A 54518-nucleotide genomic window follows, 5' to 3' on the forward strand; every position below is an offset into this window, starting at 1 on the left:
CGGGTACATCCGCGTTCGTCATGATATCACGTGCTCGCGTCTTCTCGCCGAATGCCCCCATCACCTCGCTTGGCGGACCGACCCATGTGCAAGCGCTCTTTTCCACGTAGGCAGCGAACTCCTCACTCTCTACGAGGAATCCGTATCCAGGGTGAATGGCATCCGCGTCAGCGTCTAGTCCGGCGTTGAGGAGTGCCTCTTGGTCGAGGTAGCTCTCTTTGGCCTTCGATGCCCCGATATGTTTGGCTTCGTCTGCGAACCGGACGTGCTTCGCATTCTCGTCGGCATCGCTGTACACGGCGACCGTCTCAATATCGAGTTCCTGACAGGCCTTCATGATGCGGATGGCTATCTCGCCGCGGTTTGCGACTAGCACTCTGTCAAACATGGTACCGACAAATCTATCCTGTTAGAATATAAAGCCACCTGGCACGATTTTATCGAACGTCGTCCACTAACTGCTGATACGGATTGATCCGGTTGGTGGTTACGCGACGGCGTCGAGCGCGTCGCGGAGGCCAGACAGCACGCGACGCAGTTGGTCGCGTTCGATCGTCAGAGGCGGCTGAAGACGGAGGACGTTCTTGTGGAAGCCACCGACACCGACAATCACGCCGGATTCCTCTCGAAGGTGGTCACTCACAGCCGTCGCGAGCGCGGTGTCTGGCGCAGGTGCGACGTTCTGCGGGCCCATCTCAGACTGGTCGACGAATTCGACCCCCCACATCAGCCCGCGGCCACGGATTTCCCCGATAGGGTCGTAGTCTTCCTCGATCGAGTCGAATTCGGAGCGGAGCCACTCTCCTTCCGTCCGCGCGTTTTCGATGATCCCGTCCTCAAGTTGGTCAATCGTCGCGAGTGCTGCTGCACACGCAACTGGGTTCCCGCCGAACGTGGAGAGGTGATCACCTGCCTCGAAGGCGTCCGCGACCTCCGCTGAAGCAGTGAATGCACCGAGCGGGAGACCATTTGCGATACCCTTTGCCTGCGGAATGATATCCGGCACGACGTCGTAGTGTTCGCTCGCGAACATCGCACCTGTCCGTCCGTAACCCGCCTGCACCTCATCGGCGACGAGGAGGGCACCGTGGTCGTGTGCAATCTCTTGGACACGGGCGAGCCACTCTTTCGGTGGAACGACGATTCCAGCTTCACCCATCACCGGTTCGACGACGATAGCTGCGATGTCACCACTCGTGTGGGAGCTGATGACGCGCTCGATGTCAGCCGCGCATGAGGTGTCACACTCAGCACCCTCACACATCGAACACCGGTAGCCGTAGGGCGGTGCGGCATGCGAAACGTCGTTGAGCGTCGGTCCCATCTCCTTCTTGTAGGACTTATTCCCGGTCAGTGACAGTGAGCCGAGCGTGCGGCCGTGAAACCCCATCTCGAGGGCGACTACCTCTTTCGATCCGGTGTACTTGCGTGCGAGCTTGACGGCACCCTCGACGGCTTCCGTTCCAGAATTACAGAAGAACGTTTTCTGCAGGTCACCGGGCGTTATCTCGGCGATCCGCTCAGCGAGGTCTGCGGCAGGTTTATTCGGGTGGACATAGCTGCATCCGTGAACGAACTCATCAAGTTGCGCCTTGGCGGCATCGACAACTGCCTCGTTCCGGTGACCGACGTTTGTCACGGAGATCCCAGCGAACGCGTCAAGGTACTCATTACCCTCGAAGTCCACGAGGGTGCACCCGTCAGCGCGCTCGATAGGCACGTCAAGCTCCTTCCAAATCGGCATGAGGTACTCGTCATACGCCGCTGTGACAGCTTCGTTCGGATTTGATTCCGACATTGGAGCTATATGCGTACCAAGTCCTAATAAAACACGAGGGATGGAACGAAGTGCCCGAGACGAGCACCTGAACCAATTGCACGTTGCCGAACGAGGTCCAATGAGAGTCGCCACTTCCGAACATGGTTTCTGTGGGCTCGTCTATGAAGGGGCATGGACGAACGTGACCTCGTAATCCTCCAAGCGGCGGTCGACCTCGGAACCGGGAGTCCGGATGAAATCGCGACGCAGACGGATATCCCCAAGTCGACCGTGCACTATCGACTCAACAAGCTCAAAGAACGCGGTGTCGTGAGTAACGACCTCCTCAATCTGGACCTAGCCGAGCTCGGCCTCGACATCACCATCGTCACAGAGGTGATTGCCGACTATGGTCCGCAGTACCACGAGGAAGTCGGGCAGGCGCTCACCGAGATCGAAGGCGTGAATCAAGTCTACTTCACGATGGGTGATACCGACTTCGTCGTCATTGCGCACCTCTCTGAGCGCGAGATGGTCCAACGGCTCATCGCGGACTACGAAGCCATCGAGGAAGTCGAGCGAACGAGTTCTCAGTTCGTTGTCGAGACTCTCAAGGACGAACCCAATCCGATCAACGACTTCGAACTGGACACGCTCGTCGACTCCCTGCTCAAATAGTAGTTGAGTGGAACACTGGTCGTCTCGGTCGCCAAGGGCGATACGAAGACGAGAATGTACTGGCATGTCGGTACCTACTCCAATGAAGCAACGCCGTGCTCGCCGGCGTTCTCGTCCTTCGCAACCCACCAATCGTCCTCTTCGGTAAGGGTGATCCGGCGTCGGTTGGTAGTCAAGGTCTCACCTCGCATTCGTCAGCGAGGTTCTCAATGACCTCATCGAAGAATTCCCTGAGCCGCTGGCGTCCTTCGTCGATCTCGTCGTCGGTCAAGGGTCGCTGTTCTGGTTCGCTCATGGTTTCGGTTCCACGTATTGGGCGACACCATCCGCGACGACTTGGATTACGTCCTCGGATGCTTGCGTGACTCGCTTGTCTATCTCGGAGTGCTCGAACTCATGGAGAGACCAGGGATTCACAAAGCTCAGGGAGACATTAAGCGCTCCCTCGGTTAGTCATTACTCTCAAGGCAGACCGCTTCGTCTCGTTCTGTCGTCGTCACGATCGCTATCGTATATTGCTTGCCTTAGAATGGTCTCTCACTGTTTGAGAGAGGCGACAGCCTCGGTGTCAGGCTTCCTCAAGCAACGAGCGAGCTCGCTGCACGTAACTGTTCGTGCCCCAGCTACGAGCGTCGCTAATCTCATCGAGGAGCAGCCGCGAATCAGCAGCTGATAGGTGTTCAGTTCGAACAAGAACCGAGAATAGTGTCGGTGTCGTGACGAGCCGGGTATCAGCGAGTGAGGCGTGGATCAAACCAAGTTGGTTGAACTCGTCACAGAGGAAGAGCGCAGCATCGAGATCGTTCGCGAGTGTGACCGCCGCATTTTCACCGTCATCGAGCGGAAACTCGGCATCGAAGTCGACCGACTGTACCGTGAATGAATCCGCTCGGTCGAGTATGGCGGAGGCGGCGTGCCCATGAATGTCATCGTACGAAGCAATCTCTTGAATTTCATCGATGACTGCTGTTGGGACGACAACCTCGTATTGGGATAGACAGAATGTGAGTGGACCAGGGTCGTCGTCAGTAACGATCCCGAGACGTACGAGGGCGGAGGCGTCTGCGATGAACCGCGACATCTATGCGTCGGCGACTTCGTCGATGAAGTCCTCATCCAACTGCTGTTTCAACACTCGGAGGTTTGCTGCCTCTTCAGCGCCGACGAGCGCTTTGAGCTGTTCAGAGGTGATCTCATCGTCGTAATAGGCCTCCGCGATCTCCTGGGTGAGTGCGTCGTCGTGAGCGGCGTCTTGGAGGTACTCCCGAAGCGCAGTCACGAGGACGTCTGTTCGGTCCTCTCCGAGGACTGCGGCCAGTGCGTCGGCCCGGTCGATGAGCCGATTGGGAGCACGAAATTGCACGCGCTTCTTATCGATGCTCATGGTGTGTACATTGTGAGCAAACGCACTTAGCCGTTTTCGTGTGGACAATGTGAGCCTCACTCGGCCGAGCGTCACTCGTCTACGAGACGCTCCTCGAGGTCACCGGTGTGGTAGCGCGGAGGTCTCATCCTCAACGAGCGCCGAAGCCGCGAGTAGGGCGGCACCCTCCAAAGAGCGAGACGAACCACCTAAACGAACGACGGTCCAACACGACCCACTCATTCCAGGCCCACACTGCACCGCAAGCAACCCACCGCTACTGTGTGGTGCGTCGAGTGCTGCGTCGGTGCTGCTAGTGGGGTGGGACAGGGAGGAAGAGTCGCCGTCCGACAACGAGTGTTAGTGACCCTCTCGAAAATTAGGATTCAAAGCGCGTTTCCGATCGTGGTCGAATCTCGGGAACCCTATCAGCAAGCGCTTCGGAAACGTGTCCCGCCGAAACAGCGACATCAAGCTCACCAATATCTATCAAGCGCTACTTCCTCTGTTTCCCGCCGCCTGACGCAGTGTACTGGCTCGGATTCATTCTTGCTGCGTGAACCAGAACCTGTATCGAGGCCAGCTATCGCTACGCATAGTATTGAATACGGACTTCTGACTCGTTTTTCGCGCGTTCCAGATGTCGAAGTAAGCTAGTAAGATGAGACGGGTCGAATCGACTTCGAGGGCCCGTCAATCCAAGCGAGGCAATAACGTTCTCCTGAGAGTCGAAAATTGGAACGGCTATACCCCGCACTCCTGATAGATGTTCTTCATCATCAACTGCATACCCCTGCTGACGGATCCGCTCGAGTTCTTCTCCGAGCGCGTCTCGCTCAGTGAAGGTGTTACCGGTCCCCCGAGGGAGACCATGCTGAGCCACGATTTCGGAACGTCTTTCGGGAGGGAGGTGAGCAAGAAGGGCTTTCCCGAGTGATGTCCAGTGGAGGTTGCTATGTGCACCGATTGGGAGCTTATCGCCAGCCGCCATCTCGCCGGCACTCCGGTAGAGAATGACTCTCTGTCCGCGCTCTTCGGTGGCAGCCCCAGCTATCTCACCCGTCTCCGAGGCGAGCTCGATGACGTGTTCTCGGAGATGTTGTGTGGCCTCACAACGCTGTCTAACCGTTCCGGCAGCCTCCAAAAAACGGAGCGAGCGTACGTACTTAGTATCGTTTTTTATAACGTACCCCTCCTGCACAAGCGTACTGACGTGTGAAAACACAGTACTTGTAGACATCTGTATCTCTTCGGTGATTTCGGAAACGCCCGCTGGTTCGATTTTCGCAAGGATGTCCAGTATCTCAAACGAGGTTTCAACCGCGCTGACCGTCTTCTGCGTGTGAGCGTTTGTCATGACTGCTGGAGAATCTACCGTGATAAAAGATTTACTCTCCTCTCTCAAATCACATTTCGGCTCTGGCGAAAGCAGGTGAACTACTTTCTAGCGGGCTTTGGAGTACCGTTTTTACTGTTCATCACTCAGATGGCGCTTCGAGACCCATAGAGAGTGCGAGATGAAGATACAGAAAATGTTGAAACCGATCTAATATATAAAACTCTCAACTACTGATGGGTATGAATACCTGCCCTTTGTCTTCCTGCCGAATGGGATAAGGTAACAACCCGTGGACAATCTGACTGCTGTTCGTGTTCCGTATAGCGATTCTCTTCGAACGTACGAAAAATTTGGTTTTTGCTAGTGGCGAAAGTGTCTGGGTGAAAAATTACCGAAATAAACCCAATATCGGTCCATAGATATATGTTTGTCCAGAATATCCTCAATTAGTATGGTGTTCGCCGATGCTCCATTGGTGGTGTTCGTCGTCGGACTAGCAGTAGCGATATTGCTGCTGGTCCGTCTCAAATTACCAGCGTTTCTCGGGCTGATCATCTCGACATTTGTTGTTGGGTTGATCTCGCCACAGATCCCGTACGGTGATGTCGCATCCGAGGCAGCGACGGCATTCGGGGACACCCTTGCATCCGTTGGCATACCGATTCTAATGGCCGCGATAATCGGGAAAACGATGCTCGAAAGCGGTGCTGCAGAACGGATCATTCGTGCATTCACTGCACTCACTGGCGAAGAGCATGGCGAGTACGCCCTCTTCGGGAGTGGATTCGTGCTGGCTATTCCCGTGTTTTTCGCCAATGTGTTCTATCTGCTTGCCCCACTTGCACGCTCGATGCGAGCGCGGGTTGGACATAGCTACACGTTGTTCATCGTCGTCATCTGTGCGGCAGCTGCAACGACACACGTCTTCGTGCCGCCAACGCCGGGTCCACTCGCGGTCGCGGGTGAAATCAATGCGAATCTCGGGACGACGATTCTCGTCGGTTTGATGATCGGTGCTCCGACAGCCACCCTCTCAGGGCTCGTCTATGGGAAATTCATCTCCAGGCGTGTAGACATCCCACTGCGTGATGCAATGGGAACGACAACGGAGGAGGTAGAGGAGATCTCCCAGCAGTCTGCAGACCTACTACCTGGCGTATTCGAAGCTTCACTGCCGATTTTGCTCGCGATCGTTCTCGTTGGTGCACAAACGGTAACGAGTACGTTCTTCTCGTCCGGACCAGTCGTGTCGCTTTTTTCGGTTCTTGGCGATCCGAATTTCGCGTTGACGGTCGCCGCGATGGTCTCTGCAACAACGTTCTACCGAATCAAATCCCTGGATCGTGAAGCGTGGTCGGACGAGCTCACTGATGCATTGAAGGAAGGAGGAAACATCGCTGCCATCGTTGCTGCCGGTGGTGCGTTCGGCGGAATGCTCGCGGCCGCGGGTGTCGGCGAGTACATCGCCGGTGCGCTTCAAGAAGTCGGGTTGGGGCTCCTCATCACGGCTTGGATAATCGCCGCTGCCGTCCGTATCGCACAGGGATCCGCGACCGTCGCCATGCTAACGACCGCTGGAATCGTGGCACCGCTCACAGGCCAGCTCACTGTGAATCCGGCCTACCTGGTGATGGTCATTGGAGCAGGCGGCAACATCCTCTCGTGGTACAACGACGGCGGGTTCTGGATCATCACGGAGATCGGCGGGCTCACGCAGGCCGAGACTCTCAAGACTTGGACCGTCGTGACCACGCTCATATCCATATTTGGACTCGTGTTCACCTTGGCGTTCTCACAGGTGTTGCCTCTCACATGAATTCAAAGCTATCGAAGAAGGATGACCAGCCAAACAAATATAACAAACACTGATACGATGGAAATAACAGAAATCAACGCCTACGGCGTCAACGTCCCCTTAGTACCGTTCGAGGAGGGTGGGCTCGCTCCCTACGTAACGAACCACAACTCCCTGGATGACATGGACCGGATCCTGGTCGAAGTGAAAACCGACGACGGTCTCTCCGGTTGGGGTGAAGTGCGGTCGTTCCTCACCCCGGAAGCGACCATCTCGGTCATCGAAGACGGTGTTCAACCACTCGTTTTGGGTCAGTCTCCGTTCGAACTCGAAAAGCTCCGGCGACAGGTGTTTATCGAGTATACGAATGCAGACATGTTCTTCGCCCCGGTCGAGGTCGCGTGTTGGGATATTGTCGGCAAAGCCCTCGATGAGCCGGTGTATAAGCTGCTCGGTGGATGGACGACACCGACACAGACTGAGACTAAACATCGAAGCAATCAAGGGGAGTATGATGACGAGAAAGCGGTTGAGATCGCGTACTGTCTCGGTATCCTCTCACCGGAGAAATCCCGAGAGCGAGCCGCTGAAGTGCTTGAGTCTGGCTACTCCGTTCTGAAAACGAAGGCCGGCCGGGATTGGAAAACCGACGTTGCACGGATCAAGGCGATGCACGACGAAGTGGACGGTGAGTTGGAGTTCCGCCTGGACCCAAATCAGGGCTGGACTACCGACCAAGCGATCCGAGTCGGTTCATCACTCGCCGACGCAGGGATCTATCTCCAGTACATGGAGCAACCGATCAGAGTCAACGCTCACAAGTCGCTCGCGAGTTTGAAAAACCAGACTGGACAGCCGATCGGTCCCAACGAGGACACGTACATTCCCAATAACCTCCGGCGACTGATCGACGCAGGTGCCATCGATGTCGCAGTGCTCGATCTGACGCCTGCTGGCGGCATTGCCGGATTACGACAACAGGCAGGCATCGTCGAGGACGCTGGTCTCCCGATGGTTCACCACTGCGCGTTCGACCTCGGTGTGAGAACAGCAGCCATCTTGCACGCCGTCTACGGCATCCCTGGCTTCTCCATGCCACCCGATTCGACGTACTACGCATGGGAGGACGACGTGATCGAATGCGAATTCACTGTCGACAACGGAGCGATCGAGGTGCCAGAGGAGCCTGGTCTCGGTATTGATATCGACCGCAGCCGTATCGAGGAGTATCGCATCGCATGATGTTCGAATCAACGGTACTGAACGACACCGTCTCGCTTGGCGCACAGTCCGCCGACTCCATCGTCAATACTGGCAGCAAGAGTGGGTCCGTTCTCGTTCTCCCTGTTGGGAGTACAGAACAGCACGGTAAGCATCTCCCGGTCATGACAGATACGCTCTTAGCGAACAGTGTCGCCACGCAAAGCGCGGAGGCTGTCGCCAACGATGTTCCAGTACTCGTTGCGCCACCATTCTGGTCGGGCTACTCCCCACACCATCTCTCGTTGGGTGGAACGCTCACCGGCGAGTTCGACGACCTCCTCGACCTTCTCTGTGGGATAGCCAGTACTGGGCTTGAAAACGAATTCGATGCGCTGGTCTTCGTTAATGGGCATGGCGGTAACACCCCGCTCATTGACGCTGCTGTCTCGGAGGTTGGAAAAACCCATCCGGAGGTCGAAGTCCTCGGCTTGACGTATTTCGAACTCGTCACGGACCTAGTCGAAGCCGTCCGGGAGAGCGATATTGGCGGGATGGCTCATGGGGGTGAGTTCGAGACTTCCTTGATGCTCCACCTCTACCCCGAACTGGTCGATACGGAGACCATGCCGGCGACGTACCAAGACGAACAGTACGAACTGGCTGGGGCCGACCTCGTCGTCGGCGGACCCGTATCCGTTTATAGGCCGTTCGAACAGTACTCGGAAAGCGGTGCTATCGGGGCTCCGGAGGTGGCGAACCCGGAGACAGGCGATCGGCTCTTGGATGGAGCCACTACGGCACTCGCAAATCTCCTTCAGGAGGTTCATCAGAACAATGGATGAAGTGTCAACGAACGAAGCACCGGAGAGTATCGGTCCGTTTTCGCAAGGCATCGTCTCTAACTCGATGGTCTACGTTTCGGGACAGGGACCGGTCGATCCGCAATCGGGCAACATCGTAGAGGGCGATATCCAAATCCAGACAGAACGGACACTGGACAATCTCGCCGCGATTCTTCGAGCTGCAGGATGCTCACTCGACGATGTTGTGAGAGCACAAGTGTACGTACGCGACATGAGCCAGTATGACGCAGTCAACGAAGTGTATAGCGGGTATATGAACCAACCCTACCCAGCACGAACGGCGATAGAAGTCTCCGAACTGCCCGTCGACATCGATGTGGAAATCGATATGGTCGCAGAACAGAAATGATACCTGATATGTCGAATCGTACAGATACGGTCGGGCCGTCGATGCCAACTCCACACGTAGTGCCGGTTAGCACGAGCGGTGCAAGGTCCTTCGGAAATTGCCACTCCAGATAGCCAATGGAAGACGAGAACAAGCACTCAGCAGTGACAGTCGAGGGAAAGAACGCAGTCGTGATCGGCGGGACCAGCGGAATTGGACGTGGGATCGCTCGTGCGTTCGTCGAGGACGGAGCAAATGTCATCGCCACCAGTCGTTCCCAGGAGGCAGTTCACGCGATAACCGAGGAGATACGAAGCGAAGGTGGAACGACAACAGCACAAACGTGCGATACAACAAACCGCGAGTCATTGAGCGACCTCAGGAAAGCTGCTGTCGACACGTTTGGCCACGTAGATATTCTGGTCAATTCGGTCTCGACTACCGCTCACGCTTCGATACTGGAGATGAGTGACGAACAGTGGGATCGGAGTCTGGACGTATTTCTAACAGGGACTTTCTTAGCGTGCCAGATCTTCGCGAGAGAGATGGATGAAGGGAGTATCGTGAATATTTCATCGATGTCGGCGGACCAGATCCGCGAAGAACGGCCTGCCTACTGTGCAGCTAAGAGTGGTGTGAATGGCCTCACTCGTGCTGCATCAGTGGATCTGGCACCTGAAATCCGTGTCAACGCTATTGCACCGGGGTTCGTCAAAACGAAGGCAACAGCGGACCGACTCTCCGAAGGGACGTCCACACGCGATAGTATCGATGAACGGACGCCGATGAATCGAGTGGCGGATACGGCGGAAATCGCAGGCGCTGCGATTTATCTCGGGAGCGATGCTTCCTCATTCACCACTGGAGAGATACTCACAGTCGACGGTGGCTACGATCGTAGCGCTATGTGACGTGTGATGACTGCAGCGTACGTCGAGTACTGTGTCGATGCTACTACCGAGAAGAGATCGGGAGAGAGAAGGGACAAGGAGCGTCCCGTCAGGTTCGAGGACAACTACGCGTTCGCCCGGGGGCAGGTAACTCGCTGCTCGACCGTCGTACTCGACTTCACACTTCCCAACAAGCGCCACCATAGCATCGTTCTCGAAACCTGATTGGAGGTATTCGAGAGCCTCCTCAAACGAAGGGTTGGAGAGCGATAAAACCGGCATAGCCTCCTTTCGAGAGGGCCGCATAAGTATGACGATATTCTGAAAGAAGGGACCCAATGCTGACTTCACTCTCTATCTGGGACGGGATTTCCGACAGTCATTAGAGAGCGTTCAAAGCAATATCTAAACTCAATCGCTACTCGCTGTAGTGCCGTTCGGTTCGTTTACCGGAGTTGTGACCAGCGTCCGATACCGAGTATTGGAGACCACTGAGCCTTTCGGGAGGGTCGCTATCTCCATGCGTGATTTGGATTGAGAATCGTTCTCAGTGGGAGGGTTCTCTCGCTTGATTCCAGAACTAGTGAGAAGATGCCATATAATTATGACAGCCTAGGGGGTTGAGATAGGCAGGCACATCGTAGTGTTGGTCAGCCTTTATTATCCTTCCAAGTTACTCTCACTCACCACTCATGAGTGCTGATACGGCAGCGACAGGGGCGGAACAAGAACAGTCCGTAACGCCCCTCGAACTGTTCTTTGACCTAGTGTTCGTCTTCGCGTTTACGCAGGTTTCGAGTTTCCTTGCGCATCATCTCACATGGACTGGTCTCGCACAAGGTGCAGTACTGCTCGGTGTGTTGTGGTGGGCATGGGTTTGTTACTCGTGGTCGACCGGTGTCGTGGATACTGAGGAAGAGATGCCCGCGCGACTCGTTGTTCTGGTGGCGATGGCAGGGATGTTGCTCGTTGCGTTAGCCGTCCCCGATGCCTTCGGGGAGAGCGCGATCCTGTTTGGAGTCGCGTATTTCGTTGTCAGAGTCCTGCACGTCGTTCATTATGTCATCATCGGTCCCACTGAAGCACAGGAGGCGATACTCCGCGTCGCACCGGGATTCCTTGGGGGCCCCGCCTTGCTCGTCGTTGCTGGGTTCTTCGACGGGACGATACAGGCCATGTTGTGGGTGCTGGCCATCATTGTCGACTACGGTATCGTCTACGTTCGTGGAGTCGAAGGGTTCACCGTTCATGTCGGGCACTTCGTCGAGCGCCATAGACTTATCATGATCATCGCTCTCGGTGAGTCTATCGTTGCCATCGGTATTGGGACTGAGGAATTGGCGCTAACGCCTCCTGTTATTGGAGCTACGCTCCTCGGTATCGTGCTCGTCGTCGCACTCTGGTGGCTCTATTTCGATTACGTCGTGCTCGCTGCCGAAGGACGACTGGGGAGAGAAAACGGAACCGAACAGGCCGTACTAGCACGTGATTCGTACAGCTACCTTCACCTGTTTATCGTCGGAAGTATCGTGTTCGTTGCTCTTGGTATCGAGCAGACCATCGCTCATGTCGGCGAACCACTCGGAATCGTTCCTGCTGTGGCATTCTGTGGTGGCTGTGGACTCTATCTGTTCGGTCACAATGCCTTCCGCTATCGTGACCATCGTACGGTGAGTTATCTTCGGCTCGCCGTTGGTCTGGTGGCGCTTGCACTCATCCCGGTGGCACTCGAGGTCCCCGCACTCGCTACGCTAGGCTTGCTCACAGCACTGCTAGTGGGTCTCGCGCTCTACGAGACCATTTGGTCCGAACACCGCAATCGATTGCGGAGCGGGTAACGTTAGGTAAGAGTACGCGAACCAGTCGGTAGCCGGTGAAAGCGTCGAAAATCAACAGGCACCAGCAAGGCCTACTCCCTGTGTTCAGGGAGATGATCCTCGATCATTACCTGACGTGCATAATCGAGCGAACCGAGTCGTCCATCAGTGTATATCTGGTACTCACACTGCTCACATTGGACATCTATCTCCCCCATACCCTATGTTGGCGCTACACGCGGATAACGGTTCTTCGGGGGCAGTTCGTTCAAAACCTTCGCGAGCGATGCAATCGGTGTGGTAGCTACTGGGTGCTCTCAAATCGGATACCTATACACTCAACAGAAGTCTATGAGTTAGCGCGAGAGGTATTCGTGACGCTCTCGGCGTTCGTCATCAGTGAGCGGTATCCCGACCGAAAGTCCCTCAATCCGTTCAAAGTCATCATCGAGGCCAGATGATTACCCGAGGAGGTTATTGAGAGTTAAGAGGATGAAGAGCAGGATAACGGCCTCATTGACGATCCACGAATTGGTGTTCATCCAATCTCGAACCTTTGGAAGGAATGCTTCTGCCCGCTTACCCAACGCAAGCACAGCAATTGACGGGAGTGCCAGGAGGAGTACAGTACACGAAACGAAACCGATAGAATCCCTCAACGGCAGACCATTGGCCGAAAGATACGAGCCGACGGCCGCCGAAGTGAGGATATCGGTCGGAAACACACCTAATAGTAGGAATCCGATCTTGAACGAAGACCGCGAATTCGCAGACTGTAGTTTTCCCATCCACTTTGGCGGTTCTGCTTTCTCTCTACCGAGATATACCGAGACCATAGCAAAGAATAAGAGAAGAAGCACGATTATCTGTAGGCCCATGTGAGAGCTCTCTCCACCCGTCACACTACTACCGAAGAAGTATGCGACCGTGACGATAAGCGTGATCGAGAGAGTCGCACCGACGACGAACGACGCAGAGTTTCGACGCCAGTTCTCACTCGTAGCGAGAAAGATTGCGCTGAGAAGTTGCGGCCCAGCAATCATTACGATTGCTAATGGAAGAATTGTGAGGAGACTCATCGCCTGCCCATCCTCCATTCCGTTTCGTTACTGTTGCCTTTGAATTTCGTCCAGATCATATTTCGCATTTTGGCTTTCTCGTTGGTCATCGCATGTTCAACTGTTTGCTTTCCGCTTCCTTGAGCGAGCGGTGTCTTTAGGCCGTCTCCCCTCCCTTCAGCGAATCGTCGAGGTCCTCGTCCGTATCCTGGAACGTCGTTTGTCCGATATCGAGAGGGGTAGATGGTTCTTCGTCACGAAGGTGTGGGACTACGACCTGGAAGAACTGGACGACGACAACCATCAGGAGTGGTCCGAGGAAGATCCCATACCACCCGAATAGTGCCGGTCCAAGTAGATAGGCGAACATCACAAGTGAGAGGTGGAACATTTTCCCCGAAAGGTACGGTCGGATATATGTTCGGACGACGTTGTCGAACGCCAGTGTCATGAAGACAAAAAACACGAGGGGATACCAGACGAGCGTTGGATTGGATCGGATAGCCCCCAGCGCGAGAAGTGCGGCGATGCCGAGATAAATGATCGACCGACCGACCAGAGGTACGAGGGTAAAAAGGCCTGTCGTGACCGCCAGCAAGATAGTTGCGGGGATGAGGAGGTTTCCTGGGGCGAAGAAGTTGAACACGTTGTAGATGATCGCTGTCAGAATCATGATGACGAAGATGGTCAGCGTGTACCCAAAGAACACGGAATTCAATCCTCTATCAACCGCTTCGAGGTAGTCGATAGAGATGGCGTCGTTGCCGAGAATTTGTTTTTTACCCCACCGACTGAGGCGCCGATCCTCTACAAGGAGAAAGAATCCCAAGAGCAGTGAGAGAAACATCATGAAGATACCTGACGCGGCGGCACCGAGGACGACTTGTGCTTCGGTGAGCATTGATTGCACCGAGAGATCCGAAAGCGTTGTTGCTGCTGTGTCGATCAGCTGATAGGGGTCGTCGGGTATTGAACCGACGTTCACCGGTGATTGTGCGAGAAGTTGTCTTGAGTCTTCAGACGTCGCAAAGGCGGCGAATTGTCCTAACGCTGCCGAAAGGAAGACCCCGATTAGCAGTACGATAGGCACGATAATGAAAAGCAACGTGAGCGCTGCAGAGCGGTTTCCGCTCCCGATTCGACGCCCGATACGTCGGTTGATGGGACGAGCGACATAGTAGACGAAAAGCCCCAAGACCACCCACGGAAGGAAGGTATACCCTACGAAGGCGATGATCCCGACCACTCCTAACCCAACGATCCCCCATGTTATATGCGGTCGAGCAATGCGAACCCGCGTTGTTTCCGGAGCTTCTCGTCTTGTAGCCATACTGTAGAGATGGTCTCCAGAATTATTATAAGTATCCCTGAATTACCGGCACTACTACTGGAAGTCGACCGACCTACCCGAGTTGTCCAACGACCTGATCGACGTTCTCATCGAACACGCCTTCTCTCTGCCTTTCACTGACTTGAGCACGCATGCTAGAACTACTTTCCAATTACTGGTGCATGGTCTTCCACATGAAGCTGTACGACCGGGTGAAGGATCTCCCGGTTCGCATCGATGACTACCATCTCCAATTTCGTGAAGAGAACTGTACAGGGGATTTCGCGCGGGCGAGCGTCGTACTGTCAGTACAGGATGCAAAACCGGATGCATCCGAGTTCAGGCGGCCATGTACTCAACTCACTCTCCGCGGTGGTGGCATTGAGGGGAACGGTGAGGATGTCACCTATGACAGCGTCGACCACCACGCACTCCTCGATTCATCGGCCAGTCTCCCGCTCACTGGCGAGTACACTGTCGAATCATTCTCCGAAGCGCTGGAAAAAGTAGATCTCTTCCCTCATGGTCCGCCCGAGCGAGAGGCTTCTCGCCACTATCGACGGTGGGCGTTCGAAAGTGCTGCTCTTGATCTCGCGCTCAAGCAGGCTGACACCGACCTCGCTACCGCTCTTGACCGGACGTACACGCCTGTCTGGTTTGTAGTGAGCAATCGACTGGGCGACCCGCCGACGTTCGACCGAGTAGAGACATGGCTCGAAATCAACCCAGAGCTAGAGTTCAAGCTCGATATCACTGCGGGCTGGACGGGTGACCTTATCGAAACACTTGCGGGCACCGGTGCAGTCCGAATCCTGGACTTCAAAGGCCAGTACAACGGTACGATGGTTGACCAGCCTTCGGACCCCGACCTCTACCAGCAGCTAATCACGGCGTTCCCGTCGGCACTCATCGAAGATCCGGTGCTGACTGACGAGACACGCTCGATCTTTCGGGGAGAGGAAAGCCGGATCACGTGGGACACACCGATCACGGACATCGAGAGTATCGAAGAGCTACCGTTCAAACCGACTCGACTCAACGTCAAGCCTTCACGGTTTGGTTCGATTGAAAACTGCTTCGAGACCATCGAGTACTGTCTCAACCACGATATCGGGATGTACGGCGGCGGCCAGACCGAGCTCGGTGTGGGCCGCCAGCACATTCACGCGCTCGCCTCGCTGTTCTATCCGTCCGCCCCGAACGATATCGCGCCGCGTGCTTACAATCACCCCGAACCCCTGTCTGGACTAGCGAAAAGTCCACTAGCTCCGCCATCGGACCCTCGCGGATTTGAATGGTCCTGATTCTGGTGACGACCGTGAAGATGCAGTCCAGGTATGTCCCAGCGCGAAACGTAGATGAGGCGAGCGTCTCACCGACAAGCCGCGAGCTGGACGGGATCACTACCTCAACGACTGTCTGTTTGTCTTGATTTCCTGGCTCTAATTCCTTATCGGCTTCAAGTAGTTTTTCGATCGAAAGCGACTCACCCTCAGCGAACCGTCGGAGTGCGTCGCCACCCGCGCGCACAAGAAGGACATCGCCATCACGAATTTCCTTCCAAGCGAGCGATTCGGTAAACTGTTCATCATCACGAATGAGCTGGAGAATATTCGTTCCGGATTCCGTTCTTTCCTCCGCCTCTTCGATAGTCATTCCAATGAGCGGGGATCCAGCTCCTACAACAAGCTCTGAAAGATAGTTCTCTATCGCATATTCCTCAACGTAATCCTCATTAGGGGGGACTCGTTCCGGGAGAAGCCGATGACCAACGAAGAGAAGATAGAGACTTCCAACGATCAGGACCACGATTCCAAGTTTGGTGAACTCGAAGAAGCTGAAGGTATGGAGAGCAGGATATTCCGAACTGAGTCTACCGGCGGTATCACTCGCAAGAATGTTCGTCGACGTTCCGATAAGAGTGAGCATTCCGCCAAGCTGCGATGCGTAGGAAAGGGGGATGAGAAGCTTCGAAGGGCTTGTCTTCCCTTTGTGAGCGACATCCGAAATGACTGGACAAGAATCGCAACGACAGGAGTGTTGTTGATGAACCCCGAAACCGGGCCAGTGACCCCTATTGTAGCCAAAAGTTGCTTCTGCAGGCTCTCGCCTACGAAATTCGAGATGCGCTGACCGACCAGTTGCACAACGCCTGTTTGACTGATCCCAGCACTCAGGATCAGCATAGCTGACACGGTAATTGTAGCTGAGCTAGCAAACCCGGAGATACCCTCGTCAGCTGAGATCTGCGTCCAAGGCTCAAGAACAATCAGCGCGACCATAATTGCAATAGCAGTGATATCTATCGGGAGTCACTCTGTAACAAACAGAACAGTGGCGACGATGACCACCAGAAAGACAACCAACATGTTCGGCGTGATTGGCGGTACACCGTTAGCGGATTGTAGGATAGTCGCAGTCATAGACACTACTCACGAGTTATAGGATGCCAAGGATAAATACTTCCGCAGGTTATTTAGCCACAAGTCATCACGAAGCGTTCAACGCCCGATTCTATTAGCTGAATACACGCAGGGGCGTGATTTTCGAACCTTCTCGGCAGCGAGTGAGATCGTTCTCCTTCCCTTTTGGAAGCGCGACGATCGTCCGGTACCAAGTACTGTAGACGACCGCTCCTTGTCCGAGAATCCCGATGATTTTCATTGGAGCCGACCGGATCATGGAGAACACCAATTGACCTCTCAGTCGACATACCACTCATTTGATGAAACTGACCCAGTGATTTCCTTTCTTCCCCTCTCGCATACCGTATCTACGTACTGTCTGTTCAACGAGGTTACAAGCTTAACCCCTTACAGCTTGTAATTCCTAGTTGATCATGGAGATCGAATGGAGAACGGTCGCATACGGATTCGGTACTGCACTCGTCCTCGGGCTCGCAGCAGCCTACTTCTTCCCCTACGCGGACATGACATCACCAATACTCATGTATGGGCTTATCGGAGGGGCTGCTGGACTCGTCGCCGGGTACTACACAACAACTGGAATGGGGAGCGCAGCACTGAACGGCGGATTGTCGACCACGATTGGAAGTGTTGTCGTCCTCGGCGCCCTAGTCCTTCTCGGATTACTCTTTGAAGGGCTGGTGACAACCTTTGGTGTCGCTGTTGCTGGCCTCGTCTTGGTCGTTGCCTATGCGATCCCCGGGATCGTCGGTGGGATGGTCGGTGAATGGTACAAAGAACACCGGATGGAGCGGGCAGCCAAACCAGCGGCACGGTAGCTATCAACGCTGAACCGCCATCCGGATTTTAGGCTCACGACGTCGCTGTCACCTTCAGTTAACAATGCTATCGAAACCAAGATCCCGATGCTTACTGCCAAGAACAGCCCGATTACGAGACTAATGGCGAAGAAAAATGGGTCTCGTGTGCTCGCAAACCGAGAGACAGGCAAGAATATCCCTCAAGTGAGTGCCACGTATCCACAGATAAGATATCCGAGAAAGCCACACAGAGCTAATCCAGCACCGTATGTAGCACTTTGATGGAATCGGAACAACGTCTCCTCGAGGATGGTCGCTTTTCGCTTTGGCTGGTAGAGCAGCGGTTGCAGATTACGGCCAGAGGCCACGGGCTTCGTGGGCTTCTGCTAGGCGAGAAAGAGCGACGATGTATGCGGCATCACGCCACGATACATCCCGTTTCTCGACTTCCGCTCTGACTTCACTCCAGGCGGTTAGCATCTCCTTTTCCAACTCATTATTAACCTGCTGAAGCGACCATGGTCGACGATTGATATCCTGTAGCCATTCGAAGTAGCTTACAGTCACACCCCCAGCATTCGCGAGAATATCTGGGACGACAGGGATATTGCGTCCTCTGAGAATTTCATCTCCTCTGGAGGTTGTCGGTCCGTTTGTCCCTTCTACGACGATGTCTGCCTGGAGCATATCCGCGTTCTCTTGAGTGATGACGTTCCCGATTGCAGCAGGAATGAGAACGTCTACATCGAGTGTGGGCAGTTTCGCCGCAGGAAGAACCTCGTTCGCATATTTTGTGACCGCTTCCGGTTCTTCATCATGCGAAGGGATTCTTTGGACGTCGACACCATCAGCGTCGTACGCAACACCGTTCACGTCGCTCACCGCGGTGACGGTTGCTCCCCAACTATGGAGTAAGCGAGCAGCGTTTGCACCGACACTTCCAAACCCTTGTATGGCAACTGTCGCCTCTTCTAACGGGCGATCGTAGTACTCACAGACTTCTCGCGTGATAATCGCAACACTCCGACCAGGTGCTTCCTCACGCCCATAGCTTCCGCCGATGACTGGTGGCTTGCCAGTGGCTAGTGCTACGGTTGGGCGGCCAGATACCCCATCGCGGTGAGCACCGCGAGCGTAAGCAGGACAGCGATCGAGAGCGAACTCACGCTACCGAGGCCGGCAAGCGCGAACACAGGCAAGACCGCAACCAAACCGGCGGCCCCGATCCCGCCCTTCTCCGGGAGCGTGAGCCCGCGATGCTCGACGGGTTCGGGATTCATGTCTCGACCTCCATGTCGTCGGCGTCCTCGGCCTCGGGCTTCTCGCTCACGGCGGGCCTGGAGGCCGCCCTTGATTCGCTTCGTGCGGGGGGCCTGACCGACAAAACCATCATCGACCCCGGCTTCGGCGGGTGGTTCGAGGGGAAGACGGTCGAAGACGATCAGGACCGCTTCCGTCGCCTCGCTGAGTTTCAACAGTTCGACTGTCCGATCGCGGTGGCGACGCCCGCGACTGGCTCGGCAGGCCGATCTATCGGCGTGCGATAGGATTGTTCGATGACTGTTGACGAGGAAGTTCGTCGGTTGTATGAGCGGTATCAATCAGCGAAGATCGACGAGGAGCGCCACGAAATCGCGCTTGCAATGGGGAAACTCGATGGGCGTCGTCACGCCGAGATCTACGCCGCACTAGAAGACGAATAGGATATCGCCGATGCTGGGAGATGCTACTCAGTTGTTAGTGAGTTAACTAAATACTCGTCAGTTCGTCCGGCGTCTGTCCGACCGCCCGACGAGCTTGGTTCAGCCGTCCAGAAATCATCCTCAGCAGCGAATCGAACTATCGATCCAGAACTGGCTAAAATCAAATGCCGATTTTTCCGTCATTGGAGGCTATAGTCGACCAAGACGGAGCCATCGTCGAAACGAAGTGTCGTGTTGAGGGTAAGGTCAACCTGCGCTGCGTCGGGAAGGGCACGGGTTCCCCCACCAACGATGGTCGGGAGTATACGCAGTACATACCGATCAACCAGTCCTGCTCGGATAGCCTCGGTAGCGAGACCAGGACCACTAATAGACAAGTCGTGGTCTGCTTGGTCTTTCATCGCCTCTACCACTTTAGGGTCGAACGTCCGCTCTAAGCGAGTCCGTGATTCCGGTACGGCATCCAGGGTGGTTGAATAGACGACCTTGTCGGTTGCCCGCCACGCCTCGGCGAATCCGCGTTGCACCTTGGGTAAGTCAGCATGGTCAAAGGTGTCCCATGCTCTCATCGTTTCGTACATTCGGCGGCCGAGAAGGGAGGTGCCGACCGATCCTTGGAGGTCATTGAAGAAGGTATGTGCATCCTCGGATGGCTCCGACCAATCGAAGTTGCCGTTCTCATCGGCGATGTAGCCATCGAGTGACGAGTTGATGGCGTAGGTGAGGTTGGCCATGGAGTCCTATCGGTCGTCGGACCTATTCAATACAGATGGCAAAAGGGCGGCAACGGATCAGACGGTATGTATCTATGTTTCGCACCATCTCGAAGGCAGCCATGATTTGCTTCAAACTATTACCGACCGGATAATCTTCACTTCTATTCGCCGAAGGTGATCCCCGATCGTTCCCCGTGAGAGTCCAAGCTCGGCGGCCAAATCGCGTTGCGTTGCACGACGAGGGATATCGTAGTATCCGCCGGCGAGTGCTGCCCGGAGGATCTCTTTCTGGCGGTCGGTAAGCTGCGCCGCTGGGTCACCTATCTCCGGTTGATGTTCTCCGGTACGTTTGAGAGTCACGTCCACTTCCTGGGGGAAGCCAGCGATCAGCCGTTGAAGGGCTCTATCCTCTCCGAAGAGCGTGATTTCCAGCCCAGCATCGGTCTCCCTAATCGGCCAGTCGATACTGATCGCTTCGGTATCGAAGCGTTCGAGAAGCGCTGTTTCGACCTCGTCAGGCTCGTAGTGCATATACGCTAACCACGTCTCCCCGCCAGTCACAGTACAAGAGACGATCCAGGGTATTTCGTCTTCTATCGTGGTGAATCGGGCAGCATCGCCGCTGAACCGGGCAACTCCGACCACGGTCCCATCGTCAAGCAGATTGAGATACTGTATCGCTTCCTGTGTCGCAACGTGTGATCCGTCGATCCACACCTCCCTCGGGTCGCTGAGGCCCCTCCGTATCGGTTGGTCGTTCTGTGACCGAATGTAGCCCTCCAGGGCTATGATGAGGGTTATATATCTCATTCTCGTCTCTGTTTGTATTCTCGGTAGCGCTGTCGTACCCGACTCGAATCCTACCAACGAGGAAACGCTACTGCTGTCAGCATGTGAGTTTAATAGTGCATCTAAATATAAAGACAGCGTGCATGCTCGGCGTTATTCCTGAGTATATACAGCCCCTCTTCCTCTTCGATGGAGACTAGAAGTATCAATAGGAAAAACGCGAAAGTAGCTGGATTAACGACTATCGGTGTTGTTGTGGCACTTCTCGGGCTGCTGTGGTTGGTTCAGGGCCTCGGTATCGTCCAGATCGATCCCATCTTGTGTGCGGGAGACTGCGAGCCGGTCACTGGAGTATCAGTAGAGTGGATAGTTATCGGTGCAATCACTCTGGTTGTGGGAAGTACTGTGGTTTGGTCAGGCCTGAGACGCGTGATATGGGAATGATGATTCTCAGCGGAATCCTGAATGTCGTGAGGTCAGCCTCTCTTACCAAACATTCAGATATCATCTCGTTTGGCGTTAGGTAAGATTCAATAAATCGCTCAGCGAGGGTTCGAAAAGGAGGAAATCACCGAGCTAACGATTCACTTCCGCTGTCCTTGGCGCGTGTATATGCCGGTAGCTATCCAATCTCTACCGCGGAATAGGGAGGAAAAGGAAAGGAGTCCAACAACTGGAACCGAGAAGACAGCCGAATTCAAGCAGAAAACCACACCGAACCTCTGGTTCGACGACCAAGCCGAGGAGGCAGTAGAATTCTAGGTATCGGCGTTCGATAATTCGATAGTTGGGACAAGCAGCCGTTACAATGCAGCAAAATGGCTGGCTGTTAGAAGGGACGAATGTGGATAGAAGGCCGTCCAACTCCTCTCGTATCTCTACCTTATCGCCAGAAGCACTTAAAGAAAGTAGCCGATTCGTAGACCTGTGGGTCATGCCGAGGAGCCAGCCACAAGATCTGGCAGACTCGGGTCCCGGTAGGGATTCCGGCCATAGACTGCGTCGTGCAGACCTTGTTCATCAAGCTGGTCGACGAGCGTTCGCCGTAGCCGGTTCAGGTTCGTGACACCGAGGTCGTGTCGTTCGCAGAGTTCCGTGAACTGCTTATCGTCTGTGATCGACTGGAACTGCTCGTAAAGGTCGGCGAGTCGCTCGGGTGGCTGCTCTGCAACCCACTCATCATCGTGGAGACCGAGATGCTGCTCACGCTCACGGTCGACAACGTGGCGGATCACGACGAGCGCGACCTTGGGGATGGCACGCTGACTCCCGAAGGCGGCGAGGTCGAGGTCGACCATCGTCCCGATGGCGCGATCACGTTGCCACGGGGTGAGATCCAGACTGCTACACAGGGCGTGAGTCAATCGGAGTTTTTCGAGCCGGTGCGCACGCCGGCTGTAGCCCTCCATCGCAGGATGGCGCTCGTCGTGGAGCCGCCGAACGTTCTCACTGAGGTCGTGCTCGGGTGCGTCCGCGCGCCCGATGCGCGTCGCACTCGGCGTCACGAGCCCCCATCGCCGGACGGTTTCGTCGCGCTGGAGATCCGCCCGTGAGACAGTACTATCCCCAGGAAGCTGGCTGAGAGGCGAGATATCGCGTTCGCTGAGCAGTGCCGGGCGGCGGTCCTCGACTGTCGGGAGTAAATACCGACCAGCATCCTCGTCGGTCATTACGCAGCCAGTACTGCTTGCTCGTAGTTGAAAGGCATGGCTACGTACAGTAACCCTCCAGCGAGAAACCAGCGCGTTCCTCTCTCGTATCTATACCATATCGCTAGAAGCACTTAAAGAATCAGCGCTCACAACGTGCCCTCGGCTTTCCTTGTCCCTAGTATCTTACCAAACGCTTAGCGCGTCATGAGAGCTAGAGTTTGGTAAGATGGGACCTCCTTCTCGTGGAGCGAGACGACCGATATTAGTGCTCTCGCTGCGTGAAGTAGGTGTCCAAGTGGAGCTCGTGAGTGACTTCTCTCAATGATAGTCCACCACAATCGTCGCACTCAGATGGCTCATCCGGCGACGCATAGATTATCCCACACTGCTCACAAACGAAATACCGCAGGTTGAGCACACTCGATCTACGCGAGCGAATCTCAAATCATTGCCGTGAAATGTCGCTCATTGGGTCCGGATGACTTTGCTGGTCGGATTCGTACTGTGGGTATACGAGCCGTTCGCTATCACGAGTATGGTGGTCCGGCCGTCTTCAACGCCGACAAGATCGATCGTCCAGTGCCCGATACGGGTGAGGTTCTTCTTGAAGTCCAGGCCACGACTGAGAACGCAGTGGATACGCGCTTTCGAGTGGGAACCTAATGGTTTAGTCCCATTCCCAGGAATTCCCGGTGGTGATGCCGCTGGAGTGGTCGCAGAAGTCGGCGAGAAGGTCTATCCGTTCAACGTCGGCAACCAAGTGTTCACCAAGGGGATGGGTGACGACGATGTGAGTTGTTCTCAACTTGTGTACCTTTCCATAGGCTAGGTTTCCGACCCAGCGAGGGTAGAGTAGATATGTTAGATAGATAATAGATGTTCTGTGCCAAAAACACCTGTTTTCAGCACCGACCAGAAAACCTCAGTCCCTCATATACTGATTCGCAGGATGAGTAGGAAGTCCGGACGTACTCGGTCCAACACTCTGCGTTGATATTTTTGTTCTGCCTCGCTCTCCTGATCATCCGGACGCAACTGCGGGATCAGTTTCATCGGTCCCACCTGCGAGCTCAATATCAAGGCGGACCCAACGGTAAGGGACGTAGGGACGTTTCGTCTGGCCCTCGTCGACAACGAAGATGAGGCCATACTGGTCGAGCACTCCCACATCGTCGTGAACCGGGCGGTAATCGCGGTCGAGAGCGTCCGCGAGCGCGGTGATGCTCTCGGCTGCGCCGTCAATGGTGATCAGCAGGCGCAGGAGTTCGATACGCCGCTCAGTGAGGATTTTCCGCAGATCGTCGATACTCGCGAATGAGACGACTGCGGGCGTCGATTCACCATCTTCGACAGTGCGTGCCGCTGCAAACGTTTCCTCACGTGCTTGCTCGAACGGTTCGACCGTGATCCGAAGTGTTTCGGGATGGGGCCGGTCACGCGGGTCGCGGTACTCAGCGGGCCAGCCGTCGTGGGTGGGTTCATTGTCAGTCATTGGGTGTCTCCTCGATGATGCGCGCTATTTCAGTGAAGAACAGGCTAACGTGCGCGACAAGACTCTGAAATGCGAGAGCAGTATCCTCGCCGTCAGTGACATGTCGGTGGTGGTTGCCGAGTGTTTCATCGTCATGAGCGTTGTCGTAGCGCAGGATTTCGCCCTCCTCAGGGTGGTAGTACTGGAAGCGATAGAACCACCCGCCAGGATAGCCTGCATCGAGAATCGCGAACATCTCGACGCGCCCACCCGGGACAGCCCGATTGAGCTCGAGTGGTCCTGACATCTCGTACGCTACTATGACCTATGACTTCATAGACAATAAAGATACTGGGCGATACAGGTTGAGAGTAGCGCTCTCACTGCATAGCCTACTATCTGGAGCTAGCAGCCAACAATGCATCAGCAAATAAGTGGTTTGTAGCTGTCCAAACGCCGAATCTCTGGTGTCCAGAGCGCCGCGCAGAAGTTGAGACTGCTGCTCTCAATGCATAGGACAACTTGTGAGGTCTCTCAAAACACTGGTTCTATAGATTTCCAAATTCGCACTACCCTGTCGGTAGACACTTGGTTACCGACAGGGGATTGAGGGTTCACGCTTATCCTGCCATCCCCCGAACCCCCTACCGGAGTCCATGAAGATTACTGGCTGCGGGAGTAAGCACCCGTTTTACTGCGTTTGTGTTTCTGCTGTTTACTCCATATCGTCGCAAGGAACTCTCGTTCCCTCGCAAACAGCCGTGCCCTGAGAAGATACCTTCCGAAAGTCGTCGTTGCCCGTGCGATCAGCTGCTCTCGTCGCGGCGGTCTTCACGATTCGCTGCACCGTCCTCGGGGTCACATCGATCACGGGGTCTGACTGAGCAATGTTCTCGGCCTGCTGATACCGGTGCAAATCGCGCTCAACCTCATGCGGGAGGTAGGCGTCTCTCGGCTTCCCGCCGTTGCCTGTGGTGTCCTTCCCCTGCGGAACGCGGAGGAAATAGTAGTCCTCGCTCTCGACCACTTCGCGCCGAACGTGCTCGGGCGTGATCTGTGGGATCTCGAACGACCGTAGCCCGACCTCGCCACCAAATCGGATCCGCAAACTCAAATTTGATTAAGTCGACGGTCGACCAGCGGCAGGTTCCTGCTGGGTCTCTTGGGCTTTGAGTGCGCTCGGGTTAGTACGTAGCAGGACGATCCCGAGCCATGCGAACCACACGATGGCCCCGAGTCCGAACAGGTCCACAAGACCGCCGAGAGCCGGGACAACTGAGACGATGCCCGCCGCCCCGATCACTGCGCCGAGGTAGTTTAGGACGCGTGGGAGCACGCCGGCCCGTAGGGCTGCCAGACTCGCCAGCAACACCCAGATACCACCGACGATCTCAGTGCCGCCGCCGAGACCATCCTGGACGACTTCGATCGCCATCCAGAGCGACGCCGCTTGGGCTGGGTCCTGGCCGTAGAGATCGACGACGGTGGTCAGACCGATGCTTGCGATCATGGCAGTAGCCATGAGCACGCCGGCCCAGATGAGCCCGAATACGGTCGCCGTCTGTGTAAGCACTGGCGAACTGGCCTTCAGCAGGTCATAGAGCGCCAGCGCCAAGACAGCCACAAGGACGCTTGACGCCACATAGACCAGCACGTTCACGACGTACACCGCAGTTTGATTGTCTGCGAGGAAAGCGACGTTCTGCATCGGATCGGTGCTTGCCCCGTAGCCAGCCGGGATGAGAATCCCGAGGAACAACACCATCGCTCCCACGTATACAGCGGCTTGGCTCAGTGCGGCAATGCCGCCCATTCTCTGCAAACCACCTATTTTCCGTTTCTGTTCTACATTCGTTTTCATGTATCTCTCAACCTTGCTAGTATCTAGCGGACTATCATTATGGATACTCAGAGATAACGCTACCGCTCGTGTGGGAGGGAGAGACGCAGTGGAGGTACACGCCGAGAAATAGCAGACCGCGGAAGGATTATCTCCTGTTGACACTTGTATAGAACATGTCTCACACATCGAGTGTCAACAGGCAATCGGTACCAGAAGTACATTCAGAGGGTAAGGCAGGCGACTACCCAAACACTGTCGAAGACCCGACAACGGGTGCTCGCATCACGTTCCTCGAACGCGGTGTCGACGACCGGGGAGCGTACCTGCTGATGGATGGTGAACTCCCAATCGGGGTAGACAGCGGACCGGCCCGCTTGCATCCATGGGCCGAGGCACGCTCCAAAGTGCTCGACGGTCGCGCCGTCGTCGACGTAGACGGCGAGGAGAGCGTCCTGCTCCCTAGCGAGTCGGTCGTTGTTGCAGCGGGCGATTCTCACACTATCCGCAACGGCGGCAAGGGAGCGCTCGTCGTCCGGACGACGCTTCGCCCACCGGGCGAGTTCGAAGATGCGATTAAAGCACTGTACAGACTCGGCACCAGCGGAGGACCCAACCTGCTCGGGGTAGCTGCGGTGCTTTACCGGCACCGAGAGGACGTACGACTTACCAGTGTATCCTGGGGCCTCCAGCGCCCGCTCCTGCGGGTTCTTGCCGGAACAGCCAACGCTCTGGGGCATGATCCAACCCGGTAGTCGCCTCTCTAGTCCATCCGAAGTTCGAACGTACTTGTGAGATTCCACGTGAACCTGCTTATCAGGCCTTTAGACGAGGCAATTCACGAATCGGTCGCGATTCTCCTACAGTAGCGTACGGTGAGTACCCAATTGTCTCAGGTGGCGAGTACTCCATAAGGGACTGAAACCCGACTCACAAGTCAGTAGAAGGAGACGTCCCGGAGTTCTGCCCGAAAGAACGGCTCGTATTCGTCGGTCCCGAACCCCCAGCCCACTTCCAATCGAGCGGGGATGGTGACCCCGTCGACGGTTCGCTCGCGTTCGATGGATGCACCGAACGGGCGCATCTCGCCGGTGTCGCCGTCCAGACGGCGCGTTGTGACGGATTTGACTGCGCCCTCTTCGTTGACGGTCACCGTCAGCGGCTTCTCGACGGTGGGCAGCGCCACGCGCGCCCGTCGGTCGTCGACCCCCTCCCACTCAGCTCCCATTGACGGGAGGAGGCTTGTGGGGAGCCAGACCGACTCGGCGAGAAACCGGCCGGCTGACGAGCGGTCGATGGCCGGCCCGTCGGCACGGACGATGGGAATGAGACCGGCGAGGGCGAACCGCTGTCCGCCGGTACCGTCGACATGGAAGTCGGCTCCCGAAAACCAGAGGCCGAAGCCGAATCGAACTGTCGGCCGCCAGACGAACCCGCACCGTGCGGCCAGCGTCTCCTCGGCAGTGAACGGCAGCCAGCGGTCCCCGAGGCGGACCTCGCCGTCCATCGTCAGTTCGACCTGACGGGCGAGTGGCGTGCCGGATGCGATGGCGTGACGGAGATAGCGCTCGGCCGCCGACGGGAGGTCGGCAATCGAGTCGGGGTCGAAGGTTTCGTCGGCGGCCCGTTCGCTCCGGAGCGTTTGGCGGCGTTTTCGGAGCGTCCGCCCGTCGTGGAACCGAACAGCGCTCAGGACCCCGCCGACGCCGGCCAGTGCGAGTGCGACGCGACGCGCGGTACTCGAGTCGGGCATACGCCGGCGGTTCGATTTCTGCTGGGAAGTCTCTAGGGGGAAGCGAGAAGCGGCTTTCCAACGGAACTCACTGGTCCATGTACATTTCCTACGACGACCATGGCAAGCCTACCTGCCCAGCGATTCGCTGGCGGGAAGCGACAACGGGCCCAAGTGTAGCTTCAACCGTGAACTAGTCAACTCGTCATGAAATTCACCATAACTTGGCTCCGTCGGTGGTTCATACCTCCGGACGGGGTAGGCAACCATCGCGGTGACCGATAGCCCAGCCACCATACCCACCTGCTATTCGCCCGTCAGCCCGCTCGAAACGCTGGCCTGGACCGCCGCCGGATCCGACCCGACTGAGGTGAGGAATTGAGCCAGCAGCGCGAGACCGACGACGCTGATGAGACCGAAGATGACGACCTGCGGGAGCACCACCGACTGGCCGTCGACGATCATGACGACTACCATCGAGAGCACCGCCAGCCCGAGAGTGGCGATCTTTACGAGTATCACGCCAGTGAAAACGTAGCCCCACGCCCGGCGCTTGCCGAGCCAATACGCCGAGATGACGTACGCGGGAACGAGGACTCCGAGGTCGATCGAGTAGATGACGTTCGTCGGAAGGTTCGCCGCCGTGATGCTCTCCGGCGTGGTCCCGGCGACGCTCGCCGGGAGAATATCGGCGAGCCAGAGAGCGACGACCAGAAGCGCTACCAGTAGTTGGAAAGCGACGTACGACCGGACCCCTCTCTCGCCAACCGCCCGTTTCAGAACTGTGGGGTCGAGGCGAACCATCCCGCCGACGAAGGTATAGAGGGTGAGTCCGAGGAGTGCGACGTAGACCAGATACAGTTCGTTGAACACCGTCATGAACGCATACGAGGCGTAGGTATACAGCAGGTAGCCGGTCACGCCGAGCCAGACGACGTACCCGCGGAGCGACCCGTTGACCGAGAAATGCAGCGACACAGCGAGTACGGGGACCGCCACCACCAGTGTTAGCAGGTCCTGCCCGTAGACCTGCGGGAGAAGTACCGGCGCGTCGCGGTAGAACCCGGGAACGAACAGCCCGACGACCGTTGCGATCACGGCAAGAACGAGCGTCGCAAGCGACGCGAGGACGTACGGGCGCGACAGTGAGGTCCGTGGAACGGTCATTCGGTCCCCGCTTGTCCGTCTCCACTGGGTGCTACACCGAGTCGACCCTCGACGAACGCGGCGACGTCGTTGGCGAACGCTTCGACCTCCTCCCAGTCGGTGTACTCGTAATCGCGGGACGTATCCGTATCGCTGGTGGCCGATTTGGCGATATGTTTCATCAGCAGCCGCTTGAGGAAGCCGTACTTCGAGTAGCGGAGCGCGCCGCCGAACAGCCCGATGCGGTCGGGCTGCCAGCCGGTCGCTTCGAGGAACTCGTCGACGTATTCAGCTGCCTGTGCCGCTCCCTGTTCGGTTGCCGACGCCAACGACAGCTGGAAGAAGGCTGTCGGGCGCGCCGCCAGCGCGTCGCGGTTGTCGTCCACGAACTCCCGAACCGCCGGCTGCTGTTTGCCCACGTGGATCGACGCACCGACGAGCACGGCATTGAATTCCCCCATGGCGAACTCACTCGGTAGCTCGCTGGCGTCTTTCGCCGTGGCGTCGTGGCCACGCTCGGCGAGCACGTCGACGATTCGGTCGGCGACCTTCGCCGTCTGTCCCTCACCCGTTCCGTAGCACACGAGCATCGAAACCATGCTGGTTCACCTTCCGAGAGGCGAGAAACGCCCCGAGCCAATAAATGGAGTTGCCGAGAGGGTACATCGAACGGGATGTGAGAACAGTTGCATCCTACAAGGAGAGGATACGCAGGTAGTAGAGTTGCCACGCGAACACCAGCGCGATGACCGCTACCAACGAGTAATGGAGGCGGCGTGGTCTGTTCCAGTACCCCTCACGCCACGCGAACCCGGCCGCAACGACAGCGCCAATCGTCCCCGCGAGCGCGAGATAGGGTGGGACCTGCCCGACGCGGAGCAAAAGCGATGGCTCTGGTCGACGATCACCTCACAGTGGAAGCAGTACCTCGCTTACGCAGTCGTCGGATTCGTTCTCACGGACGTCGGGGCCATCCTCGTCGGCATCGTTATTGTGATACTGGCGGTGATACTCCTCGTCCCCTTCGGCATCTTCGCCGCGGTTGGTGTCGGGACGCTATTCGTGTTCGAACCGCTCGGTATCGGTCTCCTCGCCGTGATTGGAATTCTGTACGGTCTTTCGGTTGTTGCCGTTGCCGCCGTCGTACAGGTTTCCGTTCAAACGTACCTCCGGTACTACGCACTTCTCATACTTAGAAGTATGATTATAAATGCGCGAGGTCTTTCTTGGGCCATGGACCCAACATTCTTCGAATCTCGCAACGAATTCCGCACCTAGCTAGAAGAGCACCACAACACGGCCGAGGAGCTGTGGATCGGCTACTATAAGGTCGACGCCGAGCGAGCCGGTATCGGCTACGGCGAGTCGGTCGAGGAAGCGCTCTGCTTCGGGTGGATCGACGGTTTGGTCAAGGGCATCGACGACGAGACGTACACCCGTCGATTCACGCCCAGGAGCCCCGACAGCAAGTGGTCGAAGGCGAACACGGAGCGGGTCGAAGCGATGATCGAGACGGGGAAGATGACCCCGACCGGAATGGAATTCGTCAAAGCGGCGAAGGAGTCAGGAGAGTGGGCGGCTGCCTATCGGCTCGGCGACGACCACGAAATCCCGGACGAACTCGAGGCTGCGCTGCGTGAGAACGACACCGCCTGGGAGCACTTCCAGAACTTCTCGAACACGGACCAGCACGCATTCATCGCCGCCGTCGAGGAGGCTAAGACGAAGGAAACCAAACAAAAGCGCATCGAACGAGCGGTCAAACTCGTGGCGCAGGATCTCCGAGCATACGACGAGAACAACAAGCGGCAGCTGTAGTGAGGCCTTTTCAGAGGAAACCGTTCCTCGTATTGAGGATGAGGTCATACTGCTTCCACTGAGTGTCGAGTGACGAACAGACCGTTCCCGCACTGAAACGAGTACCGAATTCTCAGGCGATCACGACTTTCCCTTTCGCACGACCGTCTTCGAGATACCGGATGGCTTCGGAAACCTCGGCGAGCGGGTACGTCCGGTCGATGACCGGTGTGACCTTCTCGGATTCAATAAGATCCTTGAGGACAATCAGGTCCTCATGGTTCTCCGAGGAGACGAATGTGTCGAGCTTCTGGCTCACGAACCGGGATAGCACGAGAGCCCGGAGCTGACGATCGACGCCTCCGAGCCACCGCCCGCCCGTTTCACCGCCGACGATGACGAGGGTTCCATCTGGAACGAGGGCGCCTCGGAGACGCGCCAACGATGAGTTCCCACCGATGTCGAGGATCAGGTCATAGTGCTGTTTCCTCTCGGCGAAGTCTTCGCGAGTGTAATCGATAACCTGGTCCGCGCCGATCGATTGGACCATGTCCATCTTCGCGGTGCTGCACACGCCGGTGACGTGCGCGTCGAATGCCTTGGCGATCTGCACGGCAAAGGTGCCCACGCCGCCCGACGCGCCGATGATTAACACCTGCTGGCCCGGTTCGACCCGTCCGTGGTCGCGCAGGCCTTGCAGGGAAGTCAAGCCGGAGATGGCGACCACCGCCGCTTGCTTGAAGGTAAGATTCGCTGGCTTGAGCGCGAGTTTGTCTTCATGTGCGCGTGCGTAGTCGGCGTACGAGCCCGTACCGATCCCGAACACTTCATCGCCAGACTGGAACCTGGTCACATTCTTGCCGACCGCCTCCACGACCCCTGCCACATCCATGCCTAGGACAGGGTTCTTGGGCGCGCGGAGCCCGAAGCCTACGAGACGTATCGGGTACGGCTGGCCCATCATGAGATGCCAGACACCCCGATCCACGCCAGCCGCGTGAACGCGTACCAGCACCTCATCATCCTCGATCACTGGCTTGTCGATCGTTTTGACTTCGAGAACGTCGGAACCTCCATATTTCGAATACGTGACCGCGTTCATCCCATTCTCGTCCGAATTCGATGCAGCCGCCTTCCTTTTCGATGTCTGACTGACACCGACGTTATCAGTGGTTGTGGTTGCCATTTGGTGCACCCATAGAATCCTGACTAAACTGCACCGGCAACCGAAGAGAGAACTCAAGCGAGACAGCGCGTTAGTCGCCAGTGTCCGTTGGTGAGGATTGTCGTGTAAATAGGCACACAAAGCATATGATTCTTTCTGATAGTAAATTGATTTCGACTCGCTAATACTGTTTGTAGTGTCGCTGAACCGCTTATCTTCAATATCTCAGCACACTTCTAGTATTCATGAACTGATATGGATGTCCAATTTGAGCAGAAAACAAGAGAGGAGAATGCAGGGGAAACTGTCGAAGACGCGAGAACCGGTGGCCGTATCACGTTCCTCGACCGCGGGGTCGATGAGGAGGGGGCCTATCTGTCAATAGAAGGTGTGCTACCAGTTGATGTCAGTAGCGGACCGGCCCGCTACCATCCGCGGGCGGCAGCACGCGCCGAAGTGATTGCTGGCCGTGCTATCGTCGAGCTGGACGGTGAGGAGCGGATTCTGTTGCCTGGTAAGTCGACCGCTGTTACGGCAACGACGCCACATGCTATCCGCAATGATGGAGCGGCTCCACTCATCGTTCACACGATCTTCGGCCACCAGGTGATTTTGAGGCTGCAATCAAGAGACTCAACAATTTTGAAGCTAGAGGATTCAATCCACTTGTATTAGCTGCGACCCTCTATCGTTATCGAGACGACGTACAGCTTGCGGGTGTTCCCTGGGTAGCTCAGCGCCCGATTCTACGCATCCTCACCGAGGTAGCCAACCTCTTCGGGCGCAATCCAACCCGATAGATCCATTGATCAGAAGTTGCCATTACAACATATACGAGAGGAGACATTCAAAGCTGGGCGATCATGTTGCTCGAAAATTCTTATTCGTTGGGTGAGAAATAGCTGGTTGAGAGACTCGAAAAAGCCCACCTTGGGCGCTCCATATCTGGTGTAGTCGCATCTTCCACCCCATAGCAGAAGTTGAGACTACCACTCTCAATGCATCGCCCACTTCCGGTAATGAAAGTCAGAGATCTGCCATATGTTAGATGATTTGTTGTTGGTTAAGTGCCGAACCCCTGCTCTTTAAGGAACTCGTCGATCCCTTCGAAAAGCCGCTCGACAGTCGTCTCGCTGGTAAACGGATTAAGCAATACAATCCGGAGCCAGTTTTCACCTCGATACGTGGGAACAGACACGAACACACTGTGGTCATCGAGAAGGGTTTGCTGAAGTCGGCTGTTGAGTCTACCCAACTTTTTCGGCTGACATCTTCCCGGCACTGCACGAAAGCAGAGTATGTTCATGTCGGGTTCGCTGACGAGCTCGAGTGACTCATGACCCGCAATCCGCTCATGAATCATTGTAGTGAGACGATACCCTTCGTCGATAAGTTGACTGAGACCGTCGCGGCCGAGGTATTGAAAGGTAAGCCAGAGCTTGAGGACGTCAGCGTGACGTGTCCCCTGAACGCTCAGCTCACCGAGATTGGGGATCTCGTCCTCGTTTCGCATGTACGGGGCCCCAACACGGAATTCTGTCTCAAGGGTCTGCTCATCAGCAAAGAGTGCCATCGCGCAGGTTTTCGCCACATAGCACCACTTCTGTGGATTGAACGTAATCGAATCGGCAGTTTCCACCTCGTCTAATCGTTCTCGGTGCTCTTCCGAGAAGATGAGCGCGCCGCCATATGCTGCGCCGACATGGAACCAGAGGTCATGAGCTTGCGCGATCTCGTGAATCTTGGGGAGTGGATCAATGTTCCCTGTCGTGGTGGTACCTGCTGTAGCGACCACACAGAATGGAGCCTGCTCGTGCTCCGAAATTGTCTTGGATACGTCATCAGTAGTTCTACTATGGATCCTCGTACCCAGGAACACGCTAAAATCCTTGTTGAACATTCAGCGGAAGTCAAATCCGGTGACAACGTTATGATTATGGCCCCACCTGTTGCCGAAGATCTCGTCGTTGCACTCTACGACCAGTTTGGAAAACATGGGGCGAATCCGGCGACTCAATTGAGCAGCACTCCTGCACGACGAGCATTCTTGCGCGCAAGTGACCCCAAGGATCTTGAAGTAGCCGAGCACAAGCTGGCTGGCTTTGAGAAGGCGGATATTGTCATCAATATCATGGGTTCGAAGAACACGCATGAAACAAATGACGTCGGCTCGGAGAAAAACGCCGCTTATAGAACGGCGATGCAGCCACTTCAAGAGGAGATAATGGGGAAGCGGTGGGTTTTTACCCAGTATCCTGCATCAGGGAATGCTCAAGAAGCCGAAATGAGTACAGAGGCATACGAGGATTTCGTCCATCATGCTGTCAACAAAGACTGGAAAGCCCAGAAGGAATTCCAAAGTCAACTCGTGGAAATTCTTGATCCCGCGAGCGACCTGCGGGTTCGAAGTGGCGATACATCCGATATACGAATGAGTATTGATGGGATGCAGCCAGTAAACTGTGCAGGCGACAACGAACTACCCGATGGGGAGGTATACACCGCACCAGTTCTGGGTTCGGTTGAGGGGGAGGTCCTATTCGACAAGCCACTCATTACCCGTGGACGGGAGATTCAAGATATCCATCTCCGATTCGAGAATGGTGAAGTCGTTGAACACTGTGCGGAGAAAAACGAGAAACTGCTCACGTCTATTTTAGACACGGACGATGGTGCACGGCGACTCGGCGAGGTGGGAATCGGCATGAATCGTGATATCGACCAATTTACGTACAATATGTTGTTCGACGAGAAGATGGGAGATACGGTTCACATGGCACTTGGACGAGCTTACGAAGAATCGGTCGGACCGAAGCGAGAACAAAATGAGAGTGCGATCCACCTGGATATGATCGTCGATATGGCAGAGAATTCCGTTATCGAAGTTGATGGCGAAGTAATTCAACGAAACGGCCGATTTGTCTTTGAGGATGGGTTCACGAATTAGGTGAAAAGGAAGCTATTTTGAATGGTCATATCGTCATTAGACGCTCTACTGTCAATAGCAACCATTTTCTCCAGTTTTGTGTGACTGCCAGGTTCTGGTGGAATGGTGAAATTATGGTTAGCCTGCAACAAATATATATTCATAGGGATTATCTCCTGCCTAAAGAGAGCAATGAGTACAAGCTACGACGCAGTGATATTCGATTCCGACGGCGTAATTGTCGAATCGCCAAGCAAACAAACGTTCCAGCGGGCTGTAGAGCAAACATTTGGCAACTTCAACCTCAGCCATCCAAGGCGAGCGGATTTACGCGCGTTCGTTACACAGAACGTTCAGGCCATCAAGGACCTCTCTGATCGCTACCAAGTTGACCTTCATGAGCTGTGTCAGGAAGCAGCTTCTCAAGCACTTCGTGAACAAAAACGCGAGTTCAAAGAAGGCCTCCGAAGCCTCTATGATGATGTCGTCTCCCTTCGCTCTCTTGACTTGTCATTAGGAGTCGTGAGCGACAATCAACATTCGCTAGTTAAGTATGCTCTCGAATATTCTGGCCTGCGTGATTGGTTTGATACTGTTTACGGGCTTGAATTCACCCCGAATGGACTCCACCGAGCGAAGCCTAGCCCTTACTACCTGAACAAGGCGCTCTCGGATTTAGACACGACTGATGCATTATATGTTGGAGATCGTGCGCGCGATGTCGAAGCAGCAAACAACGCAGGAATTGACTCAGTACTACTGTGCCGAAGTGGGGATTCGATAAAGTGCGGAGTCGCCCCTACGTATGTGGTGAGTAGTCTCTGTGCGATACCAAGACTACTGGAGTAATCCTCTACGCTAAAACAAGGATACGTTGTTCAGTGCTTGGACCATTCATTGTTGAGTAAGAGAGCGGGCAAAGGGTTCTGACCCGCTTGAACGTTTTTTATACTGCTGTGATGTGAGTGTTACATTAGAATGATGTAGTTCCATCAGTATATTGGGGTCGGGTGTTCAATCTGGAAATGATTAGGATGAGTGATGAACCAAGGCACAAAGCTTCTGTGCGTAAGGAGTTCACTGAACAGGCTGATAGTTATGCGAACAGTTCGTTGCTCACAGATAGTAACAAAGTAAAGAAATTAGTTGAAGCAACCAATGTGTCTTCAAATGCACGGGTTCTTGAGGTTGCTACGGGACCTGGGCATGTTGCACGTGGCTTCGCCACAATCTCTGATACTGTAGTTGGTATCGACCTTACGGAGGCACCGCTCAGGATAGCGGAGCAGAAAAAGCGGGAAAGCGGTATCAAGAATGCTCACTTCATGCGAGGTGATGCGGAGATCCTTCCATTCAACAATAACACATTCGACGCTGTGGTCTCTCGATTAGCCCTCCACCACCTCGAAACACCCGAGACTGCACTCCAAGAGATGAAGCGAGTTTGCCACCCTGATGGGGTGGTAGCGGTCGATGACATCATTGTGAGTGAACACACAGAACGTGGGCAGTACCAAAATCAATTTGAACAAATTCGAGACCCGTCTCATGTGCGTGCGCTCCCTCTGAGCGAACTGATTGAGCTTCTCGCGAATTGTGGACTAGAGATTACCAACGTGCAGACAGATACGCTTGTACAAAATTTCGATGATTGGATCGATACCGCACAAACGCCGAATCAGAAGGCTGCCAAGGCTCGGGAAATGATCAAACGGGATGAACGCGAGGATCTAAGCGGGACTCGGCCGTTTTATCAAGATGGTGAATTGGGATTCGTTCAGCAGACAGCTATTGCTGTCAGCCGACCCATCAGCTAATAACGTTCTCAGCGCAGGATCGTCCCCCAAATAGAAATCACCAACCTGTCAGCAATGAGGTGGTTTGTAGAAATCCAAACGCCGAACCTCTGAATCTTCCACAACTTCGGAGGATGACTGATTCTACAAGCGAAAACGACGGACGGTGACCGTTCTCGCCGATGAAAACCGCGATTAGAGCGAATGCGACCCGCTGTTCAATGCATGACTGATGCTCAGCCGGTAAAAATAGCCAAGAGTGGGGTCAGCAGGCGCGTCCCGCAGCTATCGAGAACGCGATGAACGCGATAACGGAGTGGTCCTCATCAATCGCCCGGCACGATGCAGAACGCAAGGATCTCGATGAACTCGCCGGCCGGAATCGGCGGTCGTTCCCCGAGATGGACGTCTACAGCCTCACGAAACAAGAGATTCGTCAGCCGCCACACGTTGTACATCACAACGCCGATCACGAAGTACAGAAACCGTATTCGGTAGTCCATCGACCCAACCGTCGGCAGGAAGTGCTTCTTGATCGTCTTGTATTCGTTCTCGATCTCCCACTGCTGCTTGTACTGGCTGACAAATCCTTGAACCTGTTCTACTGGAACATCGCGGTTGGTTGTGAACACCGCGTGAGCTCCCTCTTCCTTCGTCGATGGCACGTACATGATGTTCCCAGTATGGACGCAGCCCTCGTGCCCGTGCGGCACGTTCCGCATGACGCCCACATCGGTAACAGATTCACGTTCCAACTCCTCGATATCTTCAATTTCGGCCGCGTACTTTCGTTCTGGGATGAGGTAAGTCATGTCGTGGCGGTCGATGACGTCTCGGACACCATTCGCGTCGAATCCGCGGTCGCAGAGCAGCTTGTGGATATCGACGTGCTGCTCAGCCTGTTCCAACAACCGATCAACGAGACGTGCCTGTGACGTATCTCTTGCCTCTCCCGTCTCCCAATCGGATTCCCGGCGTACTGGTTCAATATCGAGGACGATGGGTGTATCCTCTCCGATAATGGTGATTGTCGCCATCTGATACCCGTACTTATTCTTCTCCAGAACTCCTCCGATGATACCGTCGTCTTAGCTGCATTAGCGTTCTCCGTGTTCGGATTGACGAACGCTCTTACCGTCGTTGGCTACCTTCTCAGGGACCGAATCCGTCTCTCAACGCTGTTCTTAGTGGTTAGTTTTGGCTTAGTTTCAATCATCCCGGTCTATGGATTGGCTCTCGGCTCGCTGAAACGTCGAACGGGCCTTGCACTGGCTCTCGTCGTCTCGTGGGGGCTGTTTTTCGTAGGAGACCGAGCCGACCTTCTCGGCGGAGCCGGATTGTTGGTCTGCGTTGCGCTTGTTGTCCACGAGACCGTTCAACGGGGGGAGCTTGACTTCTCGATGTACTTCATGCAAACAGGTGCGGTGATGGTGTCGGTGATGGTTGGGGTTGGTGTCTTTATTCTGTTCAACGGTGCGGTTCCCTGGTTTGGTGTCTGGGTACTCTGGAAATGGAGTACGTTCGTCCTCTCGATCGGTGGGTTTGGGCTCTGATATTCGGTCTGTCGTATGACTTTCCTCAAGCGATTTCTGACAGTGATACCACGTAGCCCTAAGTAGCCAGCTACGTTTCGTCATAGCCGACATCTCAGCTCGCTCGCTGCTGGTATGGCTGCGGCTGAGAGCACCATCGAAAGCCCAAGCAGCTGGTCGAGGATTGACACCGCTAGCACAAATTCCGGTCAGTTGCTGTCGGGAGGAATGGCTTATCCGAGCGGCCATCCTACGACGAGGTATGGCCAACTGGACACGCGGAGCTCGCGGCGAAGGGATCTATATGCTCGTGTGGGGGCTACTCACTCTCGCGTTCGTTCCGTTCGCTGGTTCGACCGTAGGCATGGCTTTGGTTGGCATCTTCGGACTCGCCTTTTGTTGGTATGGCGTTGGAATGGTTCGGACGGACTCGCGGGCACTTGCGTAGCGTCTCCGAGTCGGCAAAAGCTGTATAAGATGTGCCATGAACAGTCAGTGTATGGAACGAGACTTGCTTACTGAGCGTGTTCGGGACGCTCTCCCGAGTTCCGAGTCGGTGCTGATCGCCGTTCTCTGTCTCGGTGTGTTACTGGTCTTCCTCGACGTTCTTGGGATCAGCGTTATCAAGAACCTGCGCGACGACGGTATCGGTGATCTGTGGTATCTGCTCTACCCTGTTGCGATGGCACTGCTCTCGTATCTCGTCGAACGCTTCCGGGATGTCTTTGACCAGCCTCACTCTGCCGACGTTCCTGACCCGCTCGGCGACCGCGAACATGAGGACGAAGAAGCCGAGGACGAACCAGCGACCGAGCAACGAACCGTCGAGTTCGCCCGCTCACGGAACGAATCTACGGAGTAAGGATTCCTACCGTCGCTGCGACCAATCGACTACGCGGCCTTCGGCCTGCCGACCGTTTTCGCGTGGAGGTAATTCGCCGAGACGACGACAACAACACTCGAAATCAGTCCGATGAAGAAGCCATCAACGGCCTGTCCGGGGACCGGGAGCGTCAGTAAGACGATCGCCATCATGGCCATTGCACTCACGACTACCAGCAATCGTCCGCCGTATCCAATGTCCTGAAACCACTGTGTGAAAGACTGGCCGAGCGATGACCTCGCAGCGGGGCCGGAGGTGAGCACGACCAGAACGAACATCACTACTGCTATCGGCCACATGATCCCAGCCCCGGAGCTCTGGTTAAGAGGGAGCTCTGTCGCCAATATGTAGAGACCCAAAACTACGCTGAAAAGGTCCATCCGAGTCGGCGGTCGAGGTGGGAGCAATACCGAGAGCCTCGATACGTTCATCGCTCTTACTGCTCGTAGACGTGCTTTATGGATAATTCTTTTCGCCACGAGCGAGAGGTCCCTATCTTTAAACGCTATCCAGCGGAGCGGCCGGTTCTCGCCCGCAAAGAGTGGTGGGAGCGGGGTTAGCTCCTGACCCCACGTTCGGAGCGGGGATGGATCTTCTTCGAGAACCACCCACCGAAGATACCGCCGACTGCTCCGACGCCCACCGAGAACGCAATCAACGCGGCCGTCGCCAACAGGAGAAACAGGATCTCCGGCAGCGGGTTCGACCATACCACGATCGGTCCCTCGGGAAGCCCGAGTAGCCACCCGACGGCCCACACGCTTGCGGGAGCTCCACCGACGAGACCGGCGAGAACACCGGCGCTAGCGGCCCGTCTCGAAGCGTTCGCTGCGAGGTAACCCGCGAGCATCGCGCCGAGCAGGATTCCAGTACCCGGCTGGTCGAGCGTCGAGCCCGCCCACGTCGAGGACATGATCGTGAGCGAGATCGAGACGAGCCCGCCGATAAGACCATATTTCCACAAACTATCGAATCTGCGGCGGATATTCAGGTCGGGCATTACTATCTTGCTCATAGACTCTCCGAGAATAAAAACGTATCTTGACTTCGCGTGGGCTATGGCCGGGGGGTGAGATAGCCCATTGCGGTGAGCACCGCGAGCGTGGCCACGATAGCAACCCCGAGCGAGAGCTCACCCCAGCTCTCCAAGACCAGCGAGCGCGAACACGGGCAAGAGCACGACGAACCCGGCGGCCCCGAGTACGCTGTTCTCCGAGAGCGCCAGTCCTCGATGTTTGCCGGATTCGGGATTCATGCTTCAGCCTCCGCGTCCTCGTCATCGACCTTGGGTTCCCCATCCGAGCCGTCGCCAAAGGTCGTCACGTTCGCCTTCGCCGAGAGGTGCTGGCCATTCACTAAAATCGGGTTCACGGCGATGGTTTCGGTCACCAGCACGTAGCATAGGAGCAATGAAACCAGAAGGAGCATATTTCACCGACAGAACAGGAGAACAATGGCTCCGTCCGAAGACGCCTCCTCGACGCTCTCGACTCGGGTGGACTCCGGGGTTTCGTTTCGGGAATCGCTCAGAATATTTGGTGTCGGTCTTCTTATGGGAAGCGCGGATGCTGTCCCCGGGATCTCTGGTGGGACGGTGGCGCTTATCGCAGGTATCTACGGCCGGCTCATCGCTGCTGTGAATGCGATAACGCCGAGTCGAGTGGCCGACTTGCTTCGCGCACTCATCCCATTTGGCTCGCTCGGAACCGAAGAACGGCCCGGCTCGATCCTCAACGAGTTCGATGCCATGTTCGTGGTGAGTCTACTCGCTGGCATCGGGACCGCCGTGGTGCTCGTCGGTCGAGTTATCGAGTACGCACAAGCCGAAGCGCCGGTCGTGCTCTTTGGGTTTTTCTTCGGATTGATCGCCGCCTCCGCGCTGATCCTGTGGCGAGAGCTTTCGATGGGGACGGCGGGCAGATGGCTCACTGCACTCGTTGGATTCACCCTCGCGTTCGTTCTCTCCGGTGGGGTTCAATTGCTTGCCAATAGCGGTATCGTGATCGTTTTCGTGGCAGGGGCGGTCGCAGTGAGCGCAATGATTCTTCCCGGTATTTCGGGCTCGCTCCTGTTGATCATTCTTGGACAGTACGTTCGTATGTACGCCTCGCTCAACGACTTCTTGGACGGTGTGACCGGCCTGCTCACTGGCGGTGATTTCGAGGCTATCGTAGCTCCCGGTCGTGAGGTGGTCGTGTTTCTGATTGGTGGGTTGGTTGGACTGTTCACCGTTGCTCGTGTGATTCGCCGATTGCTCGATAGCTATCGGGAAGCCACGCTGGCGTTTCTCGTTGCACTGGTGATCGGAGCACTTCGCGCACCGATCGCAGAACTCTCCGGCAACGAGACAGTAGTGTGGACACCCGAAACGATCGGTGTGTTCGTCGGGCTGGCGCTCGTTGGTGGTCTATTAGTGCTCGTCCTCGACTGGTATGCGATCGACATCGACTTCGATCGACTGTAGCCGCTCCTCGACTATCGAATCCAGCGACTCGGCGGCTCGCCGACGAACCCTGCAACGAGCGCGACCAGTCCCACAATAAAAAACGGGAATCCGAGGGTTCGGATCATTTCCGAGGCGGGTGTCGAAGCGGCGTAGAACGCACTACCGGTGGTCGTGAACGCCGCACCGAGAACCATCCACTTGAGGTCGCGTACTGCCTCGCTCTGCATGGATTTGGTCTCTCCCGGTTGTGGGATATAGCCCTCGAAGCCTGTCGGGATAGTCGCTCTGAGGGGTAGATGCCGTGCATCGGTACGATACGGCCGATAATTACAAGCTTGCTCTATTCAGGAGGATAGTGTATAGCGAACCGCTCTCGGAGGAAATCAGTCATCCAACCCGCTTTGACGTTTCTGAGTGTCGTCGTTCTGTTGTACTCGTTCCTGATCGCCGGCCAGCTACTACTCGGCGTATGGGTGGTCGTCTTCGTCTGGATAGTGTACTTCTTCCGACTCGTTCTCGCTATCGAGCGGATGCATCGTCGCTCGAAGAAATGCCGACAGTGGACTGAGGGGCGAGTTCTCACGTAGTGGCCAGCCTATTCCTGCTTTCCTCCCATATCATCCACCGGGATATATATTCCAGTGCGAACAACCGCTGGATATGGAACCCGTAGGGAAATCGTTGCAACGACGAGTGCTCAATGCCCTATTCCTCGGTGTGGTCCTATTCACCATGACAGCGATCTCGGATGGGGGCATCCAGTGGACACTCCTCCTGATCGGTGTGCCGTTGTATTTCGTCTTCGAGCTCGTTGCCGACCTCGTTCTTGGGAGGCTCTGGCACTGGTGGTCAGCGTGAGCGAGACGATCGACCACCTGCCTGTCCCTCGACTCTATCTCGGGCTGTTCCCGATTTTGCTCGTCGGCGTAGTCTATACGCTCGCCGGCGTCGTGGCACTGCTGACGAACACCGAACCGGCGCACGGGTGGATGATCCCCGTGTTTGGGGTGTTGTTCCTCGTGATTTCCGCCCACAAGCTCTACACGACCTCCTCCGACGACGACTCGGTAGCGGACTACTGGATCGTTCTCCAGTATTTCTTCGCGCTCGTCCTGCTGGTGTCGTATGCGAGTGGATCTGGCCTGATCAGCCTGTAGGCGTCGAGAGCGTTCGTCACCAGGATTCTTGTGGGATGGCCGACAAACCCGAAGTATGGCGACTGTCGTCGAACGATTGCCGATCGAACCACTCTACCTCTGGGCAGGGCTTACAGGGTTGACCGGGCTCGCGGTCTTGATGAGCAGCACGGTGAGTCTCCTCGCTGGGGTGGGCTACTTCTTCCACTGGCTCATGATCCTCGCTGGTCTGTCGATGATACTCGGCATGGCGTGGGCCGTCCGTCACCCCGACTCAACGGATGTCTCGACGAGCGGCTACCAGCTCGGCTTTCTCGTTGTCTGTGCGGTCGTGGTGGTCGGCGCTTCTCTCCAGCAGATTCTCGCGTTGGCGTGAGCTCTCGCAGGCGTCCGCACGTTCGTCTCGTGACTACCGATGAAGGGAGAGCGACAGGAGCGAGAGGATCGGCCCTGCACCCGCACCACCCAGCAGAGCGACCCAAAGGTCGCCACCCGCGAAGAAAAAGACGACGACGTGCATGGCCGCCCAGAAGACGACCCACGCTCCGACGTAAACGACCGGATTGCTAGACTCCGGATCGAGACCCGGTAGCCGCTCGCTATTGGATGATTCCATCATAGAAAGACTAACTCGGATACTCGTGTCTAGTGAGGATTAGATGATAGCCGGCGGCTACAATGCCGGCAATGAGTCCGACGACGATCGTCGCTATGTCGATAGTGCCTGCGGCCCCATCCCAAAACAGTACACCCGCGAGCGGCTGTGCGAGAACCCACGTAAAGAATCCTATCGCGCCGTGCAACCACGGGCTTTGCCACTCGATCCGGCCCGCGAGTGTGCTCATACTCTTGTGTTCTCGGAGACCGATGAAAAATCCACGTGCTCAATTGGCCGTTGAGCGGCGATTGGGACGCCACTTGGAGTAGATGACCACCGTCGCGAACGCGAGCGCGCCGACGACCGTCGAGACGTCGATCGCTTCGGCGAGAGTATCGCCGAAGACCATGCCAAAGAGAGCTGCCGTGAGTATCCACGTCACAAACACTAACGAACCCAACAGCCACGGGCTCTCCTGATCGATCCGACTCAAAACCTCACTCATGGGTTTGGTTCTCGGAACTCGACATCCGCCGGTGGTACGTTTTCCATAGCAGCGGGACGATACCGGCTGCGACTCCACCGGGGAGGATCACGAGCCACTCGATCGGGTCGCCGGAGTACCATGCCGCGGCGGTCTGAACGGCTAACCAGATGGTGAACATGAGCGCTCCGTAGACTAGCGGACGATCGGGCACGCTTCTCTCCGTGGCGGTCGTCATGTCTTTCCCTAAAGGGGACTGCTGAGCGGATTATAGTCTTTGTTCTCAGGTTTGCACCCCGCGAACGTCTCCCTGGTCGTCCCGGCGTCGAGTTGGGCGACGGTGGTATCCCGAAGCCGGAGGGAGTGGTAGTTGAGTCTGGCTGTGATCCGCCCGGACATCGAGGCTCGCCGGGACTTGTTAGGGCAGTCCAATTGTAGCGGATAAGATGCTCACACCGGCTATTAAGAGAAGAAAGCTAGCAACAATCACTCCAGTAAGCTCGTACCATGTCCGAGGTGCCAGCTGCGTCCCGTGAGTGGTCGCTTCGGGTTTGAGGTGCGTATAGGTCGCCCCGAGAATCATCAACGAGCCTGCTAATGCCTCGGCTACGACCGAGATGGAGACGCCATTTGAAAGAAACATCCAAGCACTGACGAAAAGAAAGCCACATCCGACAATCGCATTTATGAGTGCGAGGAAATCAGCTCGACGTAAATCGAGTGGAGGATTCTTAGCAGTCGCCATAGTCTAATCTTCTTCCCCTCAACGTATCAATCTTTGTTGATTTTGTAGGCTACCCCAGTGTGAATGAAATACACTCTACCCGACACGCTGACTTGTCACGATAGCGGTGAAAATCCATACTATCGTTCCACTCACGTTCGGTATTCAGATACTTCTCTAATAATTATGTCGCTGATCATATGAAACTGACTAACCAACTTTTCAGGAGGCCAAATAAGTGACCGGAACCATTTACACGCGAGTCATTCTCGGTCAAGTCATGTCTACATACGCGCGGGGTGAGTCACCTACATTCCAGCCTATCGACCGGTTCGAGGCAGGTGTTGGCTGGATTGCTCATCCGGATGAAGATGGACGGAGAGCAAGCCATGCGATCTGTGGCAATGACGGAGTTTGGGCGATAGACCCGCTTGATGCACCGGGTATAGACGATCTCCTCGCGGAGTTCGGTGAGGTTACGGGGGTTGCGATACTCTCTGCCTATCACTCCCGAGATGCGAGTGCTATCGCCGAGCGACATGGTGTTTCGGTCCATGTTCCGCAGTGGATGGACCGGGTTGTTGAGCGTATCACAGCCCCAGTTGAACGCTGTACGTGGTCGTTTGGCGACTCTGGATTTGCTATCCAGCGATTCGTCCCGTTCCCTGGGTGGTCAGAAGCATTTGCGTACCGCGAATCGGATCAAACACTCTACATCCCCGAAACACTCGGAACCGCACCGCTGTACACCGTTGGTGCGGAACGAATCGGTGTGTATCTCCTCTGTCGGCCATTCCCGCCGCAGAGTTACCTTCTCGGGACGAATCCGGAGCGTATTCTTGTCGGTCATGGAAATGGCATCCTTGAGAACGCTGAAACGGCACTGACTGACGCACTCAGCAATGCACGGCGACGTTTCCCAGCAGCCCTACTAACAAGTGGTAGGGCACAGCTACGGGCCGCATTTGAAGCACTGGACTAACTGGAAAACTTGCATATATAGTATTGCGAAACTAAGATTCATTAATTGAGCACTACACTATCATGGACAGGACTAATTCGCCAGTGAGTGTGATCATGCCCACGATCGAGTGGCAGTCCGCATGCACAGAAGTATTGGATCAGTTGAGCAAGATGGATGAATTGCTCATTGTTTGTGACACCACTGATGACCCGATCGCGAATCGGGAGATACCTTCTTCGGCCGACCTCATCGTAGCTGGTGCGCCAGTTGGGTGCTCTGGCAAAGCGAACGCTATTGCAGCGGGAATGGAAGCGGCTTCCAACGACCGAATTGTCTGGACGGACGACGATTTCGTTCATCCACCGAGATGGTTAGATGAGCTACATGCGGATTACAACACTCATGGACCTGTTTCGGAGGTAGCTTTCTTCGTTGGCCAAGATGCTCTTTCGATTCTCCTCGAACCAGTTTATGCAGCGGGCGGTTCTCTTATTCCACTTTTAGAAGGGCAATCGTGGGCAGGTGCACTGATGTTTAATCGCTCAGATGTCGATATAGAACACTTCATCGAAGAATTACGGCAGACTGTCAGTGACGATGGACTGCTTTCGGAACACCTTGACTTTACTGTGGTTCGAAGAGTACGGCAGGTAGAGATCGGAGGAACGATCCGAGCGTCGCTTGAGCGTCACACGAGATTTACACAATTAGTCTGGCACCACGACCGACGAAATATGCTCAGTCTTCTCGTCGTCTCAACACTGGTGGCGGTTTTCTGCGTAGCAAGTCCACTATTGGCTGCGGTTTGCTTGACGGGGATTTATGCGGGCATCTATGCCTATCTCGGTGTAAGGCGGTGGACGTTCTTACTTGCGTATCCTGCAGCTCTCCTCCAAGTTCCGCTGTTCGCGTATGGCCTCTGGAGGGATACATTTGTTTGGGGAGGCCGACGGTACCGTTGGCGAGGCAAATTCAAGGTTGAGGTAGAAGATTAAGACTTGATCCAACCTGCCCGAGCAAGGGCTATCCACGGGTCACAAAAATACGGGGTTGCGCGAACCGAGAACGCCGATCCTCATTTGTACACAGAATTGACGAAACCGTGTGCAAGATTTCGCGTCCAATGCCAACTCGTTCACACTGAGCTGAGCCACGACCGTGCGTCTCCTGGGTTCTCTATATGCTGATCTGATGTGAGTCACCCACTCAGACACGCTTTTTGACCCCCGTGTGCGATGAGATATCGGATTCGCACCGACGGCGAGTACGACTGATACACCGCTCTAAACAACGAGACTACCAAACGCTTCGGTGTCGGCACCAAGAGCGGCGGTATCGACGCTGCCTGTGAATTTTCCACTCAGATGCTGCAAAACCTTGAGCGCGCTGCTGACCATCCCGACATGACCGAAGATCTCGCCGAGCTTCTCTCGGCCTCGAACGTCACGACCCAGTATCAGACAATAACTGGTGTCGATATAGAATAAGACCAGTATGCTACTCTTTCAGAGTTTCACGCCGACGGTCACGCCACTCAGCCGCATGCTCTGGAGAATTTGTCTGAAGAAGTTGGTCCACCTTATGCTCAAACTGCTCGTCGGTGAGTTCGCCGGTCGCGTAGCGTTCTCGAAGAGTGTCAAGGCTATCTGGATCAGGGTCGTCGTCTCTTCCCGTGTCAACCATAGTGATTTCGAGTTGATCGTCACTTACTGGCCCGCCATTATCATTAGATTTGCCAGAATCAATGAGTGAGTGCCAAACGTCGTCCTCGTCGGCGTCAGTGACACGGAGATAAGCGTAAACCGCCAGAGCAGGAGAAATAATGAAGACACTGAAAAATAGGATAGAGAAAGCTACTCCAGAAGCAGCTAATTCATTTAAAAGAAAAAAGCCGAAAAAGAAAAAGGCGAAAGAGACTGCCCATACTCCTGCTGAGAGTTCTTTCGCTTTTTCTTTCGATACAGTCATAGATGGGAGTTATTTGCCATCTGTAATCAAATTGACGGTCAGAAACACAATCACGCACTGAATCTACAGATGGTCCCTCACGACCCTCGGTAGAGGCCTTGGGGGCTGGCAGATATACACAAGTGAGAAGACCCAAGCGAAGCGCCTCCTCCAGCGCGGTCAGGACTACTATGCCGCCGATCGGAAGCTCCATCTCGGCAAGAACGAGTGGCATGAGACCACGTTCGTCTAGAAGCGCAATCCGAATTCAGACCGGACCGACTACGGACAGTACGCAGTGTTCCTGACGAACGCCCCAGCCAGAGCAGTTCGTGAGTACAGTTACCGCTGGGAAATCGAGAGCGGCTACAAGAGCATCAAACGGTTCATGGCTGCGACTACCTCGAAGGATTTCGTACTACGGTTCTTCTATTTCGCGTTCGCGTGCCTGTTGTACTCGATTTGGCGGGCGGTTGATCTCCTCGTACAGGTCGCTCTGACCGACGAGTACGAGAACTCACCAATAGTGACGGCCCAGAACACACTCACGCTGTTGCAGAATCGGACAGGCGTTGGGTAGTCACCCAATAATCGGGTCGAAAGCCGCAGCCCTGAGCGATAGCTCTATTCAGCACGTCTCTCAGCCGTTTCTCTCTTCATATTATCATCACGAACCCGATCTCAGACCTTGATTTGATGGCAATTTCAGTCCACTATTCCTCTGATATCGTGCATCACAGCCGGTCTATACCCACTGTAGTCTCAACATCCAGAACTTCGGAGGATGACTGATTCTACAAGCGAAACCGACGAACAGTGACCGTTCTCGGGGACGATAGAAGTGGCTCCGTCGATTGTATCTCGCCGACCGGCAAAAACCTACCACTAAGCCGAAATGGATTGACGAAATCAGAACCTAAGAGCGCGTCCCGCAGCTATCGAGGATACGATAAGCGCGAGAACGGCTGTGTCCTCATCAGTCACCCGGCACGATGCAGAACGCGAGGATCTCAATGAACTCACCAGCCGGAATCGGTGATCGCTCCCCAAGATGCACGTCTACAGCTTCACGAAATAGGAGATTCGTCAACCGCCACACGTTGTACATCACAACGCCAATCACGAAGTACAGAAACCGTATTCGGTAATCCATCGACCCAACTGTTGGGAGGAAATGCTTCTTGATCGTCTTGTATTCGTTTTCGATCTCCCACCGCATCGCGTACTGGGTGACGAATCCCTGAACTTGTTCTACTGGAACATCGCGGTTGGTCGTGAACACCGCGTAGGAACCCTCTTCTTTCGTCGATGGCACGTACATGATGCTCCCCGTGTGAACTCGACCCTCGTACCTATACGGTACGTTGCGCACGACGCCTGCACCGGTTACAGTCTCTCGTTCCAACTCCTCGACGTCCTCAATTTCGGCCGCGTACTTGCGTTTCGGGATGAGGTAGGTCGTGTTGTGGCGGTCAATTGCGTCTCGGACACCGTTCGCATCGAATCCGCGGTCGCAGAACACCTTGTGGATATCGACGTGCTGCTCGGCCTGTTTCAGTAATCGCTTGACGATACGTGCCTGTGACGTATCGCCTGTATCTCCCGTCTCCCAATCAGATCTTCGACGTACCGGCTCAACGCCAAGGACGATCGGTGTATCCTCCTCGATGATGGTGATTGTCGCCATCTCGTACCCGTGCTCATGGCGCTCTTTCAGCCCGTGTACCATCTCCGGGTACTCCTCTCGCGGGTATCGTTCCTCGCCGTTCACAACCACTGATTCGTCGCCCTGTGCCACGTCTTCGGCGTCCTTGTAGGGTGAGGAGAAAACCGGCCATGGTGTGATATCGATGGCAGCGATGACCGGCTCGCGGATGCCACCGTTCACCCTGACCTCTTCGAGGATCGTCTCGATTCCCCGATGAAAGGAGGTAAGCACCTCGTCACGGATTCGTTCCCAGTCTGTCGGCCGCAGACCGTCATCGTAGTCGTCGAGCGTGGTCTGTTCGGGTGGAGCGGCAGTCTTCTTCATCGTACGGAGGTGAGTGTCGCCGTGAGGTGTCTCCTCCCGGTCGCTAATGCGCCCGAACCGTTTGCTTGTCCCCCTTGATCGGGTTGTCGTGCCCCGGTTGGCTATGTTCAGATACCCCTGCCGCTCGAAAAACACTAAGTCATCGAACGTGGCGTTGCTCGCCCGCTCACTGTCGAATTCGTCGAGTCCACGGTCGCGTGCTGCTTCGACCGCACTCATGATGTGATCGTCAGCAATCTTGGCGGCGTCGATATCGCTGGGATCGAGGAGTGGTTCATCATCGGAGACAATATCGTGGCTGATGGCGATTTCTCGTACCGCCCGTGCGGTAGCCTTGATCGTACGGCGATCGGCAAGCGAGAATCGGTTACGCCAGATGTAGCTAATGGCCTGCTGTGTGGGTGGTCGAGGCAGGTCGAAACGGATGTAGACGTACGCAGTACCTGCCAACCGACGATGCAGTTCACTCTGGTCGAATCCACGAGCGTGCTGGTATAGGTACATCAGGATGGCTGACTCGAAAGTGAAATCGGACTTATTTGGACGAGAGTATCCATCCGAGAGCATCTCTTGTGAAACGTCGAGATCGGCAATCACCTGCGTAATATGGTTATGAACCTGGCAGAGATCCTCTGTCTGGTGAGAGAGGGCATCGATTATCGTCGAACTGGACTGTGAGGTAGCCACGATACGATCAAGCCCAAGAACGAATTCGATTCAATACTATACATACTATCATTGAATTCACTTTAGACTAAAGCAACAAAGATATCAAAAAGATTCCGATATATTAACAAACAAGCTCTACCATATTTACCGAAAATACTTCTGTCGCCCCTACTAACAGATATTTATGCTATGGTAAAGAGTAAATTTATTAAACGTACTGGGGCACCGGAGGTGTTGGTCGAAGTAGCAGCAGGTGAAAAGCGGTTTACGGATATCAACTCGAAGACGGAGATCAGCTCGGCCACGTTGTCGAATCGACTAAAAGAGGGTAAAGTCGAGGGATTGTGGGAGGAGCAACTCGATGAAGATCCCGATGGATCTGCTCGACGGGTGTATGTTATTCTCCCAAAAGGGCGTGAGTTGGCTGAAACAATACAGCAACTAGATATCCCAGAACTCATCGAAAAACAACAAGAGTTACGGACAGAATACGATCAGCGAATCGATGAAGCACTATCTACAGAGCCGTCAACGGTCTAATTATCGGACCGAGCTAGGTCTGCTTGGCTCTGTTAAATCGCTGTAAGGCGGTAGATTTTACTGTGTGACGGAGCGTTTGATGTTGTAGACAGTACACATCAGAGCGATCTCTCGGAACTCGCCACCAGTCACACGCTCGCACGACGTAGCCGAGCGAGCGTTTCATGGCCGAGTTTACGGTTTCGGTCATCGACCGCTGTGCGTAGATATCTTCGTCGATTCGGGCGTTGTGAGCGTGGTCGTACGGTGCGCACACGCAGTGTTTGATGAGTGGACGAGTCTCAAGCTCACGTAGCCGCTTTCGGGCATTCTTGTGAAAGCGGTGTATTACACAAGGCCACCGAGAACGAGCGCCCACCCAATGGTCGATGCCAAACTTGGACAGCTAATCACCCCTGTCGACAATCAAGTGACGATTTACAGGACCAATTTGCCCACGACGGCTAAGCCGAAGCGACTCCGAGTACGACTAGTCCCACTACTGTCGCATTATAGAATCCATGAGCAAGCATAGCAGGGACGATACTTTGAGTTCGAATGTAGATACCTCCGTAGATGATCCCAGCAGCCCAATTGCTGAGGAGTGGACTAATCATTGCAGTAGCATTTGGGTCGTAGACATTGGGTGCGTGACTGAGTGCGAATAGCGCCCCTGCAAGAAACAGCGCCACTGATGTAGAGAAATCCTCAGAAAGGCGTTTCTGGATGACATTTCGGTAAAGCAGTTCTTCGGCTGGACCGACCAATAGCACTACCAATACGACGAACACTATTGCTGTCGCCGTTCCGCCCGCAAGAACGCGACTGACCGTACTGTTGCCTCCAGCAGGAAGACCGAAGATTGAGACAATGAGAGAGACTCCGAGTGACGCTACAAGGTTCAGCAGTACCCCTCCAACAATGTAACCACATCCCCGTAGTGTCGGGGTGTTGGCATCAAGATAGCCAAGACCGCGTTCAGAAATAGAGAGGAACACGACTGCAACGAGCACTGTCAGGCCAGAACCAACAAGCAGGGAAANGTTGGCATCAAGATAGCCAAGACCGCGTTCAGAAATAGAGAGGAACACGACTGCAACGAGCACTGTCAGGCCAGAACCAACAAGCAGGGAAACTGTGAGCGAGCCGGGAGAGAACGATGAAGGAGCTACGGGTACTGATAACGACTGGAGAATCGGAGGCAGCACGAATTCGTTGAGGGCAGTACTGACACCGACGAGCGCTCCACCGACAAGGAGCGCACGTAGGCAGAGGCTAAAACGAGAACCAGCAGCTTGCTGCTCACTTGCGCCCATACCATTAGAGGATGTAGAATTGGTTTAGTAATCACGATACGGAATGCAGTCGGGCGCGATAGTGCGACTATTCCAGTGTTCGTCCCTGCATTGCGGGAAGGTCCTCATGTCTTCGGGGGCCGGGCTGGCTGGATAGGAATGAGAGCGCTGACGCAATCACAGACATCGGGGTTCTCGCGTAACTGCCTACTATAGATTTCAATAGCGACGATTACTGCTGCCGTCCTTATTCATCGCGGTGCGACCTACGTGCTGCCGACGATGGTCGGGGGTGGAGTCGGTTGCCAGATTTGACGGACCACTCGAATCGTTTGCCGTCGAGGTCGAACCCTTCGACGAATCCGAGAGGGACGGTCGTCTTGTAGTGGCGGTCGCCAGCTTTGTTGATGGCTGTTGTCGGCATCGATGGTTCGTACTATAGTTAGTATGGTACTTAGTACTAATGAGGGTGTATCAGAAAGGTGGGCTTCTGAGACGCCAGTACCACTCTCCACCGGGAAATCAGAGTAATGCTTATACAGTAATGGCTATTGAGTAATACTACAGACCATGCCGTCCGTCACGAGCAAGGGCCAAGTAACGATCCCGAAGGCCGTCCGTGAGGCGATGGGGATCAAACCCGGCGACGAAGTGATCTTCGAAGAAACAGTCGACGGCTACGTTATCCAGAAAGACGCTCCAACGACCGACAAGGGAACGGATCCGTTTGAGAAGTACCGAGGGATTGCCGACAGCGAGGCAACCATGCCCGAGCGCATGCGCCGACTGCGTGGAGAATACCCCAGAGATGTCGATGATGCGCCATCTTCAGATACCGACGAAACAGCCGGTGAGCGATGACGATTGCCGTCGATACGAATGCGCTTCTCGCGCTCATCCATGACGATCATCACGCTGACGCGGCTGAAAAAGCACTCCGCACCGCCTACACAGAAGGTCCGCTCGTTATCACTCCAGTCGTGTATGCCGAAACTGCTGCCGATGGACAGTTCTCAACTACCACGGAATTGAGCACTTTCCTCGACGATTTGAGTATCGATGTCGCACATCCATCGCCCGAGGCGTTATTTCGGAGTGGCGAGGCATTTAGCAGGTATAGTGACCGTCGCCCGGATGGTCTCCAGTGTCCTGAGTGTGGCACCAAACAGGTAGTGAACTGCTCCGAGTGTGAGCATACGCTTGCACCGCGACAGCACATCGCGGCGGATTTCTTGATCGGTGGTCATGCTGTCATGGATGCAGAGGCGCTGGTAACGTTCGATGCGGGCTTCTACGGGTCGTACTTTCCCAATCTTGCTGTACGGCCGGCAAAATAACCCTTCCCAGCTGCCTCAAGTTCATGAGGCTCCTATGTAATCCATCTGAATAGCAATAGCGTTTGATCACTCACGTTCGAAGTTTTAGCTCTCCAGACTTGTTAGCAAACGAGTGATTTGTAGAAATCCATCCTCCGAATCTCTGATCTTCCACCCCATAGCAGGAGTTGAGACTAGCGCTCTCAATGCATGGCGGAGACGATATCTCGTTCAGTACACTCAAACCCTGACCTCTCCTGTACGACCCATTAATAGATGATGGTGGCTCTTTGCCTATCGAGGGTGCCACTGTTTCTATTACGATGTTGACCAAATCTTTTTGATAGTTCGTGTCCTTAGGGAAAACATGGACATTCGACTTGCAACTCCGAGCATCCCGGAGCGCAATTCCTTGCCTAATGAGGTAGCAGATGAACTCCAGCGTGGAAACCTTTGGAGAGCCTGCTGTCTTTTCTGTATGAAGTCGTATGACTGGCAGACGAAATTGCCCGAATTTTAGCTCCCTACGGAGACCGATAACCGGCTATTTCCTTGCCTGCTTTCAGTCAATACGAGTTTTTGTAGATAGATAAGACCCCGTGTCCGACTAAACTCACTCCAATAACAATAAGGAGCATTGTAACAACAATACCATTAGTGGTGAATGCCGGGATAAGACAGCAGAGGCCGACTACTGCCTCCGTGAGACCCCAGCCAGACGCATTGCTTTGGAAAAAGCTCCTGTTCTCACTGGACATGATTAGCGGTCAATTGGGGGATAAGTTAATCTTGTCCTTATCCAAGTATACTCTTGAGTGAATACGCACCCAGTCAAGAGTTAGACGTACTGAAAGAATACGAGTGCGTTGTAGGCCCCATGGACCACTATCGGAATGAGAATGTTGTTGGTGTATTCGTAAAGACCACCTAGGATAAGACCGAGAACAAACGCCGAAACGACATATCCCCAGATTCCACTCGAACTGCTTGAGGCGACGACAGCCGTTGCATGAGCGAGACCAAATAGGGCACTTGAGCTGATGATTGCTGGTATCGGTCGGAAAACGCGCCGAAAAATGCCTTGGGCACCACCACGAAACAGCAATTCTTCACTTGGACCAACTACAAGAATGGATAGTAGAACCATCGCGAGTGCCAGAGTCGGAGATTGCTCAACAGCACGGATGATTTGGTTGGTACCGACGGAGAACCCAAACTGCTGGAGAATTAGATTGGATAGTCTCGAAAATATGAGAAGACCAGCAAACCCGAACACCACCCAACAGATATCTCGGAGCGTCCGCTGCAGATTCGACATCGAAGGCCATCGAGTCACAAGAAGATTCGGATGATCCGCGTAGCGACTGTAGCTGACGACAACAACAACGAATGCAACTCCCTGTACGAGTGTCACGCCAACGCTGCCAACACCGCTTTCAACAGGGATGTCGAGTAATGAAAGCGTCGCTATGAGTGGATATTGAAAAAGCGAGGAGAGCAAGAATCCCAGTAGAACAAGGCCAAGTGCGGCCAGCAATGCAGAGAGATACTCTTGGGTGGTGGATTTCACAGTATCGAACGGGGTGGAAAC

Annotated in this window: 66 protein-coding genes and 6 pseudogenes (2 of these 72 running past the window's edge); 33 read left to right on the top strand and 39 right to left on the bottom strand. The window is 55.1% G+C overall.

Annotation, left to right across the window (positions count from 1 at the left end):
- A protein-coding gene (locus tag C447_RS12030; RefSeq protein ID WP_007694230.1) for an acetyl-CoA carboxylase biotin carboxylase subunit crosses the window boundary here: on the bottom strand, positions 1-388 show its 5' end (the start). Its footprint begins 962 nt before the window's first position; 388 of the gene's 1350 nt are visible here — the first part of the coding sequence; it begins with the start codon at positions 386-388; its stop codon lies off the left edge, out of view.
- Positions 389-487: 99 nt separating this feature from the next.
- Positions 488-1798 (bottom strand): aspartate aminotransferase family protein, encoded by a 1311-nt coding sequence (locus tag C447_RS12035; RefSeq protein WP_007694232.1) that lies wholly within the window; start codon positions 1796-1798, stop codon positions 488-490.
- A 153-nt stretch (positions 1799-1951) separates the two neighbouring features.
- Between C447_RS12035 and C447_RS12040 the strand changes: the two genes are divergently transcribed.
- Positions 1952-2437, top strand: a complete 486-nt coding sequence (locus C447_RS12040) for an Lrp/AsnC family transcriptional regulator (protein WP_007694234.1) — start codon at positions 1952-1954, stop codon at positions 2435-2437.
- A gap of 172 nt (positions 2438-2609) precedes the next feature.
- Here C447_RS12040 and C447_RS18805 read toward each other — a convergent pair whose 3' ends face one another.
- The 4 genes from C447_RS18805 to C447_RS17205 all read right to left on the bottom strand — a co-directional run bounded on the left by C447_RS18805 (position 2610) and on the right by C447_RS17205 (position 5157).
- Entirely contained in the window at positions 2610-2732 is a 123-nt protein-coding gene (locus C447_RS18805) for a hypothetical protein (protein WP_272942150.1), read from the bottom strand.
- Between the two features lie 273 nt (positions 2733-3005).
- Positions 3006-3518 carry a hypothetical protein gene (locus C447_RS12045; RefSeq protein WP_007694235.1) on the bottom strand — a complete coding sequence of 171 codons (513 nt, stop codon included), beginning with the start codon at positions 3516-3518 and terminating at the stop codon, positions 3006-3008.
- A complete protein-coding gene (locus tag C447_RS12050; RefSeq protein ID WP_007694236.1) occupies positions 3519-3821 on the bottom strand; it encodes a hypothetical protein in 303 nt (100 codons plus the stop codon).
- A 568-nt stretch (positions 3822-4389) separates the two neighbouring features.
- Positions 4390-5157 carry an IclR family transcriptional regulator gene (locus C447_RS17205; RefSeq protein ID WP_007694237.1) on the bottom strand — a complete coding sequence of 256 codons (768 nt, stop codon included), beginning with the start codon at positions 5155-5157 and terminating at the stop codon, positions 4390-4392.
- A gap of 433 nt (positions 5158-5590) precedes the next feature.
- On the opposite strand from C447_RS17205, the gene C447_RS12060 reads away from it, so the two are divergent.
- The 6 genes from C447_RS12060 (at position 5591) to C447_RS18875 (ending at position 10443) form a co-directional block, all read left to right on the top strand.
- Complete coding sequence (locus tag C447_RS12060; RefSeq protein WP_007694238.1) at positions 5591-6955, top strand: GntP family permease; 1365 nt, start codon at positions 5591-5593, stop codon at positions 6953-6955.
- 57 nt (positions 6956-7012) lie between these two features.
- A complete protein-coding gene (locus tag C447_RS12065; protein ID WP_007694239.1) occupies positions 7013-8176 on the top strand; it encodes a mandelate racemase/muconate lactonizing enzyme family protein in 1164 nt (387 codons plus the stop codon).
- Entirely contained in the window at positions 8173-8979 is an 807-nt protein-coding gene (locus tag C447_RS12070) for a creatininase family protein (protein ID WP_007694240.1), read from the top strand. Before C447_RS12065 ends, C447_RS12070 begins: the two co-directional genes overlap by 4 nt.
- Positions 8972-9349 (top strand): Rid family detoxifying hydrolase, encoded by a 378-nt coding sequence (locus C447_RS12075; RefSeq protein WP_029601824.1) that lies wholly within the window; start codon positions 8972-8974, stop codon positions 9347-9349. Before C447_RS12070 ends, C447_RS12075 begins: the two co-directional genes overlap by 8 nt.
- A 116-nt stretch (positions 9350-9465) precedes the next feature.
- The gene (locus C447_RS12080) at positions 9466-10239 is read left to right on the top strand and encodes an SDR family NAD(P)-dependent oxidoreductase (protein ID WP_007694242.1); all 774 of its coding nucleotides are present in this window, start codon (positions 9466-9468) and stop codon (positions 10237-10239) included.
- A gap of 6 nt (positions 10240-10245) precedes the next feature.
- Positions 10246-10443 carry a hypothetical protein gene (locus C447_RS18875; RefSeq protein ID WP_007694244.1) on the top strand — a complete coding sequence of 66 codons (198 nt, stop codon included), beginning with the start codon at positions 10246-10248 and terminating at the stop codon, positions 10441-10443.
- Here C447_RS18875 and C447_RS18880 read toward each other — a convergent pair.
- Positions 10366-10524: pseudogene (locus tag C447_RS18880) on the bottom strand (hypothetical protein); the annotation flags it as partial. The gene C447_RS18875 and the pseudogene C447_RS18880 overlap by 78 nt on opposite strands.
- 386 nt (positions 10525-10910) lie before the next feature.
- Between C447_RS18880 and C447_RS12090 the strand changes: the two are divergent.
- Entirely contained in the window at positions 10911-12056 is a 1146-nt protein-coding gene (locus tag C447_RS12090; RefSeq protein ID WP_007694246.1) for a low temperature requirement protein A, read from the top strand.
- A 71-nt stretch (positions 12057-12127) separates the two neighbouring features.
- Here the strand turns inward: C447_RS12090 and C447_RS18810 are convergent, their stop codons facing one another.
- The 3 genes from C447_RS18810 to C447_RS12105 all read right to left on the bottom strand — a co-directional run bounded on the left by C447_RS18810 (position 12128) and on the right by C447_RS12105 (position 14339).
- Positions 12128-12253, bottom strand: a complete 126-nt coding sequence (locus tag C447_RS18810; protein ID WP_272942148.1) for a hypothetical protein — start codon at positions 12251-12253, stop codon at positions 12128-12130.
- A gap of 243 nt (positions 12254-12496) precedes the next feature.
- Entirely contained in the window at positions 12497-13114 is a 618-nt protein-coding gene (locus C447_RS12100) for a GAP family protein (RefSeq protein ID WP_029601825.1), read from the bottom strand.
- 136 nt (positions 13115-13250) lie between these two features.
- On the bottom strand, positions 13251-14339 hold the full coding sequence (locus C447_RS12105; protein WP_007694252.1) for an AI-2E family transporter: 1089 nt from the start codon (positions 14337-14339) through the stop codon (positions 13251-13253).
- Positions 14340-14605: 266 nt separating this feature from the next.
- Between C447_RS12105 and C447_RS12110 the strand changes: the two genes are divergently transcribed.
- Positions 14606-15727, top strand: a complete 1122-nt coding sequence (locus tag C447_RS12110; RefSeq protein WP_007694254.1) for an enolase-like domain-containing protein — start codon at positions 14606-14608, stop codon at positions 15725-15727.
- A 43-nt stretch (positions 15728-15770) separates the two neighbouring features.
- Here C447_RS12110 and C447_RS18965 read toward each other — a convergent pair.
- Positions 15771-16792: pseudogene (locus C447_RS18965) on the bottom strand (SLC13 family permease); the annotation flags it as partial.
- Positions 16793-17262: 470 nt separating this feature from the next.
- On the opposite strand from C447_RS18965, the gene C447_RS12115 reads away from it, so the two are divergent.
- Positions 17263-17667, top strand: coding sequence for a DUF5518 domain-containing protein (locus C447_RS12115; protein WP_007694256.1), 405 nt, complete (start codon positions 17263-17265; stop codon positions 17665-17667).
- 333 nt (positions 17668-18000) lie between these two features.
- Here C447_RS12115 and C447_RS17220 read toward each other — a convergent pair.
- A pseudogene (locus C447_RS17220) lies at positions 18001-18732 on the bottom strand (Glu/Leu/Phe/Val dehydrogenase); the annotation flags it as partial.
- A 5-nt stretch (positions 18733-18737) separates the two neighbouring features.
- Positions 18738-18929 carry a hypothetical protein gene (locus tag C447_RS12120; RefSeq protein WP_007694258.1) on the bottom strand — a complete coding sequence of 64 codons (192 nt, stop codon included), beginning with the start codon at positions 18927-18929 and terminating at the stop codon, positions 18738-18740.
- Here C447_RS12120 and C447_RS12125 point away from each other — a divergent pair.
- Both C447_RS12125 and C447_RS18230 read left to right on the top strand, forming a co-directional pair.
- The gene (locus C447_RS12125) at positions 18906-19196 is read left to right on the top strand and encodes a dihydropteroate synthase (protein WP_237713437.1); all 291 of its coding nucleotides are present in this window, start codon (positions 18906-18908) and stop codon (positions 19194-19196) included. The two genes, C447_RS12120 and C447_RS12125, sit on opposite strands and share 24 nt — an antisense overlap.
- Before the next feature lie 9 nt (positions 19197-19205).
- Positions 19206-19352, top strand: coding sequence for a hypothetical protein (locus C447_RS18230; RefSeq protein WP_007694261.1), 147 nt, complete (start codon positions 19206-19208; stop codon positions 19350-19352).
- A gap of 179 nt (positions 19353-19531) precedes the next feature.
- On the opposite strand, the gene C447_RS12130 is transcribed toward C447_RS18230, so the two are convergent.
- The 3 genes from C447_RS12130 to C447_RS12140 form a co-directional block, all read right to left on the bottom strand.
- The gene (locus C447_RS12130) at positions 19532-20086 is read right to left on the bottom strand and encodes a dihydrofolate reductase family protein (RefSeq protein ID WP_007694263.1); all 555 of its coding nucleotides are present in this window, start codon (positions 20084-20086) and stop codon (positions 19532-19534) included.
- Between the two features lie 111 nt (positions 20087-20197).
- Positions 20198-20878, bottom strand: a complete 681-nt coding sequence (locus C447_RS12135; protein WP_007694266.1) for a helix-turn-helix domain-containing protein — start codon at positions 20876-20878, stop codon at positions 20198-20200.
- 911 nt (positions 20879-21789) lie between these two features.
- Complete coding sequence (locus C447_RS12140; protein ID WP_007694267.1) at positions 21790-22527, bottom strand: hypothetical protein; 738 nt, start codon at positions 22525-22527, stop codon at positions 21790-21792.
- 517 nt (positions 22528-23044) lie between these two features.
- On the opposite strand from C447_RS12140, the gene C447_RS17700 reads away from it, so the two are divergent.
- Entirely contained in the window at positions 23045-23338 is a 294-nt protein-coding gene (locus C447_RS17700; RefSeq protein WP_152416159.1) for an alcohol dehydrogenase catalytic domain-containing protein, read from the top strand.
- 192 nt (positions 23339-23530) lie between these two features.
- On the opposite strand, the gene C447_RS12145 is transcribed toward C447_RS17700, so the two are convergent.
- The 4 genes from C447_RS12145 to C447_RS12160 all read right to left on the bottom strand — a co-directional run bounded on the left by C447_RS12145 (position 23531) and on the right by C447_RS12160 (position 25793).
- Positions 23531-24001 (bottom strand): HVO_A0114 family putative DNA-binding protein, encoded by a 471-nt coding sequence (locus C447_RS12145; RefSeq protein WP_007694268.1) that lies wholly within the window; start codon positions 23999-24001, stop codon positions 23531-23533.
- Positions 23994-24287, bottom strand: a complete 294-nt coding sequence (locus tag C447_RS18350) for a toxin-antitoxin system TumE family protein (RefSeq protein WP_193361382.1) — start codon at positions 24285-24287, stop codon at positions 23994-23996. The genes C447_RS12145 and C447_RS18350 overlap by 8 nt, the downstream gene beginning before the upstream one ends.
- A 408-nt stretch (positions 24288-24695) precedes the next feature.
- Complete coding sequence (locus C447_RS12155; protein ID WP_237713433.1) at positions 24696-25007, bottom strand: site-specific integrase; 312 nt, start codon at positions 25005-25007, stop codon at positions 24696-24698.
- A 93-nt stretch (positions 25008-25100) separates the two neighbouring features.
- Positions 25101-25793 (bottom strand): DUF4386 family protein, encoded by a 693-nt coding sequence (locus tag C447_RS12160; RefSeq protein WP_007694271.1) that lies wholly within the window; start codon positions 25791-25793, stop codon positions 25101-25103.
- A 359-nt stretch (positions 25794-26152) separates the two neighbouring features.
- On the opposite strand from C447_RS12160, the gene C447_RS18970 reads away from it, so the two are divergent.
- Complete coding sequence (locus C447_RS18970; protein WP_394295088.1) at positions 26153-26575, top strand: cupin domain-containing protein; 423 nt, start codon at positions 26153-26155, stop codon at positions 26573-26575.
- 182 nt (positions 26576-26757) lie between these two features.
- On the opposite strand, the gene C447_RS12170 is transcribed toward C447_RS18970, so the two are convergent.
- The 3 genes from C447_RS12170 to C447_RS12180 all read right to left on the bottom strand — a co-directional run bounded on the left by C447_RS12170 (position 26758) and on the right by C447_RS12180 (position 29297).
- Entirely contained in the window at positions 26758-27573 is an 816-nt protein-coding gene (locus C447_RS12170) for a DUF6544 family protein (RefSeq protein WP_007694274.1), read from the bottom strand.
- A gap of 285 nt (positions 27574-27858) precedes the next feature.
- Complete coding sequence (locus tag C447_RS12175) at positions 27859-28719, bottom strand: hypothetical protein (RefSeq protein WP_007694276.1); 861 nt, start codon at positions 28717-28719, stop codon at positions 27859-27861.
- A complete protein-coding gene (locus tag C447_RS12180; RefSeq protein ID WP_007694278.1) occupies positions 28716-29297 on the bottom strand; it encodes a flavodoxin domain-containing protein in 582 nt (193 codons plus the stop codon). The genes C447_RS12175 and C447_RS12180 overlap by 4 nt, the downstream gene beginning before the upstream one ends.
- Before the next feature lie 166 nt (positions 29298-29463).
- Between C447_RS12180 and C447_RS12185 the strand changes: the two genes are divergently transcribed.
- Entirely contained in the window at positions 29464-29976 is a 513-nt protein-coding gene (locus tag C447_RS12185; RefSeq protein ID WP_007694280.1) for a DUF7544 domain-containing protein, read from the top strand.
- A gap of 126 nt (positions 29977-30102) precedes the next feature.
- The gene (locus C447_RS12190; RefSeq protein WP_007694281.1) at positions 30103-30516 is read left to right on the top strand and encodes a YdeI/OmpD-associated family protein; all 414 of its coding nucleotides are present in this window, start codon (positions 30103-30105) and stop codon (positions 30514-30516) included.
- Between the two features lie 112 nt (positions 30517-30628).
- On the opposite strand, the gene C447_RS12195 is transcribed toward C447_RS12190, so the two are convergent.
- Entirely contained in the window at positions 30629-31681 is a 1053-nt protein-coding gene (locus C447_RS12195; RefSeq protein ID WP_239639173.1) for an NAD(P)-dependent alcohol dehydrogenase, read from the bottom strand.
- 234 nt (positions 31682-31915) lie between these two features.
- Between C447_RS12195 and C447_RS17235 the strand changes: the two genes are divergently transcribed.
- Positions 31916-32335 carry a cupin domain-containing protein gene (locus tag C447_RS17235; protein WP_007694285.1) on the top strand — a complete coding sequence of 140 codons (420 nt, stop codon included), beginning with the start codon at positions 31916-31918 and terminating at the stop codon, positions 32333-32335.
- 388 nt (positions 32336-32723) lie between these two features.
- Here C447_RS17235 and C447_RS12200 read toward each other — a convergent pair whose 3' ends face one another.
- Positions 32724-33560, bottom strand: coding sequence for a pyridoxal phosphate-dependent decarboxylase family protein (locus tag C447_RS12200; protein ID WP_007694287.1), 837 nt, complete (start codon positions 33558-33560; stop codon positions 32724-32726).
- Here C447_RS12200 and C447_RS12205 point away from each other — a divergent pair.
- From C447_RS12205 to C447_RS17245, 3 genes are all read left to right on the top strand, one after another.
- Complete coding sequence (locus tag C447_RS12205) at positions 33516-34607, top strand: aminopeptidase (protein ID WP_049904479.1); 1092 nt, start codon at positions 33516-33518, stop codon at positions 34605-34607. The two genes, C447_RS12200 and C447_RS12205, sit on opposite strands and share 45 nt — an antisense overlap.
- 171 nt (positions 34608-34778) lie before the next feature.
- Entirely contained in the window at positions 34779-35435 is a 657-nt protein-coding gene (locus C447_RS17240) for an HAD family hydrolase (RefSeq protein ID WP_007694291.1), read from the top strand.
- A gap of 185 nt (positions 35436-35620) precedes the next feature.
- Positions 35621-36403 carry a class I SAM-dependent methyltransferase gene (locus C447_RS17245; RefSeq protein WP_237713313.1) on the top strand — a complete coding sequence of 261 codons (783 nt, stop codon included), beginning with the start codon at positions 35621-35623 and terminating at the stop codon, positions 36401-36403.
- A gap of 305 nt (positions 36404-36708) precedes the next feature.
- On the opposite strand, the gene C447_RS12215 is transcribed toward C447_RS17245, so the two are convergent.
- Complete coding sequence (locus C447_RS12215; protein ID WP_007694297.1) at positions 36709-37419, bottom strand: transposase; 711 nt, start codon at positions 37417-37419, stop codon at positions 36709-36711.
- A 72-nt stretch (positions 37420-37491) separates the two neighbouring features.
- Here C447_RS12215 and C447_RS12220 point away from each other — a divergent pair, with 72 nt between their 5' ends.
- Both C447_RS12220 and C447_RS12225 read left to right on the top strand, forming a co-directional pair.
- On the top strand, positions 37492-37935 hold the full coding sequence (locus C447_RS12220) for a hypothetical protein (RefSeq protein WP_007694299.1): 444 nt from the start codon (positions 37492-37494) through the stop codon (positions 37933-37935).
- A 535-nt stretch (positions 37936-38470) separates the two neighbouring features.
- Complete coding sequence (locus C447_RS12225) at positions 38471-38776, top strand: hypothetical protein (protein ID WP_237713314.1); 306 nt, start codon at positions 38471-38473, stop codon at positions 38774-38776.
- Positions 38777-38805: 29 nt separating this feature from the next.
- On the opposite strand, the gene C447_RS12230 is transcribed toward C447_RS12225, so the two are convergent.
- The 4 genes from C447_RS12230 to C447_RS17965 all read right to left on the bottom strand — a co-directional run bounded on the left by C447_RS12230 (position 38806) and on the right by C447_RS17965 (position 40225).
- Positions 38806-39177, bottom strand: a complete 372-nt coding sequence (locus tag C447_RS12230; protein WP_007694303.1) for a hypothetical protein — start codon at positions 39175-39177, stop codon at positions 38806-38808.
- Between the two features lie 176 nt (positions 39178-39353).
- Positions 39354-39797 carry a DUF5518 domain-containing protein gene (locus C447_RS12235; protein WP_237713315.1) on the bottom strand — a complete coding sequence of 148 codons (444 nt, stop codon included), beginning with the start codon at positions 39795-39797 and terminating at the stop codon, positions 39354-39356.
- A gap of 132 nt (positions 39798-39929) precedes the next feature.
- A complete protein-coding gene (locus C447_RS18815) occupies positions 39930-40052 on the bottom strand; it encodes a hypothetical protein (RefSeq protein WP_272942141.1) in 123 nt (40 codons plus the stop codon).
- On the bottom strand, positions 40049-40225 hold the full coding sequence (locus C447_RS17965; RefSeq protein WP_160162926.1) for a hypothetical protein: 177 nt from the start codon (positions 40223-40225) through the stop codon (positions 40049-40051). Before C447_RS17965 ends, C447_RS18815 begins: the two co-directional genes overlap by 4 nt.
- A 25-nt stretch (positions 40226-40250) precedes the next feature.
- Here C447_RS17965 and C447_RS12240 point away from each other — a divergent pair, with 25 nt between their 5' ends.
- Positions 40251-41261 (top strand): DUF368 domain-containing protein, encoded by a 1011-nt coding sequence (locus tag C447_RS12240; protein WP_007694305.1) that lies wholly within the window; start codon positions 40251-40253, stop codon positions 41259-41261.
- An 11-nt stretch (positions 41262-41272) separates the two neighbouring features.
- Here the strand turns inward: C447_RS12240 and C447_RS12245 are convergent, their stop codons facing one another.
- A complete protein-coding gene (locus C447_RS12245) occupies positions 41273-41470 on the bottom strand; it encodes a hypothetical protein (protein ID WP_007694306.1) in 198 nt (65 codons plus the stop codon).
- A gap of 433 nt (positions 41471-41903) precedes the next feature.
- Between C447_RS12245 and C447_RS17705 the strand changes: the two genes are divergently transcribed.
- Genes C447_RS17705 through C447_RS12260 form a run of 3 tightly spaced genes read left to right on the top strand, consistent with a single transcriptional unit; the run spans position 41904 to position 42755 of the window.
- Positions 41904-42101 carry a hypothetical protein gene (locus C447_RS17705; RefSeq protein WP_152416155.1) on the top strand — a complete coding sequence of 66 codons (198 nt, stop codon included), beginning with the start codon at positions 41904-41906 and terminating at the stop codon, positions 42099-42101.
- Positions 42098-42400 (top strand): hypothetical protein, encoded by a 303-nt coding sequence (locus C447_RS12255; protein ID WP_237713317.1) that lies wholly within the window; start codon positions 42098-42100, stop codon positions 42398-42400. Before C447_RS17705 ends, C447_RS12255 begins: the two co-directional genes overlap by 4 nt.
- A 55-nt stretch (positions 42401-42455) precedes the next feature.
- A complete protein-coding gene (locus tag C447_RS12260) occupies positions 42456-42755 on the top strand; it encodes a hypothetical protein (protein ID WP_007694311.1) in 300 nt (99 codons plus the stop codon).
- Positions 42756-43005: 250 nt separating this feature from the next.
- Here the strand turns inward: C447_RS12260 and C447_RS12270 are convergent, their stop codons facing one another.
- From C447_RS12270 to C447_RS12280, 3 genes are read right to left on the bottom strand one after another with little or no spacing between them, the layout of a single operon-like run.
- Positions 43006-43224 carry a hypothetical protein gene (locus C447_RS12270; RefSeq protein ID WP_007694315.1) on the bottom strand — a complete coding sequence of 73 codons (219 nt, stop codon included), beginning with the start codon at positions 43222-43224 and terminating at the stop codon, positions 43006-43008.
- Positions 43225-43263: 39 nt separating this feature from the next.
- Positions 43264-43482, bottom strand: a complete 219-nt coding sequence (locus tag C447_RS12275; protein ID WP_007694317.1) for a hypothetical protein — start codon at positions 43480-43482, stop codon at positions 43264-43266.
- Complete coding sequence (locus C447_RS12280) at positions 43475-43699, bottom strand: hypothetical protein (RefSeq protein ID WP_007694319.1); 225 nt, start codon at positions 43697-43699, stop codon at positions 43475-43477. The genes C447_RS12275 and C447_RS12280 overlap by 8 nt, the downstream gene beginning before the upstream one ends.
- 766 nt (positions 43700-44465) lie before the next feature.
- On the opposite strand from C447_RS12280, the gene C447_RS17260 reads away from it, so the two are divergent.
- The 3 genes and pseudogenes from C447_RS17260 to C447_RS19050 form a co-directional block, all read left to right on the top strand.
- The gene (locus C447_RS17260) at positions 44466-45167 is read left to right on the top strand and encodes a hypothetical protein (protein ID WP_079255020.1); all 702 of its coding nucleotides are present in this window, start codon (positions 44466-44468) and stop codon (positions 45165-45167) included.
- A gap of 62 nt (positions 45168-45229) precedes the next feature.
- Positions 45230-46144 (top strand): glycosyltransferase, encoded by a 915-nt coding sequence (locus tag C447_RS17265; RefSeq protein WP_007694322.1) that lies wholly within the window; start codon positions 45230-45232, stop codon positions 46142-46144.
- Positions 46145-46465: 321 nt separating this feature from the next.
- Positions 46466-46636: pseudogene (locus tag C447_RS19050) on the top strand (DUF7692 domain-containing protein); the annotation flags it as partial.
- Positions 46637-46646: 10 nt separating this feature from the next.
- Here C447_RS19050 and C447_RS18635 read toward each other — a convergent pair.
- Entirely contained in the window at positions 46647-47117 is a 471-nt protein-coding gene (locus C447_RS18635) for an SHOCT domain-containing protein (RefSeq protein WP_007694326.1), read from the bottom strand.
- A 109-nt stretch (positions 47118-47226) separates the two neighbouring features.
- Here C447_RS18635 and C447_RS17710 point away from each other — a divergent pair.
- Positions 47227-47676, top strand: a pseudogene (locus C447_RS17710) (transposase); the annotation flags it as partial.
- A gap of 396 nt (positions 47677-48072) precedes the next feature.
- On the opposite strand, the gene C447_RS17275 reads toward C447_RS17710, so the two are convergent.
- A complete protein-coding gene (locus C447_RS17275) occupies positions 48073-49815 on the bottom strand; it encodes a transposase (protein WP_007694330.1) in 1743 nt (580 codons plus the stop codon).
- Between the two features lie 171 nt (positions 49816-49986).
- Between C447_RS17275 and C447_RS17280 the strand changes: the two genes are divergently transcribed.
- Entirely contained in the window at positions 49987-50337 is a 351-nt protein-coding gene (locus tag C447_RS17280; RefSeq protein ID WP_079254993.1) for a winged helix-turn-helix transcriptional regulator, read from the top strand.
- A gap of 57 nt (positions 50338-50394) precedes the next feature.
- Here the strand turns inward: C447_RS17280 and C447_RS17285 are convergent.
- Together C447_RS17285 and C447_RS17290 are read right to left on the bottom strand one after the other, a co-directional pair.
- A pseudogene (locus tag C447_RS17285) lies at positions 50395-50641 on the bottom strand (IS5/IS1182 family transposase); the annotation flags it as partial.
- Between the two features lie 139 nt (positions 50642-50780).
- Positions 50781-51632 (bottom strand): CPBP family intramembrane glutamic endopeptidase, encoded by an 852-nt coding sequence (locus C447_RS17290; RefSeq protein WP_080505379.1) that lies wholly within the window; start codon positions 51630-51632, stop codon positions 50781-50783.
- 549 nt (positions 51633-52181) lie between these two features.
- Here C447_RS17290 and C447_RS12305 point away from each other — a divergent pair.
- Both C447_RS12305 and C447_RS12310 read left to right on the top strand, forming a co-directional pair.
- Positions 52182-52472, top strand: coding sequence for an AbrB/MazE/SpoVT family DNA-binding domain-containing protein (locus C447_RS12305; RefSeq protein ID WP_007694335.1), 291 nt, complete (start codon positions 52182-52184; stop codon positions 52470-52472).
- Complete coding sequence (locus C447_RS12310) at positions 52469-52948, top strand: type II toxin-antitoxin system VapC family toxin (protein WP_007694336.1); 480 nt, start codon at positions 52469-52471, stop codon at positions 52946-52948. The genes C447_RS12305 and C447_RS12310 overlap by 4 nt, the downstream gene beginning before the upstream one ends.
- Positions 52949-53765: 817 nt before the next feature.
- On the opposite strand, the gene C447_RS17295 is transcribed toward C447_RS12310, so the two are convergent.
- On the bottom strand, positions 53766-54518 hold the 3' portion of the coding sequence (locus C447_RS17295; protein ID WP_079255022.1) for a CPBP family intramembrane glutamic endopeptidase. It continues 3 nt past the right edge of the window; only the last 753 of its 756 coding nucleotides appear in the window; the start codon falls outside the window, past its right edge; its stop codon occupies positions 53766-53768.

It is taken from the genome of Halococcus hamelinensis 100A6, from assembly GCF_000336675.1.
In the GTDB taxonomy this organism is placed as follows: Archaea; Halobacteriota; Halobacteria; order Halobacteriales; family Halococcaceae; genus Halococcus; species Halococcus hamelinensis.

Coding starts and splice junctions, on each gene's coding strand:
- C447_RS17260 (WP_079255020.1), top strand. CDS start 44,466: ATGTCTACATACGCGCGGGGTGAGTCACCTACATTCCAGCCTATCGAC.
- C447_RS12230 (WP_007694303.1), bottom strand. CDS start 39,177: ATGGACCTTTTCAGCGTAGTTTTGGGTCTCTACATATTGGCGACAGAG.
- C447_RS18635 (WP_007694326.1), bottom strand. CDS start 47,117: ATGACTGTATCGAAAGAAAAAGCGAAAGAACTCTCAGCAGGAGTATGG.
- C447_RS12100 (WP_029601825.1), bottom strand. CDS start 13,114: ATGAGTCTCCTCACAATTCTTCCATTAGCAATCGTAATGATTGCTGGG.
- C447_RS12280 (WP_007694319.1), bottom strand. CDS start 43,699: ATGACGACCGCCACGGAGAGAAGCGTGCCCGATCGTCCGCTAGTCTAC.
- C447_RS12175 (WP_007694276.1), bottom strand. CDS start 28,719: ATGACCGTTCCACGGACCTCACTGTCGCGCCCGTACGTCCTCGCGTCG.
- C447_RS12275 (WP_007694317.1), bottom strand. CDS start 43,482: ATGAGTGAGGTTTTGAGTCGGATCGATCAGGAGAGCCCGTGGCTGTTG.
- C447_RS12235 (WP_237713315.1), bottom strand. CDS start 39,797: ATGCCCGACCTGAATATCCGCCGCAGATTCGATAGTTTGTGGAAATAT.
- C447_RS17280 (WP_079254993.1), top strand. CDS start 49,987: ATGGTAAAGAGTAAATTTATTAAACGTACTGGGGCACCGGAGGTGTTG.
- C447_RS17700 (WP_152416159.1), top strand. CDS start 23,045: ATGGTGGTCCGGCCGTCTTCAACGCCGACAAGATCGATCGTCCAGTGC.
- C447_RS17705 (WP_152416155.1), top strand. CDS start 41,904: ATGGAACCCGTAGGGAAATCGTTGCAACGACGAGTGCTCAATGCCCTA.
- C447_RS12170 (WP_007694274.1), bottom strand. CDS start 27,573: ATGCCCGACTCGAGTACCGCGCGTCGCGTCGCACTCGCACTGGCCGGC.
- C447_RS12310 (WP_007694336.1), top strand. CDS start 52,469: ATGACGATTGCCGTCGATACGAATGCGCTTCTCGCGCTCATCCATGAC.
- C447_RS12090 (WP_007694246.1), top strand. CDS start 10,911: ATGAGTGCTGATACGGCAGCGACAGGGGCGGAACAAGAACAGTCCGTA.
- C447_RS12205 (WP_049904479.1), top strand. CDS start 33,516: ATGGATCCTCGTACCCAGGAACACGCTAAAATCCTTGTTGAACATTCA.
- C447_RS12240 (WP_007694305.1), top strand. CDS start 40,251: ATGGCTCCGTCCGAAGACGCCTCCTCGACGCTCTCGACTCGGGTGGAC.
- C447_RS12070 (WP_007694240.1), top strand. CDS start 8,173: ATGATGTTCGAATCAACGGTACTGAACGACACCGTCTCGCTTGGCGCA.
- C447_RS12045 (WP_007694235.1), bottom strand. CDS start 3,518: ATGTCGCGGTTCATCGCAGACGCCTCCGCCCTCGTACGTCTCGGGATC.
- C447_RS12130 (WP_007694263.1), bottom strand. CDS start 20,086: ATGGCCAACCTCACCTACGCCATCAACTCGTCACTCGATGGCTACATC.
- C447_RS12060 (WP_007694238.1), top strand. CDS start 5,591: ATGGTGTTCGCCGATGCTCCATTGGTGGTGTTCGTCGTCGGACTAGCA.
- C447_RS12270 (WP_007694315.1), bottom strand. CDS start 43,224: ATGAGCACACTCGCGGGCCGGATCGAGTGGCAAAGCCCGTGGTTGCAC.
- C447_RS12120 (WP_007694258.1), bottom strand. CDS start 18,929: ATGAATCCCGAACCCGTCGAGCATCGCGGGCTCACGCTCCCGGAGAAG.
- C447_RS12260 (WP_007694311.1), top strand. CDS start 42,456: ATGGCGACTGTCGTCGAACGATTGCCGATCGAACCACTCTACCTCTGG.
- C447_RS18810 (WP_272942148.1), bottom strand. CDS start 12,253: ATGGGGGAGATAGATGTCCAATGTGAGCAGTGTGAGTACCAGATATAC.
- C447_RS12080 (WP_007694242.1), top strand. CDS start 9,466: ATGGAAGACGAGAACAAGCACTCAGCAGTGACAGTCGAGGGAAAGAAC.
- C447_RS12115 (WP_007694256.1), top strand. CDS start 17,263: ATGGAGATCGAATGGAGAACGGTCGCATACGGATTCGGTACTGCACTC.
- C447_RS18815 (WP_272942141.1), bottom strand. CDS start 40,052: ATGAATCCCGAATCCGGCAAACATCGAGGACTGGCGCTCTCGGAGAAC.
- C447_RS18350 (WP_193361382.1), bottom strand. CDS start 24,287: ATGTCAGGACCACTCGAGCTCAATCGGGCTGTCCCGGGTGGGCGCGTC.
- C447_RS12040 (WP_007694234.1), top strand. CDS start 1,952: ATGGACGAACGTGACCTCGTAATCCTCCAAGCGGCGGTCGACCTCGGA.
- C447_RS17965 (WP_160162926.1), bottom strand. CDS start 40,225: ATGCTCCTTCTGGTTTCATTGCTCCTATGCTACGTGCTGGTGACCGAA.
- C447_RS12135 (WP_007694266.1), bottom strand. CDS start 20,878: ATGAGATATATAACCCTCATCATAGCCCTGGAGGGCTACATTCGGTCA.
- C447_RS12075 (WP_029601824.1), top strand. CDS start 8,972: ATGGATGAAGTGTCAACGAACGAAGCACCGGAGAGTATCGGTCCGTTT.
- C447_RS12145 (WP_007694268.1), bottom strand. CDS start 24,001: ATGACTGACAATGAACCCACCCACGACGGCTGGCCCGCTGAGTACCGC.
- C447_RS17240 (WP_007694291.1), top strand. CDS start 34,779: ATGAGTACAAGCTACGACGCAGTGATATTCGATTCCGACGGCGTAATT.
- C447_RS12215 (WP_007694297.1), bottom strand. CDS start 37,419: ATGGCGACAATCACCATTATCGGAGAGGATACACCCATCGTCCTCGAT.
- C447_RS12110 (WP_007694254.1), top strand. CDS start 14,606: ATGGTCTTCCACATGAAGCTGTACGACCGGGTGAAGGATCTCCCGGTT.
- C447_RS17205 (WP_007694237.1), bottom strand. CDS start 5,157: ATGACAAACGCTCACACGCAGAAGACGGTCAGCGCGGTTGAAACCTCG.
- C447_RS12160 (WP_007694271.1), bottom strand. CDS start 25,793: ATGGGCGGCATTGCCGCACTGAGCCAAGCCGCTGTATACGTGGGAGCG.
- C447_RS18230 (WP_007694261.1), top strand. CDS start 19,206: ATGACTGTTGACGAGGAAGTTCGTCGGTTGTATGAGCGGTATCAATCA.
- C447_RS12065 (WP_007694239.1), top strand. CDS start 7,013: ATGGAAATAACAGAAATCAACGCCTACGGCGTCAACGTCCCCTTAGTA.
- C447_RS12050 (WP_007694236.1), bottom strand. CDS start 3,821: ATGAGCATCGATAAGAAGCGCGTGCAATTTCGTGCTCCCAATCGGCTC.
- C447_RS18875 (WP_007694244.1), top strand. CDS start 10,246: ATGACTGCAGCGTACGTCGAGTACTGTGTCGATGCTACTACCGAGAAG.
- C447_RS12245 (WP_007694306.1), bottom strand. CDS start 41,470: ATGCAGAGCGAGGCAGTACGCGACCTCAAGTGGATGGTTCTCGGTGCG.
- C447_RS17235 (WP_007694285.1), top strand. CDS start 31,916: ATGGATGTCCAATTTGAGCAGAAAACAAGAGAGGAGAATGCAGGGGAA.
- C447_RS18805 (WP_272942150.1), bottom strand. CDS start 2,732: ATGAGCGAACCAGAACAGCGACCCTTGACCGACGACGAGATCGACGAA.
- C447_RS12140 (WP_007694267.1), bottom strand. CDS start 22,527: ATGACCGACGAGGATGCTGGTCGGTATTTACTCCCGACAGTCGAGGAC.
- C447_RS17265 (WP_007694322.1), top strand. CDS start 45,230: ATGGACAGGACTAATTCGCCAGTGAGTGTGATCATGCCCACGATCGAG.
- C447_RS12305 (WP_007694335.1), top strand. CDS start 52,182: ATGCCGTCCGTCACGAGCAAGGGCCAAGTAACGATCCCGAAGGCCGTC.
- C447_RS12185 (WP_007694280.1), top strand. CDS start 29,464: ATGGAGGCGGCGTGGTCTGTTCCAGTACCCCTCACGCCACGCGAACCC.
- C447_RS17245 (WP_237713313.1), top strand. CDS start 35,621: ATGAGTGATGAACCAAGGCACAAAGCTTCTGTGCGTAAGGAGTTCACT.
- C447_RS12035 (WP_007694232.1), bottom strand. CDS start 1,798: ATGTCGGAATCAAATCCGAACGAAGCTGTCACAGCGGCGTATGACGAG.
- C447_RS12125 (WP_237713437.1), top strand. CDS start 18,906: ATGCTCGACGGGTTCGGGATTCATGTCTCGACCTCCATGTCGTCGGCG.
- C447_RS12200 (WP_007694287.1), bottom strand. CDS start 33,560: ATGTTCAACAAGGATTTTAGCGTGTTCCTGGGTACGAGGATCCATAGT.
- C447_RS18970 (WP_394295088.1), top strand. CDS start 26,153: ATGGATGGTGAACTCCCAATCGGGGTAGACAGCGGACCGGCCCGCTTG.
- C447_RS12180 (WP_007694278.1), bottom strand. CDS start 29,297: ATGGTTTCGATGCTCGTGTGCTACGGAACGGGTGAGGGACAGACGGCG.
- C447_RS12195 (WP_239639173.1), bottom strand. CDS start 31,681: ATGGCAACCACAACCACTGATAACGTCGGTGTCAGTCAGACATCGAAA.